Annotated in this window: 53 protein-coding genes and 1 pseudogene (1 of these 54 cut by a window edge); 35 read left to right on the forward strand and 19 right to left on the reverse strand. The window is 57.9% G+C overall.

From position 1 onward, the window contains the following. The 6 genes from IPP88_24670 to IPP88_24695 all read left to right on the forward strand — a co-directional run. On the forward strand, positions 1 to 1,963 hold the 3' portion of the coding sequence (locus IPP88_24670) for an ABC transporter permease (GenBank protein ID MBL0125713.1). It extends 1,646 nt beyond the left edge of the window; 1,963 of the gene's 3,609 nt are visible here — the last part of the coding sequence; the start codon falls outside the window, past its left edge; the stop codon is at positions 1,961 to 1,963. Positions 1,964 to 2,118: 155 nt separating this feature from the next. Then, entirely contained in the window at positions 2,119 to 4,179 is a 2,061-nt protein-coding gene (locus tag IPP88_24675; GenBank protein MBL0125714.1) for a M13 family metallopeptidase, read from the forward strand. Between the two features lie 241 nt (positions 4,180 to 4,420). After that, positions 4,421 to 7,984, forward strand: coding sequence for an indolepyruvate ferredoxin oxidoreductase family protein (locus IPP88_24680; GenBank protein ID MBL0125715.1), 3,564 nt, complete (start codon positions 4,421 to 4,423; stop codon positions 7,982 to 7,984). Positions 7,985 to 8,050: 66 nt separating this feature from the next. After that, a complete protein-coding gene (locus IPP88_24685) occupies positions 8,051 to 8,539 on the forward strand; it encodes a TonB family protein (GenBank protein ID MBL0125716.1) in 489 nt (162 codons plus the stop codon). 364 nt (positions 8,540 to 8,903) lie between these two features. Continuing rightward, a complete protein-coding gene (locus tag IPP88_24690; protein MBL0125717.1) occupies positions 8,904 to 9,407 on the forward strand; it encodes a cupin domain-containing protein in 504 nt (167 codons plus the stop codon). Between the two features lie 107 nt (positions 9,408 to 9,514). Continuing rightward, positions 9,515 to 9,688, forward strand: coding sequence for a DUF1508 domain-containing protein (locus IPP88_24695; protein MBL0125718.1), 174 nt, complete (start codon positions 9,515 to 9,517; stop codon positions 9,686 to 9,688). On the opposite strand, the gene IPP88_24700 is transcribed toward IPP88_24695, so the two are convergent. The 3 genes from IPP88_24700 to ompR all read right to left on the reverse strand — a co-directional run bounded on the left by IPP88_24700 (position 9,675) and on the right by ompR (position 13,049). Beyond that, complete coding sequence (locus IPP88_24700; protein MBL0125719.1) at positions 9,675 to 10,784, reverse strand: PLP-dependent cysteine synthase family protein; 1,110 nt, start codon at positions 10,782 to 10,784, stop codon at positions 9,675 to 9,677. The genes IPP88_24695 and IPP88_24700 overlap by 14 nt on opposite strands. Before the next feature lie 124 nt (positions 10,785 to 10,908). After that, positions 10,909 to 12,303: a HAMP domain-containing protein gene (locus IPP88_24705; protein MBL0125720.1), complete on the reverse strand. Its 1,395-nt coding sequence runs from the start codon at positions 12,301 to 12,303 to the stop codon at positions 10,909 to 10,911. Beyond that, complete coding sequence (gene ompR, locus IPP88_24710; protein MBL0125721.1) at positions 12,303 to 13,049, reverse strand: two-component system response regulator OmpR; 747 nt, start codon at positions 13,047 to 13,049, stop codon at positions 12,303 to 12,305. The genes IPP88_24705 and ompR overlap by 1 nt, the downstream gene beginning before the upstream one ends. A 201-nt stretch (positions 13,050 to 13,250) precedes the next feature. Between ompR and IPP88_24715 the strand changes: the two genes are divergently transcribed. From IPP88_24715 to IPP88_24730, 4 genes are all read left to right on the forward strand, one after another. Further along, on the forward strand, positions 13,251 to 13,748 hold the full coding sequence (locus IPP88_24715; GenBank protein ID MBL0125722.1) for an EF-hand domain-containing protein: 498 nt from the start codon (positions 13,251 to 13,253) through the stop codon (positions 13,746 to 13,748). A gap of 184 nt (positions 13,749 to 13,932) precedes the next feature. Then, positions 13,933 to 15,000: an acetylxylan esterase gene (locus IPP88_24720; protein MBL0125723.1), complete on the forward strand. Its 1,068-nt coding sequence runs from the start codon at positions 13,933 to 13,935 to the stop codon at positions 14,998 to 15,000. Positions 15,001 to 15,016: 16 nt separating this feature from the next. After that, complete coding sequence (locus IPP88_24725) at positions 15,017 to 16,552, forward strand: DUF1800 domain-containing protein (protein ID MBL0125724.1); 1,536 nt, start codon at positions 15,017 to 15,019, stop codon at positions 16,550 to 16,552. 11 nt (positions 16,553 to 16,563) lie between these two features. Further along, positions 16,564 to 17,748 (forward strand): DUF1501 domain-containing protein, encoded by a 1,185-nt coding sequence (locus tag IPP88_24730; protein ID MBL0125725.1) that lies wholly within the window; start codon positions 16,564 to 16,566, stop codon positions 17,746 to 17,748. 302 nt (positions 17,749 to 18,050) lie between these two features. On the opposite strand, the gene IPP88_24735 is transcribed toward IPP88_24730, so the two are convergent. From IPP88_24735 to IPP88_24745, 3 genes are all read right to left on the reverse strand, one after another. Beyond that, positions 18,051 to 19,376 (reverse strand): anaerobic C4-dicarboxylate transporter, encoded by a 1,326-nt coding sequence (locus IPP88_24735; protein ID MBL0125726.1) that lies wholly within the window; start codon positions 19,374 to 19,376, stop codon positions 18,051 to 18,053. A gap of 37 nt (positions 19,377 to 19,413) precedes the next feature. Next, positions 19,414 to 20,817, reverse strand: a complete 1,404-nt coding sequence (locus IPP88_24740; protein MBL0125727.1) for an aspartate ammonia-lyase — start codon at positions 20,815 to 20,817, stop codon at positions 19,414 to 19,416. A gap of 528 nt (positions 20,818 to 21,345) precedes the next feature. Continuing rightward, complete coding sequence (locus tag IPP88_24745; protein MBL0125728.1) at positions 21,346 to 21,738, reverse strand: DUF1801 domain-containing protein; 393 nt, start codon at positions 21,736 to 21,738, stop codon at positions 21,346 to 21,348. A 153-nt stretch (positions 21,739 to 21,891) separates the two neighbouring features. Between IPP88_24745 and tsaB the strand changes: the two genes are divergently transcribed. The 6 genes from tsaB (at position 21,892) to IPP88_24775 (ending at position 26,300) form a co-directional block, all read left to right on the forward strand. After that, the gene (tsaB, locus tag IPP88_24750) at positions 21,892 to 22,623 is read left to right on the forward strand and encodes a tRNA (adenosine(37)-N6)-threonylcarbamoyltransferase complex dimerization subunit type 1 TsaB (protein ID MBL0125729.1); all 732 of its coding nucleotides are present in this window, start codon (positions 21,892 to 21,894) and stop codon (positions 22,621 to 22,623) included. Further along, complete coding sequence (gene rimI / locus IPP88_24755) at positions 22,620 to 23,108, forward strand: ribosomal protein S18-alanine N-acetyltransferase (protein ID MBL0125730.1); 489 nt, start codon at positions 22,620 to 22,622, stop codon at positions 23,106 to 23,108. Before tsaB ends, rimI begins: the two co-directional genes overlap by 4 nt. 56 nt (positions 23,109 to 23,164) lie before the next feature. Beyond that, entirely contained in the window at positions 23,165 to 23,926 is a 762-nt protein-coding gene (locus IPP88_24760; GenBank protein ID MBL0125731.1) for a uracil-DNA glycosylase, read from the forward strand. Between the two features lie 320 nt (positions 23,927 to 24,246). Then, on the forward strand, positions 24,247 to 24,873 hold the full coding sequence (locus IPP88_24765) for a LemA family protein (GenBank protein MBL0125732.1): 627 nt from the start codon (positions 24,247 to 24,249) through the stop codon (positions 24,871 to 24,873). A 54-nt stretch (positions 24,874 to 24,927) separates the two neighbouring features. Further along, a complete protein-coding gene (locus IPP88_24770; GenBank protein MBL0125733.1) occupies positions 24,928 to 25,794 on the forward strand; it encodes a TPM domain-containing protein in 867 nt (288 codons plus the stop codon). A gap of 5 nt (positions 25,795 to 25,799) precedes the next feature. Next, entirely contained in the window at positions 25,800 to 26,300 is a 501-nt protein-coding gene (locus tag IPP88_24775) for a TPM domain-containing protein (GenBank protein ID MBL0125734.1), read from the forward strand. A gap of 146 nt (positions 26,301 to 26,446) precedes the next feature. Here IPP88_24775 and lplT read toward each other — a convergent pair whose 3' ends face one another. The 5 genes and pseudogenes from lplT to IPP88_24800 form a co-directional block, all read right to left on the reverse strand. After that, positions 26,447 to 27,778, reverse strand: coding sequence for a lysophospholipid transporter LplT (gene lplT / locus IPP88_24780; GenBank protein ID MBL0125735.1), 1,332 nt, complete (start codon positions 27,776 to 27,778; stop codon positions 26,447 to 26,449). A gap of 113 nt (positions 27,779 to 27,891) precedes the next feature. Further along, complete coding sequence (locus tag IPP88_24785; GenBank protein MBL0125736.1) at positions 27,892 to 28,389, reverse strand: hypothetical protein; 498 nt, start codon at positions 28,387 to 28,389, stop codon at positions 27,892 to 27,894. A gap of 3 nt (positions 28,390 to 28,392) precedes the next feature. After that, a pseudogene (locus IPP88_24790) lies at positions 28,393 to 29,735 on the reverse strand (PhoH family protein). A gap of 257 nt (positions 29,736 to 29,992) precedes the next feature. After that, positions 29,993 to 30,451: a peroxiredoxin gene (locus IPP88_24795; protein ID MBL0125737.1), complete on the reverse strand. Its 459-nt coding sequence runs from the start codon at positions 30,449 to 30,451 to the stop codon at positions 29,993 to 29,995. A gap of 54 nt (positions 30,452 to 30,505) precedes the next feature. After that, entirely contained in the window at positions 30,506 to 31,474 is a 969-nt protein-coding gene (locus IPP88_24800) for a polysaccharide deacetylase family protein (protein ID MBL0125738.1), read from the reverse strand. A 133-nt stretch (positions 31,475 to 31,607) separates the two neighbouring features. Here IPP88_24800 and IPP88_24805 point away from each other — a divergent pair, with 133 nt between their 5' ends. The 7 genes from IPP88_24805 to IPP88_24835 all read left to right on the forward strand — a co-directional run bounded on the left by IPP88_24805 (position 31,608) and on the right by IPP88_24835 (position 37,389). Next, positions 31,608 to 32,015 (forward strand): group II truncated hemoglobin, encoded by a 408-nt coding sequence (locus IPP88_24805; GenBank protein MBL0125739.1) that lies wholly within the window; start codon positions 31,608 to 31,610, stop codon positions 32,013 to 32,015. Positions 32,016 to 32,264: 249 nt separating this feature from the next. Next, positions 32,265 to 34,079 (forward strand): translational GTPase TypA, encoded by a 1,815-nt coding sequence (gene typA, locus IPP88_24810; protein ID MBL0125740.1) that lies wholly within the window; start codon positions 32,265 to 32,267, stop codon positions 34,077 to 34,079. A 176-nt stretch (positions 34,080 to 34,255) separates the two neighbouring features. Then, a complete protein-coding gene (rmuC, locus tag IPP88_24815; protein ID MBL0125741.1) occupies positions 34,256 to 35,584 on the forward strand; it encodes a DNA recombination protein RmuC in 1,329 nt (442 codons plus the stop codon). 132 nt (positions 35,585 to 35,716) lie between these two features. Continuing rightward, positions 35,717 to 36,235 (forward strand): molybdopterin-guanine dinucleotide biosynthesis protein B, encoded by a 519-nt coding sequence (gene mobB / locus IPP88_24820; GenBank protein ID MBL0125742.1) that lies wholly within the window; start codon positions 35,717 to 35,719, stop codon positions 36,233 to 36,235. 15 nt (positions 36,236 to 36,250) lie between these two features. Further along, on the forward strand, positions 36,251 to 36,502 hold the full coding sequence (gene moaD, locus IPP88_24825) for a molybdopterin converting factor subunit 1 (protein ID MBL0125743.1): 252 nt from the start codon (positions 36,251 to 36,253) through the stop codon (positions 36,500 to 36,502). A 22-nt stretch (positions 36,503 to 36,524) separates the two neighbouring features. Further along, positions 36,525 to 36,995, forward strand: coding sequence for a molybdopterin synthase catalytic subunit MoaE (gene moaE / locus IPP88_24830; protein ID MBL0125744.1), 471 nt, complete (start codon positions 36,525 to 36,527; stop codon positions 36,993 to 36,995). 10 nt (positions 36,996 to 37,005) lie between these two features. After that, positions 37,006 to 37,389: a DUF2237 domain-containing protein gene (locus tag IPP88_24835; protein ID MBL0125745.1), complete on the forward strand. Its 384-nt coding sequence runs from the start codon at positions 37,006 to 37,008 to the stop codon at positions 37,387 to 37,389. Between the two features lie 190 nt (positions 37,390 to 37,579). Here IPP88_24835 and IPP88_24840 read toward each other — a convergent pair whose 3' ends face one another. The 8 genes from IPP88_24840 to IPP88_24875 all read right to left on the reverse strand — a co-directional run bounded on the left by IPP88_24840 (position 37,580) and on the right by IPP88_24875 (position 46,856). Further along, positions 37,580 to 38,698: a YeeE/YedE family protein gene (locus tag IPP88_24840; GenBank protein MBL0125746.1), complete on the reverse strand. Its 1,119-nt coding sequence runs from the start codon at positions 38,696 to 38,698 to the stop codon at positions 37,580 to 37,582. Positions 38,699 to 38,760: 62 nt separating this feature from the next. Next, positions 38,761 to 40,053, reverse strand: coding sequence for a porin (locus tag IPP88_24845; protein ID MBL0125747.1), 1,293 nt, complete (start codon positions 40,051 to 40,053; stop codon positions 38,761 to 38,763). Positions 40,054 to 40,132: 79 nt separating this feature from the next. Further along, entirely contained in the window at positions 40,133 to 40,603 is a 471-nt protein-coding gene (locus IPP88_24850) for a DsrE/DsrF/DrsH-like family protein (GenBank protein ID MBL0125748.1), read from the reverse strand. A gap of 72 nt (positions 40,604 to 40,675) precedes the next feature. Then, positions 40,676 to 40,903: a sulfurtransferase TusA family protein gene (locus IPP88_24855; protein ID MBL0125749.1), complete on the reverse strand. Its 228-nt coding sequence runs from the start codon at positions 40,901 to 40,903 to the stop codon at positions 40,676 to 40,678. Positions 40,904 to 41,288: 385 nt separating this feature from the next. Continuing rightward, a complete protein-coding gene (locus IPP88_24860) occupies positions 41,289 to 41,915 on the reverse strand; it encodes a Rieske 2Fe-2S domain-containing protein (GenBank protein MBL0125750.1) in 627 nt (208 codons plus the stop codon). Positions 41,916 to 42,103: 188 nt separating this feature from the next. Further along, positions 42,104 to 44,227, reverse strand: coding sequence for an STAS domain-containing protein (locus IPP88_24865; protein ID MBL0125751.1), 2,124 nt, complete (start codon positions 44,225 to 44,227; stop codon positions 42,104 to 42,106). Beyond that, positions 44,224 to 45,942, reverse strand: a complete 1,719-nt coding sequence (locus IPP88_24870) for a SulP family inorganic anion transporter (GenBank protein MBL0125752.1) — start codon at positions 45,940 to 45,942, stop codon at positions 44,224 to 44,226. Before IPP88_24870 ends, IPP88_24865 begins: the two co-directional genes overlap by 4 nt. Before the next feature lie 341 nt (positions 45,943 to 46,283). After that, entirely contained in the window at positions 46,284 to 46,856 is a 573-nt protein-coding gene (locus IPP88_24875) for a DUF3365 domain-containing protein (protein MBL0125753.1), read from the reverse strand. A 294-nt stretch (positions 46,857 to 47,150) separates the two neighbouring features. On the opposite strand from IPP88_24875, the gene IPP88_24880 reads away from it, so the two are divergent. The 12 genes from IPP88_24880 to IPP88_24935 all read left to right on the forward strand — a co-directional run. Continuing rightward, positions 47,151 to 47,567: a hypothetical protein gene (locus IPP88_24880; GenBank protein ID MBL0125754.1), complete on the forward strand. Its 417-nt coding sequence runs from the start codon at positions 47,151 to 47,153 to the stop codon at positions 47,565 to 47,567. Then, positions 47,564 to 47,758: a hypothetical protein gene (locus tag IPP88_24885; protein ID MBL0125755.1), complete on the forward strand. Its 195-nt coding sequence runs from the start codon at positions 47,564 to 47,566 to the stop codon at positions 47,756 to 47,758. The genes IPP88_24880 and IPP88_24885 overlap by 4 nt, the downstream gene beginning before the upstream one ends. Further along, positions 47,755 to 48,276 (forward strand): metallophosphoesterase family protein, encoded by a 522-nt coding sequence (locus tag IPP88_24890; protein MBL0125756.1) that lies wholly within the window; start codon positions 47,755 to 47,757, stop codon positions 48,274 to 48,276. The genes IPP88_24885 and IPP88_24890 overlap by 4 nt, the downstream gene beginning before the upstream one ends. Positions 48,277 to 48,395: 119 nt before the next feature. After that, the gene (locus tag IPP88_24895) at positions 48,396 to 49,676 is read left to right on the forward strand and encodes a CoB--CoM heterodisulfide reductase iron-sulfur subunit A family protein (GenBank protein MBL0125757.1); all 1,281 of its coding nucleotides are present in this window, start codon (positions 48,396 to 48,398) and stop codon (positions 49,674 to 49,676) included. 1 nt (position 49,677) lies between these two features. Continuing rightward, positions 49,678 to 51,882: a hydrogenase iron-sulfur subunit gene (locus IPP88_24900; protein ID MBL0125758.1), complete on the forward strand. Its 2,205-nt coding sequence runs from the start codon at positions 49,678 to 49,680 to the stop codon at positions 51,880 to 51,882. Then, a complete protein-coding gene (locus tag IPP88_24905; protein ID MBL0125759.1) occupies positions 51,882 to 52,523 on the forward strand; it encodes a 4Fe-4S dicluster domain-containing protein in 642 nt (213 codons plus the stop codon). The genes IPP88_24900 and IPP88_24905 overlap by 1 nt, the downstream gene beginning before the upstream one ends. Before the next feature lie 11 nt (positions 52,524 to 52,534). Beyond that, positions 52,535 to 53,449 (forward strand): CoB--CoM heterodisulfide reductase iron-sulfur subunit B family protein, encoded by a 915-nt coding sequence (locus IPP88_24910; GenBank protein MBL0125760.1) that lies wholly within the window; start codon positions 52,535 to 52,537, stop codon positions 53,447 to 53,449. Positions 53,450 to 53,808: 359 nt separating this feature from the next. Beyond that, positions 53,809 to 54,090, forward strand: a complete 282-nt coding sequence (locus IPP88_24915; GenBank protein ID MBL0125761.1) for a type II toxin-antitoxin system RelE/ParE family toxin — start codon at positions 53,809 to 53,811, stop codon at positions 54,088 to 54,090. A gap of 52 nt (positions 54,091 to 54,142) precedes the next feature. Further along, positions 54,143 to 54,448, forward strand: coding sequence for a HigA family addiction module antidote protein (locus IPP88_24920; GenBank protein ID MBL0125762.1), 306 nt, complete (start codon positions 54,143 to 54,145; stop codon positions 54,446 to 54,448). A gap of 750 nt (positions 54,449 to 55,198) precedes the next feature. Next, positions 55,199 to 55,537 (forward strand): hypothetical protein, encoded by a 339-nt coding sequence (locus IPP88_24925; GenBank protein ID MBL0125763.1) that lies wholly within the window; start codon positions 55,199 to 55,201, stop codon positions 55,535 to 55,537. An 86-nt stretch (positions 55,538 to 55,623) separates the two neighbouring features. Then, positions 55,624 to 56,211 (forward strand): hypothetical protein, encoded by a 588-nt coding sequence (locus tag IPP88_24930; protein MBL0125764.1) that lies wholly within the window; start codon positions 55,624 to 55,626, stop codon positions 56,209 to 56,211. Between the two features lie 3 nt (positions 56,212 to 56,214). Continuing rightward, the coding region (locus tag IPP88_24935) for a hypothetical protein (GenBank protein MBL0125765.1) at positions 56,215 to 56,760 on the forward strand (546 nt) is incomplete at its 3' end.

Raw genomic sequence — 56,760 nt, forward strand, 5'->3', positions numbered from 1 at the left:
CGTCGCGTATTTGTTATGGACACGCGGCACTGTCAGCGGCTGGCGCGAACGCATCGTCATGGCGCGCGGTCGTTTCAAGGGGGGGGTGGTCGTAGCCACTTCCGTCTCGATGCTATTGTTTGCCGGTTTGGGGGGATTCATTTTTTACAACACCAATGTTCTGAACCGCTACCAGAACAGTGCCGCAGGCCAACTGAGGCAGGTGGACTACGAGAAGAAATACAAGACAACTGCCAGCGCAATGCAGCCACGCATCACGGCCGTTCGCATCAAGACTGATCTTTACCCGAGTGAGCAGCGGGTACGCATGGTGGGTAGTTACCGGCTAAAAAACAAGAACGAGCTGCCGGTCACCGAGGTGTGGCTGGGATTCGCGAATGACGAACTCATTTTTCATCGGCTGGAATTTGACGCGCCCGCAGACCTTGCCGAGAACGACGAGAAGATAGGTGTCCGGCGGTACAAACTGAAGACAGCGATGGCACCGGGCTCTGAGGCGACGCTAAACTTTGATCTCGAGTTGCCAACCCGCGGTTTCACCAATGCCGGTTCGAACACGGAGGTGGTCTACAACGGCTCATTCATCAATGGCCGCAGCATCCTTCCCGTGATCGGCTATCAGGAAAACATGGAACTGACGCGCGACCAGGACCGCAAGAAATACGGGCTTCCGCCAAAGGAACGGATGCGCGATCGCGATGATGCTGAAGGCCTGAAGAGCAACTACATTTCCAACGATGCCGACTGGATCGACTTCGAGGCTACCGTCGGCACGGACGAAGACCAGATCGCCATCTCGCCGGGCTACTTGCAGAAGGAATGGAAAGAAGGTGGCCGGCGGTACTTTGCCTACAAGATGGATGTACCCATTCTTAACTTCTTCGCATTCCAGTCGGCGCGCTACGCAGTCAGGAAAGACAAGTGGCGCGATGTACCCATCGAGGTGTATTACCAACCCGGCCACGAATACAACATCGAGCGCATGATCGCGGGCACCAAAGCCTCGCTCGAGTACTTCAGCAATGCGTTCGGGCCGTATCAGCATAAACAGTTCCGCATCATTGAGTTCCCGCGTTATGCATCATTTGCGCAGGCTTTCCCTAATACGATTCCGTATTCGGAGGCCATCGGCTTCATCGCCCGCGTCCAGGAAAACGACGAGAAAGATATCGACTATCCCTATTACGTCACGGCCCACGAGGCGGCGCATCAGTGGTGGGCGCATCAGGTGATGGGTGGAAACGTGCAGGGTGGCACCATGCTGTCGGAAACGCTCGCGCAGTATTCGGCATTGATGGTGATGAAGCAGAAGTACGGCGAGGCGAAAATGCGCAAGTTCCTCGCCTACGAAATGGATCGATACCTCACCGGTCGCGCTTTCGAGCAGAAAAAGGAACTGCCGCTGGCGCGCGTGGAAAACCAGCCGTACATACATTACAACAAGGGCAGTGTAGTGATGTATGCGCTGCAGGACTACATCGGCGAAGAAAATGTGAATCGCGCGTTGAAGGCATTGGTAGAGGAATCTGCCTACAAGGGACCACCGTATCCGAACGCGACCATTTTTCTCAAGCACATTCGAGCCGTCACGCCGCCGCATTTGCAGTACGTCATCGACGACATGTTTGAAAATATCATCCTGTTCGACAATCGCGCCACCAAGGCGACATGGAAGGAACTGCCGGACGGCAAGTTCCAGGTGAAAATGAATATTACCGCCAAGAAACGCAAGGCTGATAAAACGGGCAAGGAAGAAGATGTGGCGCTCGCGGACTGGATCGACGTCGGTGTCCTGGATGAAAAAGGCGTGCCGATATTCCTCGAAAAGCGAAAGTTCGAGAAGGAAGAAAATGAAATCACGCTGATCGTGGACCGCAAGCCTGCGAAGGCGGGAATCGATCCGCTGAACAAGTTGATCGATCGGCGGCCAAAGGATAATGTCGTCAATGTTGACAAGAGCTGAATGCAAAAGACAAGCACTGTCGCGGGTGTCAGGGCGAAAGTGGCCGAAACGCCGCGCCAGCTCTTGTGTTGGAGCCATTGGATTACATGAATATGATTTGATCTGCTAGCATCGCGCATTCACGAAATTTGATTAACTCTCGCGGAGAAATTCAGATGCGAAAGCTGTTTGTTCTACTTTCCTTCCTTGGCTTGTCGGTCTCCGGCAATCCCGTTGCGGCACAAACGAAATCCGCTGACCAGCCCGCCACGTCGTTTCCCTACACTCCGGGACTCGATATCAACGCGATGGACAAGACTGCGGATCCGTGTGTGGACTTCTACCAATACACCTGCGGCGGCTGGATGAAAAACAATCCCATTCCTGCTGATCAGCCGCGTTGGAGCGTGTACGGCAAGCTCACACAGGATAACCAGCGCTATCTCTGGGGAATTCTCGATGGGTTGGCGAAAAGTACGCAGGGCCGAAATATCCGCCAGCAGAAAATCGGCGATTACTTTGCAGCCTGCATGGACGAAGCGGCGGTTGAGAAGCTCGGTGCAAAACCGCTGCAGCCCGATCTCGACCAGATCAACGCGATGAAATCAAAACGCGAATTGCCGGCCGTACTCGCAAAGCTGCACCTGGCAACGCAGGACGCCGGCTTCTTCTTCGGCTTCGGTTCGAACCAGGACTTCGCCGATTCCACAAAGGTCATCGCTTTCGCCTCATCGGGCGGACTGAGCCTGCCCGATCGCGACTACTACCTCAAGCCCGAGGACAAGTCCAAGGAGATTCGCGAAAAGTTCGTGGCCCACGTGACGCGCACGTTTGAATTGCTCGGCGACAGCGCAGAGGCCGCCAAACGCAATGCAACCAAAGTGATGGAACTCGAAACCGCGCTGGCACAAGCGTCGCTTTCACGCGTCGATCGCCGCGATCCGTACAAGCTGTTTCACAAAGTGAATGCAAAAGGGCTGAAGGCGCTGACGCCGGCGTTTGACTGGAATGGTTACCTGAAAGGGGTTGGCCTTCCGTCAATGAATTCGTACAACGTCACCGAGCCCGAGTTTTTCAAGGCGCTTGAAACGCAGTTGCAATCGCTGAGCCTGGATGACATCAAGACCTATCTGCGCTGGCACCTGGCGCATTCGAGCGCGCCATACCTGTCATCCGCGTTCGTGAATGAGAACTTCAATTTCTTCAGCAAGACACTGCGCGGCGTGCCGGAATTGAAGCCGCGCTGGAAGCGTTGCGTGGCGCTGGTCGATGGGCAACTGGGTGAGGCGCTCGGCCAGGAATTTGTCAGCCGCGCCTTCAGTGCTGATCTGAAGAAGAAGACACTGCACATGACGAGGCAGATCGAAGCGGCCATGCAGGCGGATCTCAACCAACTGGAATGGATGAGTCCGGCAACCAAACTGAAAGCCCTCGAAAAACTGCACAGCATCGTCAACAAGATTGGCTATCCGGACAAGTGGCGCGATTACAGTGCGATGCGTGTCAAACGCGATGACTTCATGGGCAATGTGCAACGCGGCAACCTGTTCGAATCGCGGCGCGATCTGAAAAAGATCGGCAAGCCGCTCGATCGCGGCGAATGGTCGATGACGCCACCGACCGTGAATGCGTATTACAACGCGCAGATGAACGACATCAATTTCCCGGCCGGTGTCTTGCAGCCGCCTTTGTACGATCCAAAAATGGACGATGCGCCGAACTATGGCAATACCGGCGGCACCATTGGCCACGAATTGACGCACGGCTTTGACGACGAGGGGCGCAAGTTCGACGCGAAAGGTAACCTGAAAGAGTGGTGGACGGAGAAGGACGACAAGGCGTTCACGGAGCGTGCGCAATGCGTTGCCGATCAATATGCGCAATACACGATCGTCGACGACATCAAGATCAACAGCAAACTCACGCTGGGCGAGGACATCGCCGATTTGGGCGGGCTGGTGCTGGGGTGGATGGCGTGGCAATCGCAGATCGCCGGTGCAAAGCCGGAATCCCGCGAAGGGTTCTCACCCGAGCAACGATTCTTTATCGGCTATGCGCAATGGGCGTGCGAGAACAATCGTCCGGAAGATCTGCGCGATCGCGCATTGACCAATCCGCATTCTCCGGGCAAGTATCGCGTCAATGGCCTGGTGGTCAACATGCCGGAGTTCGAGAAAGCTTTCTCGTGCAAGGCGGGCCAGCCGATGGTCCGGGAGAATCGCTGTCGGGTTTGGTAGGGCGCGCTCCAAGGGGGCCCAACCGGGCGCATCCCAGGTAAGCCGCCGGCACAGTTCACCCGCATGCTCGCGTTCCGCCGCGTGCGGGCAATCTATCCGCGGAAATCACCTCGTTTCCTGTAAACTTGCGCGCGCCTTCCTACCGGGACACAATCCTTGAAAGAAAAGGCGTTCGGCATGTTCCGTCGGATTCCCGGCTAACGTGCCCGAAACCCCAGAACACAATTTTGAGGAGTTCCCGATGTCTGCCGCTGCCCCCTCCACCAAAGCCGCCCGTGGCGCGCCCGCGTCTCCCTTTGCCTCCATCGGGCTTGATGACAAATACTTGCTGACCCAGGGTCGCGTCTACCTGACCGGCACGCAGGCGCTGGTTCGCCTGCCGATGATCCAGCGTCAGCGCGATCTTGCCGCAGGGCTGAACACCGCAGGCTTCATTTCCGGTTATCGCGGTTCACCGCTAGGCGCATACGACCAGGCGCTGTGGAAAGCAAAAAATTTCCTGAAGGACAACCACATCCATTTCACACCGGGTGTGAATGAGGAACTCGCCGCAACCGCGGTATGGGGCTCGCAACAGGTCGGGCTGTTTGAAGGCGCGAAATATGACGGCGTGTTCGGCATCTGGTACGGCAAAGGTCCCGGGGTGGATCGCTCGGGCGATGTCTTCAAGCATGCCAATGCCGCAGGTTCCTCCAAACACGGCGGGGTTCTGCTGATCGCCGGCGACGATCACGCCTGCAAGTCATCGACTCTGCCGCACCAGTCGGAACACATGTTCGATGCCGCGATGATTCCGGTCCTGTATCCGACCGGCGTGCAGGAGATCATCGATCTCGGCCTGCACGGTATCGCCATGTCGCGCTACTCGGGCCTTTATACGGCGTTCAAATGCATTACCGATACGGTGGATGCATCGGGTTCGATCAACATCGATATCGACTCGCCGAAGATTCTGCTGCCGGAAGATTTCGCGATGCCGGCGGGCGGCGTGTCGATCCGCTGGCCGGATGCGCCGCTGGAGCAGGAGCTGCGATTGCAGCAGGGCAAGATCTATGCTGCGCTCGCGTACTGTCGCGTCAATAAGCTGAATCGCATCACCATCAATTGTGAAAGTCCGCGATTGGGCATCATCGCCTCGGGCAAGAGTTACCTTGATGTGCTGCAGGCGCTCGAGAATCTGGGCATTGACGAGCGCCACGCCGCCGAGATCGGCATTCGCCTGATGAAAGTCGGCATGCCCTGGCCGCTGGAGCCGACCGCCGTGCGCGAATTCGCGTTGGGCCTCGACGAAATTCTGGTGGTGGAAGAAAAGCGCCAGCTCATCGAATACCAGATGAAAGAACAACTCTATAACTGGCGCGACGACGTGCGCCCGCATGTTATCGGCAAGTACGACGATCACGGCGAGTGGGAAGTCGCACGATCCGCGTGGTTGCTGCCGGCGGCAGGCGAATTGACGCCGGCGATGATTGCGCGTGTGATCGCCAAACGCATCGGCAAGTTCTACACCAGCAAGATTGTCGAGGCGCGCCTCAAGTTCATCGAGGACAAGGAAGCCGCGCTTGAACGTCCGCGCGCCAAGATTGAACGCATTCCGACGTTCTGCTCGGGGTGCCCGCACAACACCTCCACCCGAGTCCCGGATGGTTCCAAGGCACTGGCGGGCATTGGCTGTCACTACATGGCGAAGTGGATCCGTCCGGACGTGACCATGACCTTCACGCAAATGGGCGGCGAGGGCGTGCCGTGGGTGGGCATCCAGCCCTTCACGGACATGAAGCACATCTTCGCCAATCTGGGCGACGGCACTTACTATCATTCGGGCCTGCTGGCGATTCGCGCGGCGGTGGCCTCCGGCGTGAATATCACCTACAAGATTCTCTTCAATGACGCGGTCGCGATGACCGGCGGCCAGCCGGTGGATGGTCCGATCAGCGTGCCGATGATCACACAACAGGTGCATTCGGAGGGCGTGAAAAAAGTGGTGGTGGTCACCGATGAGCCCGAGAAGTATCAGGCCGCCGAGATCCAGTCGGGATTGGCGCCAGGCGTCACCGTGCATCATCGCGATGAGCTTGACCAGGTACAGCGCATGTTGCGCGAGATCGAAGGCGCCACCGTCATGATCTACGACCAGACCTGCGCCGCCGAGAAACGCCGCCGCCGCAAGCGCGGCACGTTCCCCGATCCGGCCAAGCGCGTGGTGATCAACGAACTGGTGTGTGAAGGTTGCGGGGACTGCGGCAAGAAATCCAACTGCGTGTCCATCGTGCCGGTGGAAACCGAACTCGGCCGCAAGCGTGCCATTGATCAATCCTCGTGCAACAAGGATTTCTCCTGCGTGAAAGGCTTCTGCCCGAGCTTTGTAACCGTTGAAGGTGGGCAGCTCCGGAAACGCAAGGCGGTCGTGCAGGAAGTGCTGGCGGCGTTGCCGGAGCCTGCCTTGCCGTCGCTCGACAAACCGTGGGGAATACTCGTCACGGGCGTGGGCGGCACTGGCGTGGTGACCATTGGTGCGCTGCTGGGCATGGCCGCGCATCTGGAAGGCAAGGGCGTGGCGGTGCTGGACATGGCCGGCCTCGCGCAGAAAGGCGGCAGCGTGTACACGCATGTACGCATCGCGAAAGCGCCTGAGGATATCCACGCGGTGCGCATTGCCGCCGGTGAAGCCAACGCATTGCTCGGCTGCGACATGATCGTCTCCACTTCCGACGAAGCCATCGCCAAGGTGCAGAAGGGCGTCACCTCGGGCGTGGTGAATTCGGACGTCTCGCCGACCGGTGATTTTGCGAAACAGCCTGATCTGCAAATTCCGGTTGCTGGCATGGAAGACGTGTTGCGCGATGCAATGACGGCGGTGGATTTTGTCAATGCATCGCAACTCACCACCGCATTGCTGGGTGACGCCATCTACACTAACCCGTTCGTGATGGGTTATGGCTGGCAGAAAGGCTTGATTCCCTTGTCGCTTGCCTCAATCCTGCGCGCGATGGAACTGAATGGCGTGTCGGTCGAGAAGAATCAGCAAGCCTTCGATTGGGGCCGACGTGCGGCAGTGGATCTGCGTGCGGTGCAGGCCGTCGCCACGCCGCCCGAAGCCACACCCGCATCGCAGCGACTGTCGCAGTCGATCGAAGAAATGATCAGGCGCCGCGTGGAGCATCTCACCGCGTACCAGAATGCGGCGTACGCGAATCGCTATGCGGCGATGGTGGCCAAGGTGCAAAAGCTCGAAGCCGAAAAATTTCCCGGACTGAAAGCACTATCCGCCGCCGTTGCACGCTACGCCTTCAAGCTGATGGCCTACAAGGACGAGTACGAAGTGGCGCGCCTCTATGCCGACAGCGATTTTCGCCAGCGGATTGCGGCGCAATTTGAAGGCGACTACAAGCTGACGTTTCACATGGCGCCACCGATCATGAGTGAGGTCGATCCGGCAACGGGCGAACTGAAGAAGCGGTTGTTTGGGCCGTGGATGATGACGGCGTTTTCCTTGCTTGCGAAGTTCAAGGGGCTGCGCGGGACGGCTTTCGATGTCTTTGGCTATACCGCAGAGCGCAAGATGGAGCGGCAGCTGATTGTGGATTATGAGTTGACGCTGGAGGAGTTGCTGGGGAAACTGTCAGCGGATAATTATGATCTGGCCGTGGATATTGCGTCGGTTCCGGAATTCATTCGCGGATTTGGGCATGTGAAGCATGAGCATTTTGTCGAGGCGAAGAAGCGGGAGTGGGAGTTGATGGAGCGGTTTCGGAATCCGGTTGCGGGGGCGGTGAAGGAGATTCGGGTGAAGGTGGCGGCGTAACAATTGTCGATTCACTGCGTCGGCGATTGAGATCGCCCATGCATCTTCAACTGGATTGGGTGCAGAGTGGCGCTCTATGGTGTCCGGATATACGAAATGACAATCACCAGATCTCGAATCGCATTGCTTGCCGTTGTTCTGCTTTGTAGTGCGGTCCCGGCCATAGCTGCCGAGAGCATTCCCGTCAACGTGACTGAGGAGATGCTGTTCGCCGACGATCCAAAAGAGTGGCTAAGCGTCAGAAGGGTTTCGCAACCGGAATATCCGAAGGACTTGTTCAAAGCGGGCACAACTGGGCACGTAGACCTCGGCGTTACCATCGATGAAGTTGGTGCGGTTAGGAAAATTGGCACAGTTGTTTCCAATCCCGTCAATCCTTTGTTTGAAAAATCGGCACGCGAAAGTGTGCTGTATTGGTCATTCAAGCCTGCCATTTCGAAAGATTGCGTTCCACAGATTGCCGAGGGTAATGTGCGAATCTGGTTCGATATTCGCGATGGGAAAGAGGCTATTAGTGTGTCCCCACTGAAGCCGGGACAACAATGGAAATGCTAGGCCGGGCACAATGCTTCCAAGTAGACGAGGGATGCTCAATTAGCGACAAAGGTGAAGAGATCGGTTGCATATCCACGAGCGGCGCATTTAGAAGGCGCGCAGGCCGACGTGCATGCGGGGTGATGGAGGTCGATGCGAACCCCGCGCAAGTTGCGCAATGCTGAAATTGCGCATGTGATTACATCCTCAAAGGAAATGCGCCGTGAATTCTCGAAAGAGGTTGTAACCACGCTGAGGCTGGCTTACTTTGAACCCATTGCTTCCTGGAATGATGGAGTTCCAACCCAGCGTCTACGGGTCTCACAGCCATAAACTTGCCGGAAACCCCACTCAAGTGCTAGAGCCCGCCCCCGGGGACCCCAAAATGACCCCAGACGACCTCCGCGCCAAACTCATCCGCAATTTCAACGACGCCAAACTCGAAACTTCCGACCGCGCACCTTTGTACGATGGCTCGCAAAGTGCCCGTCTTGCCCGCGGCACGGCCGCCCAGAAAATGGGCGCGTCGATCGATATCGTTCCGGCCGGCAAGCGGTCCTGTCCGTATCACTTCCATTATGTCGAGGAAGAAATGTTCATCGTCCTTGAAGGCGAGGGCACGCTGCGTGTCGCGGGAGAAATGCTGCCGATCCGCGCGGGGGACACGATCTTCATTCCGCCGGGGCCGGAGTATCCGCACCAGATACTCAATACCTCAGACAAGCCGCTCAAATACCTGTCGCTATCGATCAATGCCGAAACGGAAATCTGCGAGTATCCGGATTCGAACAAGTACCTCGCCTTCTCGCGCACCAAGGGCCCCTTGCTTGAGGGTGGGCGCATGCATCGTGCGAAAGATGATCTGGACTACTGGGATGGGGAAGCGTAGCGCGCTGGACTTGGTGGCGTGACGGCACTCACAAAATTTCGCCACACGGAAGCGAAAAGTCGCCTATCATTTTTCCACGCCCCTCAATCTTTTCTCAAGGACGAGTCATGACGTTTAATGTTTACCGGGATCACAAGAACGAATGGCGATGGTTTTTGCAGGCAGAGAACGGCAAGAAGATTGCCGATTCCGGCGAGGGTTATCACAACGAGCGCGACTGTATCGATGCCATCTCGCTCGTAATGGGCACCAATCTGCAAACTCCCGTCAGGTTTGTCTGATTTCGCCGGGGCCAGCCTCGCCAAGCGTCCAAGGTAATTCGCGACCGGACTGCGCACACGCAGCGATGTCCTGCACGAATGTGCCGAGTGCCAGGCCATTACCCGCGAGCCACGCGTCGTTGTAGTAAGTGCCCTGATAGCGGTCGCCGCTATCGCAGAGGATCATCACGATCGAGCCCGCCTCGCCGGCCAGATGCATCTGCCGCGCGAGCGCCAATGCGCCGATGAAATTGGTGCCGGTCGAGCCACCGCAGCGCCGGCCCAGTGCCTGTTCCAGATAATGGATTGCCGCGATTGACGCGAGGTCAGGAATTTTTATCATGGCGTCGATCACGCCGGGAACAAACGAGCGCTCCACCCGCGGCCGGCCGATGCCTTCGATGCGCGAGTTGGTGTCGAGTGCAAGGCTTGTGTCACCGGTGCGGAACGCATCGAAGAACACCGAATTCTCCGGGTCGGTCGCGCAGACACGCGAGGCGAGGCTACGGTAGCGTATGTAGCGGCCGATGGTCGCGGCGGTGCCGCCGGTACCGCAGTTGCAGACGATCCAGCTGGGCACTGGATGTGGTTCCAGCGTCATTTGCCGGAACAGCGAATCGGCGATGTTGTTATTGCTGCGCCAGTCGGTGGCGTGCTCGGCATAGGTGAACTGATCCATGAAATGCCCGTGGCGTTGCTGCGCGAGTTGTTGGGATTCGCGCGATACGGCATGCGGATCATCGATTAGATGCCAATCGCCACCGTAGAAACGGATGGCGGCGATCTTTTCAGGGGAAGTCATTTTCGGCATCACCGCCACGAACGGCAGGCCGATGAGCCGCGCGAAGTAGGCTTCCGACACCGCCGTTGAACCGGACGAGGCCTCGACGACGGTGCTGTCGCCATTCAGCCAGCCATTGCAAAGCGCATAGAGGAACAGCGAGCGCGCCAGGCGGTGCTTGAGACTGCCGGTCGGATGGGTCGATTCGTCCTTCAGGTAAAGGTGCACGTCGGGATAAGCGGGCAGGTGCAGTGTGATGAGATGCGTGTCGGCCGAACGATTAAAGTCGGCTTCTATTTTTTGTACGGCCTGCTGCGCCCATTCGCGAGTGATCATCGGATTCCGATTGCAGAAACTGTCTGGTGCCGATTATAGGTGTTGCCCGCTGGTACACATAAAACACAAGCACTGGCGGGGTCCGCAGGACAATTGTGCCCGGAAAGGCGCACCAGTGCTTGTTCTACGCCAGTGGAAATGTCATGCGCGCTTCCGTCCCGCCCCCCGCTCTCGGCAATAACGCGAATTGCCCGCCGTGCGCTTTCGCGATGCGCTCGACAATTGCGAGTCCGAGGCCCGCGCCCGAATGCCCACTGCGAGAGATGTCGAGGCGCGTGAAAGGCTGCTTCAGTCGTTCCACTTCTTCCGGCGGGATGCCGGGCCCGCGATCGAGCACCGACAGCACGATGTTGTTCGCTTCTCGCGCGGTGCGCAGCGTGATTTCCGGGCCGGCGTGTTTGCGGGCGTTGTCGATGAGATTGCCGATCAGGCGCTTCATTGCCAGCGGGCGCATTTTCATGGTGGCGTGCGGGGCCAGTTCCAGCGTGATCCCCGCGCCGCCAGCCTCTTCGCGTTCACCACGCCGGGCGCGTTCTGCCGCCGCCTGCAGCAGCCAATTGAGATCAACGCTTTCCAGGTTCTCCCGGCTTTCATCGCGCGCGAAATCCATGAACTGGTCGATGACGCCGTTGATATCCTCGATATCCTTTTCCAGGTCCGCGCGCGTGACCGGATCGGCGGGCAGCATTTCCAGTCCGAGCCGCAAGCGTGAAAGCGGCGTGCGCACGTCGTGCGATACGCCGGCCAGAAACGTGGCGCGATCCCGATCCAGGCGTGAGAGGTTTTCGCGCATCTGGTTGAAGGCGACAGCCACCGAGCGCACCTCCTCGGGACCCATTTCTGTCACGGGCGGCGGCTGACGGCCGTGGCCGATCTCACGTGCCGCGGCCGAAAGCGCCTGCAACGGTCGGTTCAGGCGGCTCACCAGAAACAGCGCGCCCGCCAGCGCCAAAATTCCGCCGAATATGCCCCAGCCCAGCCACGCGATCGAGAAATCCTGTTCGACGACACGGCTCTGTGGGAAAAGCACCCAATAGTGTGCGGTTCCGACCGGGATCTTGGTAATGAACGCCGGCGGTGGCGCCTGAAACGGCCTGCCTTCCGCGATCGCTTGCGATTGCATGGCCAGCGCTCGCGCAGCGCGTTGCGGTCGCTGAAACACGAAGATATCCGCCTCGGGACCAAACTGGTCGCGCAGACGCTCACGTGCGGCGCGGATGACGGGCGTGTCGGGAGCGGGCTCGAGCGGTTCTTCGGCGATGCGTTGCGGCGGGATGACGCGTATGCCGCGCTCTTCGCGCAGCTTCATCAGGAAGTCACGGTGTTGCTCCGCAGGAATGCTTTCGAGGGCCGCGCGAATGGTCTTCAGGTGGCTGATATAGCCGATGGCGACGCCCTGAAAACGCGGCTGTTGCGAGTAGTAGCGGAACAGCAGCACCGACACCAACTGGCTCGCGATCAATGCAAATATGATGACCAGTGCCGTGCGCGCCAGCAGCGATTTGGGAATGATGGACATCAGGCGTGCTTGGTCCCATCCGGCACAAACACGTAACCGCGCCCCCACACCGTCTGGATGTAGCGCGGGTTTGCCGGGTCTTCGCCGAGGAGCTTGCGCAGGCGAGAGACCTGCACATCGATGGCCCGGTCAAAACTGTCATGCTCGCGTCCGCGTGCAAGTTCGGTCAGTTTGTCGCGCGACAGCGGCGTGCGGGCGTGTTGCACCAGTACTTTCAGCAGGCCGAATTCGCCGGTGGTCATTGGCATGGGACCGTCATCGCGGGTGAGTTCCCGGGTGCCGAGGTTGAGGCGAAAGGGTCCGAACTCAACGATCTCGTCCTCGGCCCCCGGTGCGCCCGGCACCGGTAACGGCGCTTGTCGACGCAACACTGCATGGATACGTGCGACCAGCTCGCGCGGGTTAAACGGCTTCGGCAGGTAATCATCCGCGCCCATTTCCAGGCCGACGATGCGATCGACTTCATCGCCCTTGGCGGTGAGCATGATGATGGGAATATTCGCCTCGGCACTGGTGGAACCGCGCAGCCGGCGGCAGATGGCGAAACCATCCTCACCCGGCAACATCACGTCCAGTACCACCAGATCGTAGCGATTGCGGGTGAGCGCGCGGTCCAGCGCCGCGCCGTCGGGGACGGTGTCGGTCGCGAATCCCTGTTCGGTCAGGTAGCGTTTCAGCAGGTCGCGAAGTCGCAGATCGTCGTCAACCACCAGAATGCGGTGGCGGGTAGCAGATGGAGTCGTCATGAGCGCATGTTAGAGCGTGGTGGCGCGATCGGGGCAGGCTATCGATGAGCCAATTGTAAGTAAATGTTAGCAAAGCCCCATGTGTTACACCCCGTTACCAACGTCATGCAACCAGGGAGGACTTTGCGCGCTCTATCACTTAACCTGAAGATGTTCATTAAAACAGATTCAGCGCACCCACAACCACTTTTGGAGAACACCATGAACACGTTGAAAACCAGTCTCATCGCCACACTTCTTGCGTTGACCAGCGCATCCATCGCTTATGCGCAGGCTCCCGGCGGCGGCCCCGGCGGCCCTGGTGGACCGAAAGGCGAACGCGCGCAGCAAATGCTCGAACGCATCAAGGCCGCCGACACCAACGGCGACGGCAAGATTAGCCGCGAAGAAGCCAATGCGTCGCTGCCGCGCATCGCCAAGAACTTCGATACGATCGATGCAAACAAGGACGGATTTGTCACCATGGACGAGTTGCAAGCTGCCCGTGGCAAGGGTGGCAAAGGCGGACGCGGCCACAAAATGCACGAGCACATGAAAGCCGCCGACACCAACGGTGACGGCAAATTCAGCCGCGAAGAAGCGAACGCATCCATGCCGCATATCGCCAAGAATTTCGATGCGATTGACACCAACAAGGACGGGTTCGTGACCAAGGAAGAATTGCGTGCTTATCACGAGGCGAATGGCGGGCGTAAATAATCTATCGTAAATTCCACAAGTCCGTCATTCCCGCGTCCCATAGGGAATTCCGTTGGTTGCAGCGGGAATGACGGCAGTAATTTCCGGGCTTGGCGCGTGATGCGTTGAGCCTTGTTTTTGGGTCAGGGCGACGGGAGGGCAGTCAGACGTGAGAAGGGAACTGCCAGTTCTGTGGAAATATTTGATGGTCGTGGCCGCGTCATGCGCGTTGGCGTTCCTGATTGCGCAAAACGATGCGATTGCCCAGGCTCCGGCGAAGTCGTACGTGTCCGCCGGCGCCTGGACGGTGGAAGGGAGCGAGGCAACATGGCGAGATGACGTCCGCAAGCGTGACGTGCCGGTGAAAATATATTCGCCTGGCACGGATAAAAGAAATGTCGTCGCCAAAGTGTCCGGCAGTGCGCTCACCGGCGCACCCGCCAGCGCCTCTGATGCGCGCTTTCCGGTCATCCTGTTTTCCCACGGTCTCGGCGGCAATCGTGCCGGCGGCAAATTGTGGGCCGAGCACTGGGCCAGTCACGGTTACGTGGTCGTGGCCATGCAGCACGCCGGCAGCGACGAGGCGCTGTGGAAAGATCGACCGCCCGCGGATCTGAAGAAAAACATGAAATCCGGCATGACGCTGGGCAATCTCGGACTGCGCGTCAGTGATGTACGTTTCGTGATCGATGAAGTCGTTCGCCGCGCCGGTATCGGCGAGAAACAATTTGCCTACGCCGACACCGCGCGCCTCGGCATGTCGGGACATTCGTTTGGCGCGCACACGACACTGGCGGTGGCGGGGCAGAAGGCCGGAGTCCTTGGCGGCCAGTCAGGGCTGGACACGCGCATCGTCTCGGCGATCGCCTTCAGTCCGAATGCCCGAAACAAGCGCAATGTCGCGCGCCAGTTTGGCGATATCCAGATACCATTCATGTCGATTACCGGCACCCGGGACGGTAGCATTCTTGACGACGGCACGCGCTATCAGGATCGCATGCTTCCCTATGAAAATATGCCGGCGGGTGGTAAGTATCTGGTCGTGTTCGATGGTGGCGATCACATGGTGTTCGGCGGCCATGAACTGGGCGTGCGACGGCCGGAAACGTCGCGGGACCGCGAGATCCAGTCGGCTGTGAAAGCGGCGACCGTGGCATTCTGGAATGTCACGCTGAAACGTGACGAATCGGCGAGAAAGTGGCTGGATTCGGCTGAGAACTCGGCATCGCTCAAATTCATGCTCAATGAAAACGATTTTTTAGCCTCAAAATAGCCCGATGAGTAATGTCATGAAGATATCTCCGCTTGTGCGCACGATTCTGCAGGCTTTCTCGCTGCTGGTGCTGGCCCTGCCTGTACATTCCGCTGTTGACGAACCACTCGGCGCGGACAATGCACGCCACCTGCTCAATCGCACCGGTTTTGCGGCCTCCGATGGGGATATTGGAGTCTTCGCGAAACTCAATCGAGCTGAAGCAGCGGATCGGTTATTGAAGGCGGCCCAATCGGTCGCGACGCAAACGCCCCCGGCATGGGTGAGCGAACCGCCGGTGCCGCCGGTACGGTTGCGTGACATGTCGCCTGAAGAGCGCCAGGCGCAGCAGCGAAAAAATGTGGAACGGGCTTTTGAATTGCGCGAATGGTGGTTCCGCGAAATGCTCACCACGCCTTCGCCGCTGACGGAAAAGATGACGCTGTTCTGGCACAACCACTTCGCCACCAGCCAGCAGAAGGTGCGCTTCACGCCGTTGATCTACCAGCAGCACGTGATGTTGCGCCGCAATGCGTTGGGCAATTTCGGTACGTTGCTGCGTGAAGTCGCGCGTGATCCGGCAATGCTGATCTATCTGGATGGCGCCAACAGCCGCAAGGAACAACCCAACGAAAATTTTGCCCGCGAGGTGATGGAGCTGTTCACGCTCGGCGAAGGACATTACAGCGAGCGTGACATCAAGGAAGCGGCGCGCGCGTTCACCGGCTGGAGCGTGGATCGCGACACGGGGCAATTCATGTTCCGCCGCGGCATCCACGATTACGGCAATAAATCCGTGCTCGGCAAATCGGGAAATTTCGATGGCGACCAGGTGATCGATATCCTGTTAAGAAAGCCGGAGACCGCGCAGTTTGTGACGCGCAAGCTGTGGAGGGAATTCATTTCGCCCGCCGTTGGCAAACCCGCGGACGAGGCGCAAGTTGCACGCTTCGCCGATGAATTTCGCGACAGCGGTTACAACATTTCCAGACTAATGCGGGTGATACTGACTTCGGATGCGTTCTACGCTCCGGGCAATCGCGCGTCGCTGATCAAGTCGCCAGTGGAATTTGTGGTGGGCACCATGAAACAGTTCGATATCGAAACGCCCAACCTGCGTCCCTTCGTGCTGGCGGCCGCGCTGCTGGGGCAGAATGTGTTTTCGCCGCCGAATGTGAAGGGCTGGCCGGGCGGCGAGGCGTGGATCAATTCCGCGACTCTGCTTGGCCGCAAACAGTTGATCGACCGCCTGTTCAGAAACGAGGATGTTTTGGAGGCGGCCCTACGAAGCATGGACGAGATGGCGATGCGCAATGGCGAGGAGCCGCAACCCGGCCGCGAAGCTCGCCAGCGGCGGCAAATGGAACGGCAGATGGGCGGCATTCGCTGGAACCTCGATAAGTGGGCTGACAAGTTTGCAGGAAGTGGAAGCAATCCCGTCCCACGGCAAGGTCTGATGGACATGACCCGCGTGGTGTTGGCCGTGGCGCCGCAAAATCCGCCGACCACGAGCGACAAACCCGCGGACTGGGCGAGACAACTTGTCCATGACCCGGTGTATCAGCTCAAATGAAAAGGCCAATGATGAATCGCCGACAATTTCTGCAATCGATGGGATGGGCCGCGGGTGTTCCTTTGGCGGGCACCTTGCACGGCGTTTCCTGGGCCGCGCCCACCGCCCTTTCCGCCAGCCCCTCGCCATACGAAAACCTGCTGATCCTTATCGAGCTCAAAGGCGCCAATGACGGGCTGAACACCGTGATTCCGTACGCCGATCCGGCCTACGCGTCACTTCGGCCGCGACTCGCCATCGCCCGCGATCAGGTGCTGCAATTATCGGAACGCGAAGGCTTGCATCCGGCGCTGCAGCCGCTCATGTCGATGTGGGACAAGAAAGAATTGGCGGTGGTGCAAGGACTCGGTTATCCGCAGCCCAATCTTTCGCATTTCCGCTCGATCGAAATCTGGGATACCGCCTCGAAGAGCGAGGAGTATCTTGACGCCGGCTGGCTGGCACGCACCTTCGCCCTCGCGCCCGCGCCGCGCAACTACGCGGCCGATGGCGTGGTCGTGGGTTCGAGTGATATGGGGCCACTATCCGGGCAGGGCGTGCGGACCATCGCGCTGGCCGACACTGCGCAATTCCTGCGCAACGCCAAACTGGCTCAGGCGAATTCGGATCAACGCAATGCGGCGCTGAAACATATTCTCGCGGTCGAGGCGGAGATCATTCACGCGGCGGCCAAGCTCAACACCAATTTCGCGTTCAAGACCGAATTTCCGCGCAATGCCTTCGGCAACCAGGTGCGGACCGCCGCGCAACTGGTGGCCAGCAAAGCTGGCATCGCCAGCATTCGCTTGACTCACGCTGGCTTCGATACCCATGCGAATCAGTTGGGCACGCACGCCAATCTGCTGAAAGATTTGGCGGAAGGTGTGGCCGCGCTTAAGTCCGCGCTGGGTGAATTGAATCGCTGGGATTCCACGCTGATCATGACCTACGCCGAATTTGGCCGGCGGCCAAAAGAAAACCAGAGTGGTGGCACCGATCACGGCACGGCCAACGTGCATTTTTTGGCGGGCGGGCGCGTGAAGGGTGGCTTGTTCGGCGAAGCGCCCCAACTCACGCGTCTTGACGGCAATGGCAATCTGCCGTTTGCGGTGGATTTCCGCAGCATGTATGCGACGGTCATCGATAAATGGTGGAGCGGGGATTCAGCACAGGTGTTGGGTGGGAAATTGCCGGCGCTGGATATCCTTCGAGCCTGACGGGAATTTCTCGAATCAAATGAGCATCGGCTGAGGGCTGCCATTGTGGTCAATGCGGCAGGGTGAAACTCAAGCACTGGTGCGGCTATCCGGTCGAAAGCGCCTGAATGAGCCCGTCAGTTGGGATCGACGATATCGCAAGGACTTTGGTACGGATGCAATGTTCATTCCGCCGCGGGCGGTGATATCGCTCGACGAAAGAAGCGAGCGGGCGTTGCGCCCGCCCGCCTGAATCAAGTGCGCTTCACGGCCTCCGGCGACCGGATTCCCGATCGCCGAGTACCGAATGTCGCTCACACGTATCAGAAGATCATGCGCGCGATCGCCAGTCCCGTGATGACCGCCACTGACGTCGCAACCAGTCCGGGGATCATGAACGAGTGGTTCAGCACATAGCGCCCGATCTTGGTGGTTCCGGACAGGTCAAAATTGATCGCGGCGATCAATGAGCCGTAGGTCGGGATGAAAAAATAGCCATTGACTGACGGGAACATGCCGATCAGAAATTGCGGCGGAATGCCCAGTGCGATGCCAAGTGGCATTAGCGCGCGGGTTGTCGCGGCCTGGCTGTAAAGCAGTACCGAGGCGAAGAACAATCCAAATGCAAATGTCCACGGCGCAACCTTCGCCCATTCACCGATCGCGGGCACGATGACGTCCTTATGCGCGGCGATGAAACTGTCGCCGAGCCAGGCCAGTCCAAAAATGCCGATTACGGCGACCACACCGGCACGCAGCGTGGCGGTTTTCGGCACTTCGTCAACATTGACTTTGGTCACCAGCAGCATGATGGCCGCAACCGACATCATCACGATCTCGATGACAATTGGCATTCCAAGCGGACTCTTCGCGCCCGGCAGCTTTCTCAATTCAGGGAAAAAGCCGAACAGTACGACCAGCGCAACGCCCGTCAGGAAAACGAACGCCGCCAGCTTCGCGGCGGGCTTGAGGGGCGGGCGGTCGGCAGCGGGCTTGGGTGCCGGCACCTCGCCAGCCGCGAGCCGCGCCTGATATTCCGGATCGTCCTTCAGGTCCTTGCCGATAAACATCGACACGAACGCCGCGGCAATGACGCCAGCGAGCGTGGCGGGAACGCAGATCAACAGGATCTCCCGCAATCCCCATTGAGCCATGCCCTTTTCGGCGAACAGTCCGATCATCGCGGCGGTTGCCGCGGCGACCGGGCTTGCGGTGATTGCCTGCTGCGAGGCGATTGTCGCCACTGCCATGGGCCGCTCGGGACGGATGCCGCTCCGGTGCGCCGTCTCGTAGATCACTGGCAGCAGCGGATAGACGATGTGCCCGGTTCCGGCGACGAACGTGAATGTCCACGTCGTCAGTGGTGCGACGATCGTCACGTACTTCGGATTGGCACGGATGATGCGCTCGGCAATCCGGACGAGGAAATCGATGCCGCCCGCCGCATCCATCACCGAAGCGGCCATGATGACCGCCAGGATGATCAGCATCACATCGATTGGCGGCGACGTCGGATTGACACCAAAAGCGACAATCAATACCAGCAATCCGACAGCGCCCCACAGACCGAGGCCGACGCCCGACGATCGCGCGCCCATCCAGATCGCCGCAAGTACGACGACAAATTGTAAAGCGATTAACATGGTCATTTTGTTTCTCCCTGGCGATTGCTCGCCGTCGTTACGATCATTGCTCGAACTTCGGGCTGATCAGATTCTCGAACGAAAATACCTCGTCCCAATGCTGCTGCGTCATCAGCTTGTGTTCCTTGACGACGATGTCGTGCAGCGACTTGCCGGTCTCATATCCTTCGCGTGCGATCTCCGCGCACTGCTTGTAGCCGAGCGATGGTTTCAGGACGGTGATAATGCCGAGCGAATTCAGCACCATGTTGCGGGTGTGCTCCGCATTGGCGGTGATGCCCTGGATGCAGTTGGTGCGCAGGCTGTTGACCGCGTTTTCCATCGTCGAGATTGACGTGAATAGCGCGAACGTAATGACCGGTTCCATCACATTCAGTTGCAGTTGCCCGGCTGACGCGGCAAGGGTCACCGTGAGGTCGAGACCGATGACGAGGAAGCTGGTCTGGTTGACGACTTCCGGAATCACCGGATTGACCTTGCCCGGCATGATCGAGCTGCCCGGTTGCATCTGCGGAAGTCTGATTTCATTGAAACCGCAGCGCGGGCCCGAGGCCAGCAGGCGGATGTCATTGCAGATCTTGGTGAGCTTCGACGAGGTCCGTTTAAGGACGCCCGAGAGCAGCACGTACGCGCCGGTGTCGGAGGTCGCCTCAATCAGGTCGCCCGCCAATATGAATTTGGCGCCGGTCAACTCCGACAAGTATTTGGTCGCGAGTTCCGGGTAACCGGGCGCCGCCGTCACGGTGGTGCCGATCGCGGTTGCGCCGAGGTTTATCTCGTGCAGGAACTGACGGACTTCGGCGATGCGTTGTACTTCCTCGCCGATCGTCGTTCCCCAGCCGTGAAACTCCTGGCCGAGCGACATTGGCACCGCATCCTGCAAGTGCGTCCTCCCCATCTTCAAGACCTGCTCGAATTCTTTGCCCTTGGCAAAAAAAGCATCCTGCAAACGCCGCAACGCATCCATATAACTGCTGAGGCGCAAAATCAGTGCAAGCCGGAATGCCGTCGGATACACATCGTTGGTCGATTGCCCGAAGTTGACATGGTCATTTGGACTGACGTACTGGTATTCCCCCTTTTTGTGGCCGAGGTGTTCAAGCGCGAGATTGGCGATAACCTCGTTCGCGTTCATGTTGGTCGATGTGCCGGCGCCACCCTGGATGAAGTCCGTGACAAACTGATCGCGCATTTCGCCGGCGATCAAACGGTCGCACGCACCGGCGATGGCGTCGGCAATCTTGGTATCGAGTACACCGAGATCACGGTTCGCCAGTGCCGCCGCTTTTTTCACGTAACCGAATGCCATGACGAAGTAGGGCTCGGTCGACATCGGGATGCCGGTGATATGAAAATTCTCTTTTCCTCGCAGCGTCTGGACGCCGTAATACGCGCTGTCTGGAAGCTGTTTTTCGCCAAGGAAATCTTTTTCGGTGCGGTAGTTCATTGAGCATTCCTTCGTGAGTACGATGAGTGATTTCAGTCACCAATGAAAATTATGATGCGGCCACGCGGCAGCTGATTTGCGTCTGATCAATCGAAATGCCATTCGCTCGTTTTTTGATATGAGTTAGATCAAACTCCACGGCCGACGCGCACTTTTTTCCGGTTTTGGGAGTGGAATTTGTGGCGGACGGCGCGGTTGTCGAGCGGTGATTGCCGTGATGTTTTTGATAACGGTTCTTCGCCCACCTGTTTTCCCGCTGCACACAGGTTGTTGACAAGTGAATGGGATTGCGGAGGGTTATGTTTTCGGCGATGGATTTGCCAAACGTGTGGGAACGCAGGTTATTAGTGAAACTCCAGCATTGGCGGGCGTTTCCGGGCGAAAACGCCTGAAAAGGCGCGCCGATGCGGGTGTCTCGGTGCCTATTCTTGTAAGCCCTCCGATGGAAACCTGAAAAGGCAAATTCAAATACTTCCTAGGCTTCTCCAAGCCTGCGCATTCGCGCCGCGCATATGTGGACACATCGCACTAGACATGCGTAATCCACTGCCGGATGACATTCGTGAATGCCGTGCGCTTCGCGGCAATGTCCCGCAAATCCCGAAACTTGGCGACGGCTCGATCCGCGGCCAGCCATTCCAGTATCGATTCCGGGTCGGCTATCTTGCTGCCCGCGTCCAGATCGGCGCGCTTCTTTGCGCCGAAGTGCAGTATTAACTGAACGCCATTTTTCGCCCGCAGATGCATGGTCGCGAAAAATTCCGATGTGCGAAAACTCGGCGCATTCCATTTAATGCTTTCGGCGATACAGGGGTCCGTATCGAGAATGATTTGCCGCAGGGCGAGAATTTCCGGTTTGTGTGGGTGATCGAGCGACGCGAGGAAAGTGTCGACGTCCGCGGGTTCGTTCGCCTTGCGCAGGGTGGATTTTGGGTTCGGTGTTTTCGAGGGCACGTTGCGCTCCCATAGGAAATTACAGGGAATTCAGGAAATTGTTCATGCATCCACAAATCACGAATCAAGCTGTAGATGGCCGATTCTAGGATAATGGCGCAATCATTGGTCAAACCTGCCATGTCCGCCTTTAGTCTCCTCGCTCTCGAAACCTCCACCGAACGCCTGTCGCTCGCGATCCTGCGCGGCGATCGCATGTTCGTGCGCGAGGTCGATGCCGGGCAGCGACATTCGGAACTCGCTTTGCCGCTGATGTATGAGTTGCTCGCGGAAGCCGGTACCACGCTGGCGGATCTTGACGTCATCGCCTTTGGGCAGGGGCCGGGCTCGTTTACAGGTGTGCGCATTGCCTGCGGGCTAACGCAGGGATTGGCTTTGGGACTTAACAAGCGCGTGGTGCCGGTGCCGACGCAGATGGCGCTGGCAGAGCAGTGCGGGGCAACGAAGGTCATCGTCGCGCTCGATGCGCGCATGGGGGAAATATATTTCGCCGCGTACCACCAAAATAATGACGCCACCGGCTGGACAGCGGTGGTCGCGCCGCTGCTGGTCAAGCCGGAACAATTGCCGGCGCTGGATGGCGATGGCTGGTGCGGCATTGGCAGCGGGTTTGATGTGCCCGCGCTGGCGGAACATCTATCCCGTTGCTATGGTGCGCAAATCAGCCGCAACGTCATGCATGCCTTGCCGAGCGCGCGTGACGTGGCCAGCATTGCCGCGCGGGAGTTGACGAAATCCGGGCTGGAAAGCGCGCTGTCACCCGAGCATGCCGCGCCCCTTTACCTGCGCAACAAGGTCGCCATGACCATCGCCGAACGGGCCGCGCATCACCTGAAAAAGGCGGCGGCGTGAGCGCGGTATTGGCGATGCCGGTTGCTCCGGCGCTAGAATACCGGCCGCTGGCGGAACGCGACATGACGACGGTCGCTGCCATCGAAGCGAGTGTCTACGTCTTTCCGTGGACCATTGGCAATTTCCGCGATTCCCTGATGAGCGGCTATCAATGTATCGGTTGCTGGACGGGTGACGAATTGATTGGCTACGCGATTGTCATGACGGCGCTGGAAGAAGCGCATTTGCTGAATATCGCGGTGGCAAGTCACTGGCAACGGCGTGGCGTGGGTGAACAATTCCTCCAGCATCTCATACTTGCCGCGCGCAAGCGGCGTCTGGAAATGCTTTACCTCGAGGTGCGACCTTCCAACATCGTCGCGCGCCGTATGTATGAGCGCTTTGGGTTTCGGCAACTGGGAATGCGCCGCGACTATTATCCGGCGGTCACCGGGCGCGAGGACGCGCTGTTCCTCGGCCTTAATCTGGCGGTGCCGATTATATGAATCTGCCCTACGACGAAGACTATCTGCGCGAGATGGAGCTGTGGCCGTTTTTCGAAATGCAACAGCGATCGTTGGCGCAATCGCCGGGCGTGTTGTCGAGTCCATCGGTGACACGGGCGCCACCTACGGAAATTCCTGCACCGGCACGCCACGCGCCACCGCCACAATCAGGTACGGCTCGTGCCGCTTCAGTGTCGCGGCCTGCCGCACCCGTCGAAACAAATCCTGTCGTGGCTGATCCCGCCCGCGTGCCACGTATCGCGCACCTCGATTGGGATAGCCTGAAAAGGGAAGCGGCCACGTGCCAGGCATGCAAATTGTGCGAGAAGCGCAAGCAAGCCGTGCTGGGCGTCGGCGCGCCCAACGCACCGTGGCTGTTCGTCGGCGAGGGACCGGGCGCGGAAGAAGACGATCAGGGAGAGCCATTCGTCGGGCAGGCGGGCAAGTTGCTGGATGCGATGCTGACGGCCGCGGGTTTGCGGCGCGGGCGCGAAGTCTATATCGCAAATGTGGTGAAATGCCGGCCACCGGGCAACCGCAATCCATCGCCCGAGGAGACGCTGGCGTGCGCGCCACTGCTGGACCGGCAAATTGATCTCATCCAGCCCAAGCTGATCGTGGCATTGGGCAAAATCGCGCTCACGCGCCTGACCGGATCCGATGCCAGCATCGCATCGATGCGTGGCAAGCTGCATGCGTATCGCGGCATTCCGGTCATCGCGACTTATCATCCGGCCTATCTCCTGCGTAACCTGCCGGACAAGTTGAAGGCGTGGGAGGATTTGATGATGGCGAAGAAGGCGATGGCGGCTTTGTAATACCTGTCGGGAATTTCTGTCAACGTGGACGAACCGGAGCGGACCAGTAGCCGGGATGAAGCGAAGCGCAATCCGCGTTCGTCAGTAGTCAATATGGACATGCAAAGAATGCTCCTCGATTACGCTACGCTTCATCGAGGCTACGTCAACTGTCATTCCCGCCATTTTGCGGAATGACGATAACGGAAGATTGCGACGAAACCAGAGCGTAGCGCGACGGATGACGGACTTTGTCGACCCTTTAACCCCTTGCAAACGCTACAATCACCCCTATTTATCTGGCGCGATCATTTGATCGCCCTTTTTTCTCAGGAGCAAACATGCGCAAATTGGCTTTGTTGTTGGGTTTGGCGGCGATCCTTTCCCTTTCAGGCTGCGGGTACAACGATTTCCAGACGAAGGATGAAGCCGTCAAGAAATCATGGGCAGAGGTACTGAACCAGTATCAACGTCGCTCGGATTTGATTCCCAATCTGGTGGCCACCGTACAGGGCTATGCGCAACAGGAAAAAGACGTACTGCTCGGCGTCACCGAAGCGCGTTCGCGTGTCGGCCAGATGAAGATCGATGAGAGCGTGGTGAACAACCCGCAGGCGATGCAGAATTTCCAGAAAGCCCAGGGCGACCTTTCAAGCGCGCTGTCCCGGTTGCTGGTCGTGGCGGAAAACTATCCGCAGTTGAAATCCGACGCCAATTTCCGCGAACTGCAATCGCAGCTCGAGGGCACGGAAAATCGTATCACCGTGGCACGCAAGCGTTTCACGGAATCCATTGAGCAATACAACGTGCTCACGCGCCAGTTCCCGACCAACCTGACGGCGATGCTGTTCAGCTACGCAGTCAAGCCGCAATTCACGGTTGAAAACGAGAAAGCCATTTCGGTTGCGCCGAAGGTGGATTTTGGTGCCAAGCCTGCACCTGCGCCCGCTCCTGCGCCCGCAAAATAAGCACCCATTCTGAATCGGAGCACGATGATGGGATCGCGGGCACATAGTGTGCTGATGCGCATCTTCGCCTTGATGTTGCTGTGGACGGCCTTTGCCGTCCACGCCGCCGAGGGCGATCCGCAACCCATCCCCAAGCTGGACAAACGTGTCATCGATTTGACGGCAACCTTGTCCGCCGCAGATGAATCACGCATCGCGTCCCGGCTGGCCGCATTTGAAGCGCAGAAAGGTGCGCAGATCGCGGTACTGATTGTCGGCACCACGCAACCCGAGGCGATATTTGACTATGCGTTTCGGGTCGGCGAGGCCTGGAAGCTCGGCCGCAAGGGTGTCGACGATGGCGTGCTTTTTGTGATCGCCAAGAATGACCGCAAGTTGCAGATTCTCACCGGTCCCGGCCTGCAGGGTACGCTGACCGATGCCATGTCGAAGCGCATCATCAGTGAAATTGTCGGTCCGAAATTCCGCGCGGGTGACTTTGCCGGCGGGATCGAACAGGGCATTGAAAAAATGATTGGCGTGCTGCAGGGCGAGGCGCTGCCGGCGCCGCCGAAGAAACGTGTTGCCTCCCAGAGTGTGAACTATGAAAATTTCCTGATGCTTGGATTTGTGGCGGCACTGGTGGTCGGGCCGTTGCTGCGGTCGCTGCTGGGTAGGTTTCTCGGCGCCAGTGCGACGGGCGCCGTGACAGGCGCGGCGGCATGGTTCCTCGCGGGCGGAATGGTGTTTCCAATCGTGGCCGGCGTAATCATTTTCATTATTGTGCTGATGATGGGCGCGATGAGTCTTCCGGGTGGGCGCGGTGGCGGCGGTGGCTGGTCGAGCGGCGGCGGCTCCGGAGGATTTGGCGGCGGGTCGTCGGATAGCTTCAGTGGCGGCGGTGGCAGCTTTGACGGGGGCGGCGCCTCCGGCGATTGGTGATCGATATGCATTGGTTAAAACGCTTTTTCCGTCACGTCTGGATGTCGCCGATTATCCTTGGCAGGCGGTTTCCGGCGGCGACGCTCGCGGCCATTGAGCATGCGGTGGCCATGGGCGAAAAAACCCATCGCGGCCAAGTGCGGTTTGTCGTCGAGGCGGAACTCAACACCGGTCAGCTTTGGAATGGGATCACCTCGCGCCAACGGGCGATCGACGTTTTTTCACTGCTGCGCGTGTGGGACACAGAGGAGAACAATGGTGTTCTTGTCTACATCCTGCTCGCCGACCACAAAGTTGAAATCATCGCGGATCGCGCCATTCATCGCGAGGTTGGCGATGATCGCTGGCGCGCAATCTGCAAAGAGATTGAAGTGCGCTATCGGAAGGGTGATTTTCTCAATGGAAGCGTGATTGGCATAGAGAAAATCAGCGCGGAACTCGCGCATTGTTATCCGGCGCGCGGCGATGAGAAAAATGAGCAGTCGGACAAGCCTGTTTTGATGTAACCGCTGGGTAACCCTGCAGGATGCGCCGCTTCGAGCGCAACATTATTTACAAGGTAAACTCAAGCACTGGCGCGGCATTCGAGGCATTTTCGGCCGGAATGCCCCGCCAGTGCTTGAGTTTCAATGCTGGATGATGGCCGCGCCGTTCAGTGCGGCCGTTCTACAAAGTGTGACGGTGTCTCGCCTTTCTCAATACCGATTAACTGATCAATCTCCGGATGGCGCTGATGATTCAGCCGGTTCCAGTACATGATCAGCACCATCAGTGCGGCGACATATCCGCCAAACATGATGATGATCATGTTGATCGATAACTGGAACGAGAGCATCACGGAATAGATCGCCACCATCAGCAGGATATTGAGGTTCTCGTTGAAATTCTGGACGGCGATCGAATGGCCGGCCGAGAGCAGAACGTGCCCGCGGTGCTGTAGCAGTGCGTTCATCGGCACCACAAAGAAGCCGCCCAATCCACCAATCAGAATCAGCAATACGCAAACGACTGGTAGCGCATAGGTGACAGGCATCAGCATCACGGTAAAGCCCATGGCAACGCCGAATGGCAGCACGCTCAGCGCGTTCTTGAGTGTCATGTATCGGCCCGCCACCACGGCACCGATGATGGTGCCAACACTCGCGACACCCATCAGCAGCGAAGCCTGATCGAGGCGCAAGCCCAGATGTTGTTTGCCCCATTCCAGCACCATCAGTTGAAGCGTGGCGCCCGCGCCCCAGAATAATGTCGTGACGGCCAGGGAAATCTGGCCGAGTTTGTCTTTCCACAAAGTTTCCACGCAGTGCCAGAAATCGGTGATGAGCGTCACTACGTGGGTTTCCTGCTTGCGATAACGCGCGCCGGTGTCGGGGATATTCAGATTGAAAATCGCGGCGATAACATAGAACACGGCGATCACCAGAATGGCCGCTTCCGGCGGCGTATCGACGCCGGTGTTGAACATGGGCAAATCAAAGGACAGCAGCCAGCTGGAAACATTGGGACTGACGAGTGCGCCGCCGAGCACCGTACCGAGAATGATGGACACCACCGTCAATCCTTCTATCCAGCCATTGCCCTTGACCAGTTGCTCTGGCGGCAGCAGCTCGGTGAGGATGCCGTACTTGGCCGGCGAATACATCGCCGCGCCGATACCAACGACCATGTAACCGGCAAATACGACCCAGAATCCGCCGTTGCCGGGCAGCTTGAGAAAATCAAAAAAGAAAATGGCAAAACAGCCGACGATCTTGATGGTGTTGGTGATGAACATCACCTTGCCCTTGGGCAAGGAATCGGCAAAGGCGCCGACGAAAGCCGCCAATACCACGTATGAAACCGCGAACCCCCATTTGATCATCGGTGTCATCCAGCTCGGCCCTTGCAGCATCTGGATGAGCGCGACGCACGCAATGAACAATGCGTTGTCGGCGAGCGACGAAAAAAACTGCGCCGCCATGATGGTGAAGAAACCGCGTTTCATCGATGTGTGAGTGAATTAAAGTGCGCCTGTTCATTCAGGCGACGCATAAAGAATGCAGCCATATTACCCGATGTAACTTGCCGTTCCGGCTTGCTGCGGTGCGCAATAGACGCTCATTGCAGCGCGCCACGGAATTGGTTGTTCAATTGCGTGGTCGACTGGTTGGTACGGGCTTCGCTGCGTTCGTCAAGACCCGGTTCACGCGGGATGCCATCCGGTCCGTAATTACTGCACAGGCCGACCAGGCAGAGCGGGATTCTGATTTTTTCCCAAGGCGTCATCGGCCGATCCCGCTCCAGCCGATCCCGGAGTTGCATGATCGGTGCCTTTTTCGGCGCGACATAGTCCTCCGGTTCCACATATCCATAGACAATGATTTCATCGAGCCTCGTGACTGTCTCAACGCGCGCCTTGTCCGCCTCCGAAAATCTCTGTGGCTTTGTGCTCAATAATTGCTTGGGCAGTTTTTTCGCCGCGGTTTGTGCCGGCGTATCAAGCGGATCACTTGCCTGGACTTTCGAAGGCGTGTCAGGGGAGGATCCAGACGCGCCCGTTTGCGCGCCCGCTGGCCACGACAGGACCATCAGCGCGCAAACCCAGCCGAATCTCATCGGCTAAAGAACTTCCGCGGCATGATCGGCAAGACGCGAACGCTCACCGCGCTGCAGGGTGATGTGACCGGAATGTGTCCAGTCCTTGAAGCGATCGACCACGTAAGTCAGTCCGGAAGATCCCTCGGTGAGGTACGGCGTGTCGATCTGCGCGATATTGCCGAGACAAACCACCTTGGTACCCGGCCCCGCGCGGGTAATCAATGTCTTCATCTGCTTGGGCGTGAGGTTCTGCGCTTCGTCAATGATCAGGAATTTATTGAGAAACGTGCGGCCACGCATGAAATTGAGCGATTTCACTTTGATGCGCGAACGGATCAGGTCGCGCGTCGCCGCGCGGCCCCAATCGCCGGCTTCGTCGTCTGTCGCGTTGAGCACATCGAGGTTGTCTTCCAGCGCGCCCATCCATGGATTCATTTTTTCTTCCTCGGTTCCTGGTAGGAAGCCGATGTCCTCGCCGACCGGCACCGTCACGCGGGTGATGATGATCTCCGAATACACCTTGAATTCGAGTGTTTGCATCAGCGCCGACGCCAGCGTGAGCAGGGTTTTGCCGGTGCCCGCCTGTCCCAGCAGCGTGATGAAATCCACTTCCGGATCCATCAGGATATTGAGCGCGAAATTCTGTTCGCGATTGCGCGCCACAATGCCCCAGATATTGTTCTTCTGGTGGGTGTAGTCCTTGAGCGTCTTCAGGACGGCGGTCTTGCCTTCCTGAGCGGTGACCATCGCGTAGAACGGTTTGTCGTCGTCCTGGTAAACGAACTCGTTCAGGCTCAACGACGATACCAGCGGCCCCTTGATGCGATAGAGCGTGCGGCCGTGTTCCTGCCAGGATTCAATATCCTTGCCGTGCTTGTCCCAGAAATCCCTGGGCAATTCGCGCATGCCGGTGAATAGAAGATCGGTATCCTCCAGCACTTTGTCGTTGAAATAATCTTCAGCAGCGACGCCAATGGCGCGTGCCTTGATGCGCATGTTGATGTCTTTCGACACCAGCACCACGCTGCGCTTGTGATTGTGATGTTGCAGGTCGAGTGCGACGGCGAGAATCTGATTGTCTGCCTTGCCACTGTCAGGCAGCGCGGACGGGAAATCCAGCGTCACTGGGCGCGTCTGCAACAGCAACTTGCCCGTTGCCTCCTTGGTGCCGAAGCCCGCCTGACGCCGTTTTCAATGTCGCTCTCGGTGCTGGAAACAATATCGTCCAGGAAACGGCTCGCCTGACGCGCATTGCGCGCGACTTCGGTCATGCCTTTTTTGTTGTTATCCAACTCCTCCAGCGTGATCATCGGCAGGTACACATCGTGTTCCTCGAACCGGAACAGCGATGTCGGGTCGTGCATCAGCACGTTGGTATCGAGCACGAATAACTTGGTATTGCCTTTGGTGGCGGAAGTTTTTGTATTTGCGGGTCTCGGGGCCAAGTGGTTTCCTCTCGTTCGTTACACGTTATTCGTTTTGAGCTCGGGTCGTCAGGAATCGTCGCGCCGCAGATTCATGCCGCCCTGAAAAGTGAAAAACCCTCTTGCGGCGCTTTGCCTCAAGAGGGTTCATCGTGGAAAGTAGAATCAATTCGGCTGGGTGCTTTGCTGTAAATTCATTATGACATGGATTTTGCGGCATTTAAGACTTCCAGGGCATGGCCATCAACCTTGACGCCGCGCCACTCCTTTGCCACTTCGCCGTTGCGGTTAATGATGAAGGTTGAGCGCTCAATGCCCATAACCTTTTTACCATACATGTTTTTCTCTTTGATGACATTGAATATCTTGCACATCGTCTCGTCGCTATCGGACAACAGGTCAAACGGGAAATTCATCTTGGCCTTGAATTTCTCGTGACTGGCGACGCTATCCCGCGATACACCAAACACCATGAAGCCGGCCTTGGTGAATTCCTTGTGCAGATCACGGAATTGCGCGCCTTCAATCGTGCAGCCGGGCGTGTCGTCCTTCGGGTAAAAATAGACAACGTAGGGATGGCCTTTGAATGCCGCGCTGGCGAAACGCTGGTTGCCTGTGGCAGCCACTTCAAAATCGGGGATCGCATTTCCGGACATGGTGATCGGCTCCTGAATCGATTGCGGTTAAAGAAACGTCAGGCAAACAGCAAACTACGCAGCCTCGGCGTGCTTGGGCAAAAATGGCCGGCCTTGCAAAAGCAGGAGACCGCTGCGCCCGGGAATAGAACCTGACTTTGCCTCATAGTACGGCAGATGCGCCCGGTCCAGATTACGATAGACCGTTTCGGTCGATACCAGTTCATACCCCTGGTCCTTCCAGCCCGCCAAAAGTTTATCGAAAACGGGCAGCAAGCGCATGCCTTCGAGCTCGGCATGCAACGTGAAGACATGCGCCGCCATCGGCGCCTGCGCAGCACGAATAGCCGGCGCGGTCTCTGTCAATGTCAGCAATTGTTCATGCACGTTGGCGTCAGTGCAGTTGTCCAGACCGATCAATTCATCGAGCGTGGGAAGAGTGGTGGGAATCTGCGGGCAGTCGATGATCTCGGCATTGACCACCGGAAAATGCGGCGTGGCGCCGGGCATAAGCGCGCGGCCATCGCTGCAATAGTCAAATTTCATTTCCTCTGTGAGTCGCAGTGCATGTCTGGACATCTGCCAGCCGGCAGCGCCATGGGTTCGGGCGGATTCCTTGAAAATGTCCGTAAAGCGATTTTGCGCGAGTTGCATTTGCCCGCGGGTCCAGGCCGCATCGGCTTCGCCGACGCCGTCCTGCCATTTGACGTGATCCCACGTGTGGATGCCGACCTCAAAGCCTTCATCGCGGGTCCTGGACAGAATGTCGCGGCAGCGTTTACCGATGTCCGGTCCCGGCAGCAAGGTGCCGTAGAGCAGCGTCGGAAAGCCGTAATGCGACACCACCGAGGTGCGTTTGACCTTGCCGAGAAAGCCCTTGCGGAACACGCGCTTGATGGCGCGGCCGGTGTGGTCGGGGCCGAGACTGAACAGGAACGTGGCGCCGGCCTGGTGTTTCTTCAACAGGTCGATCAGCGCAGGAACGCCCAGCCTGGTCCCTTTCAGCGTGTCTACATCTATCTTGAGCGCGAGGTACTTTTTCATGAGGCTTTTTTTGGAATAGGACACATTATGCCGCAGCGCAGGCGTAGCCACGTGACGCGACTTTCAAGTTTCTTTGAAGAGGCATTTCATCCGCGGCTGAATCCTCCACCATCCAATTGGCTAAAATGAAGCCATGCAAATCGACCAATCCCAAACCCGGATAACACCCTACGACCAAATTGGCGGCGAGCCCGCCGTGAAAAAACTGGTCGAGAAATTCTATGACTTGATGGACGCCGACCCGGATTATTACGGCATCCGTAAAATGCACCCCCCCACACTGGACGGCTCGCGCGAAAAACTGTTCAAGTTCCTGATGGGCTGGCTGGGCGGTCCGCCCCTCTATGAACAGGAGTTCGGTCATCCACGACTTCGGGCGCGGCATTTGCCGTATGCAATTGCGTCGGCGGAACGCGACCAGTGGATGGCCTGCATGGTTCGCGCGATGACCGACACCGGTATCGAAGCAGACATGAGCAAGCGGCTCGCGCAGTCATTCTTTCAAACGGCGGACTGGATGCGCAATACCGGCGACAACTGATGAAACTCCTTATTGGGAGCGGACTTCAGGCCGAAAATGGCCGGAAACGTGCGCCAGCGCTTGTGTCTTGCCAGAAATTCGCCTTGAAGTGTTACCGTGAATTCTGGCTGGATGCCTGGCGGCGGGTGCGCCATCAAAAGCCGGAAAACGCGCTAAATCACTGAAAGGTTGGGATTTTCATAGGGAAAAACGGGCAGTCATGATAGACTTGCGGGTTATCCAATCTGCCTCACCCATTGAAAGCTTTTCATGCCTCGCGCCTTAAGAAATATCGCCATCATTGCCCACGTTGACCACGGTAAAACCACGCTGGTTGATAAACTCCTGCATCAGGCCGGCTCGTTCGCCGCCCATCAGCACATCGCCGAACGGGTGATGGATTCCAATGACCTGGAAAAAGAGCGCGGCATCACCATCCTCGCCAAGAACACCGCCATCGACTACGAAGGCGTGCATATCAATATCGTCGACACCCCCGGCCACGCGGATTTCGGCGGCGAGGTCGAGCGCGTGCTGTCGATGGTCGATAGCGTGTTGTTGCTGGTTGATGCCGTGGAAGGCCCGATGCCGCAAACGCGGTTCGTGACCAAAAAGGCGCTGGCGCTGGGATTGCGCCCAATCGTCGTGGTGAACAAGATCGACCGTGAAGGCGCGCGCCCGGACTGGGTGGTGAATCACACCTTTGAATTGATGGATAAGCTGGGTGCCACGGAAGCGCAACTCGATTTCCCGATCGTGTACGCCTCGGCATTGAATGGCTGGGCGACGCTCGACTGGAAACAGCCCGCGACCGACATGCGTGCGCTGCTGGATACCATTTTGAAACACGTTCCGGCGCCGTTCGCGGAATCAGAAGGATCGTTGCAACTGCAGATTTCCGCCCTTGATTATTCGAGCTACGTCGGGCGCATCGGCATCGGCCGAATTCGCCGCGGCAAGATCAAGTCGGGACAAGAAGTGCTGCTACTGACACCGGACAAACCGCCGAAGCGTGCAAAGGTCAATCAAGTACAAAGCTTCCAAGGCCTTAACAAGGTGCCAATGGATGTCGCCGAGGCGGGTGAAATCGTATTGATCAACGGCATCGATGATCTGTCCATTGGTTGCACCGTCGCCAGCACGGACAATCCGGAAGCGCTGCCGTTGCTGGGCGTGGACGAGCCGACGTTGACCATGAACTTCCAGGTCAATACCTCGCCATTCGCCGGTCAGGAAGGCAAGTTCGTCACGTCAAGGCAGATTCGCGAGCGCCTGGACAAAGAGTTGCTGGTGAACGTGGCCTTGCGGGTCGAGGAAACCGAGGATACCGATGTGTTTCTGGTGTCGGGCCGCGGTGAATTGCACCTGACCATCCTGCTGGAAAACATGCGCCGCGAAGGCTACGAACTGGCGGTCGGCAAGCCGCGGGTGGTGTTGAAAGAAATCAACGGCGAACAATGCGAGCCGTATGAAATGCTCACGGTGGATGTCGAAGACAGCAATCAGGGTGCGGTGATGGAGGCGTTGGGCCAGCGCCGTGCGGACTTGCTCGACATGGTACCGGACGGACGTGGGCGAGTGCGTCTTGACTACCGCATTCCCGCGCGTGGCCTGATCGGCTTCCAGACCGACTTCATGAACATGACGCGCGGCACCGGCATCAAGAGCCACATATTCGACGAGTACGCGCCGATCCGCGGCGATCTGCCCTCGCGCCGCAACGGTGTGCTGATTTCCGGCGAGCAGGGCGAGGCCGTGGCCTATGCGCTGTGGAAATTGCAGGAACGCGGCCGCATGTTTGTCACGCCCGGCGATCGCCTGTACAACGGCATGGTGATCGGTATCCACAGCCGCGATAACGATCTGGTGGTCAATCCCATCAAGGGCAAGCAGCTCACCAACGTGCGCGCGTCCGGCACCGACGAAGCGGTCGCACTGGTTCCGGCCATGCAGTTGTCGCTGGAAAGCGCGATTGAATTCATCGACGATGATGAATTGGTGGAAATTACGCCGAAGAACATTCGCATCCGCAAGCGCTTCCTGCTGGAGCACGAACGCAAGCGCGCGAGCCGCGAAGCCGCGTAGCTTATGAAAACTCCGGTACTGGGGCGGATTTTCGGCCATTACAGGCTGGAGAAGCGCGCCAGTGCTAGAGTTTAGATGGCGTCGTAGACTCTGACGTGGATCTGCAAACACTCATCATCCTGCTGATTGTTCTGGTTGCGCTGCTGATCGTGGCCGTGATCTGGCTGGCGTTTTCCATGCGTAAGGATGACCCGATCGCGGAGCAGGAAACCGCGCGGGCCATTGAAGCCGCGCAGGAAGCGCGTCACCGTGCCATGCTTACGGATTTGTCCGAAGGCCTCGCCAAACAGGGCGATCGCATTGCGACGAGTCAGCTCGATGCATCCGAGCGCGTTCGCCAATCCGTCGCGTCCCTGCAACTTGAGCAAACGCAGAACCTCGCCGGCAACCGTGAGGAAATGATTCGCCAGCTTGCCGCGCTCAATCTCGAAATCCAGCAGAAGCAGGAAGCACTCAAAACAGCGATGCTTGGCGGCACATTGGAAAAGCTGAACGAGCAATCGCTGGCGCAGCAGCAGAAAATCGAATCGACGCTGCGCATGGTCACGGACCGCATCAACGCGTCCATTGAAGGGCTCACCAAATCCACCGATAAACGCCTTGAGGAAATCGGCGGCAAGGTCAACGAGCGGCTCGATGAAGGCTTCAAGAAAACCAACGAGACTTTCGTCAACGTGATTGCGCGATTGGCGACGATCGACGAAGCGCAAAAGAAAATCGACGGACTCACGACCAACGTGGTATCGCTGCAACAATTGCTGGGCGACAAACGTTCGCGCGGCGCGCTCGGCGAACGCCAGCTTGAAGACATCATCAAGAATGCACTGCCGGAATCGGTCTATGAATTCCAGTACACGTTTTCAAGTGGAAAAGTGCGCGCCGATTGCGTGCTGAAACTGCCTGCGCCAACCGGTTTGATCGCAGTCGATTCCAAGTTTCCGCTGGAAAGTTACGAGCGCATGTTCATGGAGGGGCCCGAGCGTGTCTCGGCGGCCGTGTTCAAAACCAGCGTGAAAAAGCACGTCGATGATATCGCCGACAAATACATCATTCAGGGTGAAACCGGCGAGGGCGCGGTGATGTTCATCCCGGCCGAAGCCGTTTTCGCCGAGATTCATGGCAATCATCGCGACCTGATCGATTACGCCGCCGCGCGGCGCGTCTGGCTGGTATCACCGACCACGCTGATGGCGGTGCTGAATACCGCGCGGGTTGTGCTGAAGGATGTGGAAACGCGCAAGCAGATTCACATCATTCAGGATGAACTGGGCAAGCTTGGCGCCGATTTTGGACGCTTTCAGGCGCGCATGGACGATCTTGCCAAGCATATCGGCCAGGCCAACAAGGATGTGGAGCAAGTGCACATTTCCAGTCGCAAAATCAGTGAACGTTTTCAGAAAATCGAAAAAGCCGAGCTCGATCCACCAATTACGCCGACCGCCATCGGCTCAACGGAAACTGCCGATTTACCACCCGCGCTGATCGTGGCCAAAGCAGGTGAGTAGAGGGTGTATCAGTGTGTTGCTTGCGCGATCGGATGTGAGCGCCGGCAACGAAACGGCACGCAACTTCCTTTGGACTGAAATCCGGGTAATTGTGACGCCTGCTGTTACGTTGGCTCAAGTAGAATCAAGCCCATGAAGACCATCGCAATCGCCGGCTACTCCGGCAGCGGCAAGACCACGCTGATCGAAAAAGTCATTCCCTGCCTGGTCATGGAAGGATACAAGGTCTCGCTGGTCAAGCACGCGCATCACGAATTCGATATCGACCAGCCGGGCAAGGATTCGCACCGCCATCGCCTGGCGGGCGCGACGGAGGTGCTGATTTCGGCCAGCAACCGCTGGGCTTTGATGCACGAATTGCGCGGCTCGGCGGAACCATCATTGGAAGAGCAGTTGAAGCATTTGTCACCCTGTGATGTGGTAATCGTCGAGGGCTGGAAGTATCAGGTGATGCCGAAGATTGAAGTGCATCGCAAACTGGCGGGTAAGCCGCTGCTGTTTGTCGATGATCCCTCGGTCGTCGCCGTGGCGACCGACGAGTCGCTTGCGACCGGGCTGCCGCAATTTGCGCTTGATGATGCGGAAGGCGTGGCGCTGTTCATCATTCACCACCTTGGCCTGCGCAAGGCAGCCATGCACGTCGTGAAGTGAACGTGTGACGGCATCATGGTGAAGGTCATGTTCTTTGCAAGTCTTCGTGAGGCGCTTGGCACGTCGCAGGAAGCCGTGTCCGTGCCCACGCCGGCAAACGTAGGTGCGTTGATCGGCGAATTGCGCGCCCGGGGCGAGACTTGGGCACAGGCGCTCGCCAGCGGCAAGCGCTGGCGTGTCGCGGTGAATCAGGAGATGGCCACACTGGAGACGGTACTTTCCGAAGGTGATGAGGTGGCGATATTTCCGCCGGTAACAGGTGGGTAGTGATGAAACATATACTTACGCCATGAAAATCAGTATCCAGACTGCGGACTTTGATGTGGGCGCGGAATGTACGGCGCTCCGCGCAGGGAACGCGAAAATCGGCGCGATCGCGTCTTTTGTCGGGTTGGTGCGTGACATTAATGAGGGCAGTGGAGTTTCGACACTCACACTGGAGCATTACCCGGGCATGACGGAAAAGGCGCTATCCGCGATAGTTTCGCGGGCCCAATCGCGTTGGGATGTCCTCGATTGCACGGTGATTCACCGCGTCGGAGACCTGGCGCCCACCGACCAGATTGTGCTGGTGATTGTCGCCAGCGGCCATCGGGGCGATGCCTTTGCGGCCTGCGAATTCATCATGGATTTCCTGAAGACAGACGCGCCGTTCTGGAAAAAGGAACAGACACCGCAGGGTGAGCGCTGGGTGGATTCGCGCGACAGCGACGCGACAGCGGCGCTGCGTTGGCAGGACAAATTGAAGACGGGTAAATGAAGCCATGCCGATGAGTCGTTCTCCTGAACCGGCGAGAAACGTTTTGGGCGGGCCGCTTCAAAGTTGTTGCACATCGCCGCCCACAGGTTATTTGCGCGATGGTTTCTGCCATACCGGCCCGGACGACCGGGCATCACATACCGTTTGCGCGCAAGTCACATCCGAGTTCCTGGCATTCAGTCTTTCGCAAGGCAACGATTTATCGACTCCGCGGCCGGAATTCAATTTCCCGGGTTTGCAGGCCGGAGATCGCTGGTGCCTGTGCGTTGCGCGCTGGGAGGAAGCGTTCCTGGTGGGCGTTGCGCCGCCGGTGATATTGGCGGCAACGCACGAGCGCGCACTTGAAGTGGTCGAACTTGACGAACTGAAAGCACATGCGGTTGGCGTCAAGTAGTACCACTAAGTGACAAGACGCAAGCTCTGACGCGGCTCCTATGGCATAAATGTCTGGAGAAGCCCGTCAATGCTGGAGTTTCTATTTCAAGCCGGTAATTCGCTGGCGACCGCTCGCGTCAGGCAGTTGTGTTCCACCAACCCAACATGTAAATCGAGGTTGGCGGTGCCCTTCACAATCTTCACGCAGTCTATTCGCGCGTTTCGCGCCAGTAGATGTACTTTAGCGTGCCCACGCCTCCTGCGATGATGGACAGCGCCGCAAGTATCGAGCCGATCGCCAGCGTCGAGACACCCGACATGCCTTGGCCAATGGTGCAACCCAACGCCGTTACGCCGCCAAAGCCCATTAGCAGGCCGCCAATCACGTGGTCTCTTGTGTCTGCTGTCGACGCGAATCCTTCAAGATGAAAGCTCTTTGTCACGAGTGCCCAGGTGAGGGATCCGAGGACGATGCCCAACGCGGAGGCAATGCCGAAAGTGACCGCAAGCGACTTGTCCGTCCAGAGCAGGAAGAGTTCAAGCGTGTACGCAGCGGGGGCGACAAAGCTGAATGTTTCGAGCGTCCTGGAATTGGTGCCGGCGAATACCACTTCAAGCGTGTCGGGATTTTCACCAAAGCCGAGGTGCCCGGTAACATACCACCCAGCAGTGATGAGCAGGCCCATTGCAATGGCCGACGCTACCTGCACAAGGCTGCGCCGGAAGCGTGCATCCTTGAAAACGAAGATCAATAGCGCCACTGCCAGCAGGCCGGCCGTTGATACGATCGCGCTGCGTGCCTCCATGCCCGTGCCGCGGGCAACGGCCTCCGCGAGGCTTTGAGTCTTCATGCCCCATGTGGACAGATCAATTGCCACGGGGTCAAGCCACGTCACGCGCCAAATCGCGGGGAGACCTTTCATGGTCGCGTAGGCAGAAATGGCAATGAACACGATGACCACCAGCGAGCGAATGCTGCCTGCGCCGATTCGCAGCAAATTTTTGTTCGCGCAACCGGAGCCGAGCGACATACCTATGCCGAACGCCAGTCCGCCGACGATTGGCGAGAGGATGCCGAGCGTTGGACGCAGATAAATGGATTTGCTGAGATCGATGAGGCCGGCAATTTGGAGCGCGGTCGCGCCGATGATCGCCACGGCGATCGCCAGCAGCCACATGCGCATGCGACCCCAGTGGCCCATGTTGACGATGTCGGAAAGCGCACCCATGGTGCAGAAATTCGATTTGCTGGCGATGATACCGAATGCGAACGCCAAGCCGAACCCCCACGCCACGACGAGCGTGCTCAGGCTACCGGTTGTTCCCAAGGTCTCCTCCTTGAAATGTCACTCTGCGTCGCGCCGCGAAGCCGCGCGACGCAGACCTTGAATCAGAAGCGTGTGCCGAAGGCGAAGCCTAACGAGTTTTGCGACATGCCGATGGTCTCGTTGCCGCCGGCATTGGGGATCGGGAACAGCGCGTTGAACAGCGACGAGCCAGTGACCGTTACCCGCGGGGCATGCATGTAAGCAACGCTCCACTCGGTATTCTTGCCAACACTGTAAGTAAAGCCAAGCGTGTAATGATCCTGTACGACGCCGGGCGCGAGGATGTTGAAAGTGACATCGCGCGGTTCGATCGGATTATCCGAGCGGCCGAAACCGGCGCGCAGGGTGAGCGACTTGTCGAGCGCGTATTCGACGCCAAGTTTCACGACGCTGATATCCTGCCAGCCGAAGCCCGGGCCACCGTTGGAGCCCAAAGGCGCCTGGTTGCTGCTGCGGTTGCCGATCGAATTCACGCCGCTATACTGGATGCGTTTGTAGTCGAGCAGCACTGACAATTCCGGCATCGGCTGCAGGCCAATTCCGACGGTGTAACTGGCAGGCATATCGAAACCGCCCTGCTCGGCAAACAAGCCCTTGTATTTGTCGAACTCACCCATCTTCATCTTGGTGGCATAGCTTGCGCCGATGCGAAACGCATTGCTTATATGGCCGAGGTAGCCGATGCGGATACCGTAGCCCGTCGAACTCGAATAGCCATTGTTGCTCACGTCGCCGGGACTGCCGCTCAACTGCGTAAAGAGTTGCACGCCCTCGATCTTGAAGCGTTGATATCCAAACAATGGCGATACGCCGACGCTGTGGCCGTCGGTGAATTTCCACGACAAGGTCGGGGCGATCAATAGTTGCGAGAGGTCGACGCCCAGCTTCCCGGAGCCGCACAACGCATTGGCCGGGCCGAACTGGAATTGCGCGTTCGGGCACTGGTACGCTCCTTGCGGATACGAGGAGTTCATGCCGCCATTGCCGTACACCGTTACGCCAAGCGACATGTCGCTGGAAATCATCCGGTTATAGCCAAACTCAGGAATGAAAAAATTTGTGTGGCCGCTTTCGACCTTGCCGTTGAGCGGAGGAATGGCGGCACCGCTGCGCTCGGCGTCGCGTTCGGGGCTGAACCAGTCAAGACCGGCGTCGAGCCGATTGCCGACAAAGACCATCTGTGCGGGGTTGTTGGCGCCGCCAAAAGTGTCATCGGTGCGCGTCATGCTGGCGCCAGCCATGCCTTTTGACTTGATGCCGTAGCCGTGCGAGAAATAACCGTCGGTTGCCAGCGCAATTTGCGGGGCCAGGCAACCTGCGGCGAGCAATGCGAGAAAAATTCTGGTGCGTGTCATGGTGTTCCTTTCCGAGAGGAATGATCAGAGACCGGTGCAGGTGCACGCGGCCTGTTTGCAGCAATGCGAAAGTCTTTTGTCAAATGAAGAGGCAGATGTCGGTATCGCCGGCGAATCCCATGAAGGTCGATGCGCCGCCGTAAGTCACCTCTTCGATGAATTCGCTCTTGTCGAATTCGAACAGATCGACGGTCATCTGGCAGGCGACGAACTTGACCTCGGCTTCGAGGCAGAGCGCCCGCAGTTCTTCAAGGGACGCAACGCCCTTGGATTTCATCTTGTTCTTCATCATCATTGTCGCCATCGACTCCATGCCCGGCAAAATTTGCACGAGAACCGGCATGGGCACGGGCATCGGCATTGCCGGATTTGCAAGCGGACTGATTTTTACGTCCGACAAATCCTTGCGCAGAAGTTGCAGGCCATAGAACGTGAAGAAAATCTGCACTTCATATCCGAGCGCGGCCGCCGTGGACGCCAAAATGAACGGTGGATACGCCATGTCGAGCGTACCCTTGGTGGCGATGAGCGCCATCTTCTTTGTTGCCATGATTTCTCCTGGGTTATCAATAAGCGATGAGGCGCGCCAACCGCGACGGGCTTGCGCAATGCAAAGGCGCGGTCAAGCCTTTTTCATCAGGAATACATATTTGCCGCCTTCCTCAGTCGAGGAAAGCAGGGAATGGCCGGTCTGCTCGGCGAACGCCGTCATGTCGGCGACGGATCCGCGGTCAGTCGAGATGATCTTGAGAACCTGTCCCGAGCTCATGTCGTTAAGCGCCTTCTTGGTTTTTACGATGGGCAGCGGGCAGGAAAGGCCGGATGCGTCGAATTCCTTGTCAAAACTCATGTAATTTCTCCTTGTGCGAATGGGGTGGCGCTTCCGGTCAACTCGACCGGTCGGGCACGTTTGGTTCTGTTTCAAATCTTTTGTTGAGCGGTTTGTCAGCAATTACATTTTGTTGCTTTTCAAGCTTCGCTTGATATTGCGCCAAGCTGAAACGACGGTATTGATATGCATCAGACAAGGACCAAATCTTTGAAATGCCCAGTTTTACTCGGTCGCTATATCGCGTGGACAAATTGAAATATCCGCATGAAACAGAGCGATACACCGAGCCATGCGAAGTCCATCTGACTCGCATTAGGCGGTCTTGCGCAATTCCAGTCTATTCCCGCAGCGAGTAATGGCCCGACTACCCATGTGGGTAGGTTGCCCCCCCGCCAAGTGAGGACTACCAGAAGGCCAGCAAACGGCCCTCGGCGACCTTGGAGTCGAAGCGCTTCAGCGGGCTGTTGCCCTTCTTGATGCAATCGCCGCTTCTGACATCGAATTCCCATTGGTGTTTTGGGCAAGTCAGGGTGCTGCCATTGAGGGCCAAATGCGGAATATTGGTGCTCTGATGGGGACAGCGGCTGTCGTACACCTGAAAGGATTCATTGCTGCGATAAATGAACAGGCCGCGCCCGTCACAGTCAATTCGCGTGACATCACCATCCTTGACATCGTCAATGGCCAGGACGTCGTGCCACTCACCGGTGCTGGCCAGTGCATCGGGCGAGAATTCCGGGATATTCATGTCCAGGATGATATCCACCGCCCAGATGATTTTTGCCAGGCCCAACGCCGGAAACGCCATCAGCAGCGCGTCGAGAATTTCCGCCGGCGTACTTCCCTCGCGCAATGCTCGCCCCAGATACTGGCGAAACCCGCGATCTGTCTGCGCATGGACTTTGGTAATGACGGAAATCAGGTTCCTGGTTTTTGGGTCGAGATGCTTGCCGGCATCTTTCAGGAAGGCAAAGTAGTGCCCCAACGCTTCCGGTCGGGTTTTTAGCAGGTAGTTCAGTGCGTCACTCATGGTGTGAAATCACTTTCATTCAGGGTTGAAATTTTGCGGTCGTTGTATCCCTTGCTTGCTTCCCGAATTGCTCCGCAAATCGTTTCCACGCTTTTCGAACAATAACCAGATGCAGTTAAAGTTCGGTGTTGCATGTTGTGCCGGCGACGAACTTGCGGAGACAAGTCGGGCTTTTGATGCATATCGTTTTACGGGTGTGGCATGTTGGCTGGATTCAGCGGGTCATCCTTCCCGGCTTCGCCAAGCCACCGGCAGATGGCGGCAAGCGCCATGTCTTCGTTCGGAAAGATATGCGTCTGTCCAATGTCCTCGAACAATCCGGTGCGATGCATCACATCCAGCACTTGTTTCTTCAGGCCGGAAAACACGAGCGTGATGCCGTAATCGCGTAGCCGCTCGTGCAATTGCCTGACGATGTCCTCGCCTGATGCATCGAGATTGTTGATGCCGTTGCCGACGATCAATACATACTTTGCGGCCGGCTTCGTTGCCACGGCATCCAGCACGGCGTCCTCGAAATAGGCCATGTTGGCAAAATACAATTGGCCGTCGAAACGCACCGGCACCACATGTTCGCTGGTCAGCATTTCCGGATGGACCTTCACGTCGCGCAGCGTGCCGTCGGTGTAACGCCCCAACCGGGCCACGCGCGGCTTCATCGAGCGATACAGGAAGAGCAAGATGGCGACAGCGGCGCCGAGCAGAATGCCATTGTCCAAATGCGGCGCGAAGGCCAATGTCGCCACGAACGTTACGCCGGCGGCAATGCCGTCATGTTTATGCACTTGCCAAGCGTGCTTGATCGCCGAAAAATTGATCAGGCCGATCACTGCCATGATGATGACCGCAGCCAGCACCGCCTGAGGCAGGTGATATAGCAATGGCGTCAGAAACAGCAGCGTCAGCAGTACGATGACACTGGCGAACACTGACGACAGGCCGGTCCTGGCATTGGCGTTGAGATTGACCGCGGAACGCGAGAATGAGCCGCTCACCGGAAAAGAATGACTGAGGCTGCCTACCAGGTTCGCCAAACCCTGGCCGAGCAATTCCTGATTCGGATCGATCCGCTGCCTGGTCTTGGCGGCCATTGCCTTGGCAATGGAGATTGCTTCCATGAAACCAACCAGGGAAATGACCAGCGCGCTGGAAAACAACAGTCCAATGTCATTCCAGCGCAGGGTCGGAAGGGAAAGTTCCGGCAGCCCGGCAGGAATGCGACCCACGACCTCTCCGCCGCCGATCAACTTCAATTCACCTTCGCCCAGTTTGCCGATGCGCCAACGATATCCATCCGATGTCTCGCCGGCCGGAACTTGCCCGGCGAGATAGAGTTTGGGTTTGCCGCGCTCTTGCGCGGGTACTTGCTCGAAGATGAATTCGCGCAGCGAACGGCTGTTCTTGCGCTTCTCGTTTTCGGCGTTGCCCAGTTCCAGTTGCAGCAGTTCGATCTCGTAACGCACCGCCGCGACCTGCTGGCCGGTCACGCCCCGTTTCTGGGCCTGTTTCAGGTCCGCGACATGCCGGTTAACCTGTTCTTTCAACCGCGCGATATGCGATTCTGTCTTCATGAATTCACTCGCCAGGAAGCTGACTTCGCCATTCATGATGTATTCCACGCGGCTGGTGCTGTTGTGCTCGAAGGCGATGCCCCAGCTCACCAGCGTCGACAGCGCGACCGCAACCAGGACATTGGGCAACTTTGGCGTGAAGCGCTTCATGCCGATCATGATGACGAAGGCACCGACGCCCATCATCAAAGTCGGTAGATGCGTCTCACCGACTTGTTGGAGCATTCCCCAGACGTCCTGCAGGAAATGTTCGCTGCGTCCAATGGAAATGCCGAACAGTTTGTTGAGCTGGGACATGCCGATGATGATTGCGGCGGCATTGGTGAAACCGACGATAACCGGATGCGACAGGAAGTTGACCACGATGCCCAGCTTGAACGCACCAAGCGTCAACTGAATCAAACCGACCAGCAGTGCAAGTAGCACGGCGAGCGCGATGAACTGCTCCGAGCCGGAAGCGGCCAGTGGAGCAAGTGCCGATGCCGTCAACAATGACACCACCGCCACGGGTCCGGTGGCAAGCTGTGCGGATGATCCCCAAAGCGCGGCAATCATGCCGGGCAGGAATGCCGCATACAGTCCATAGAAGGGTGGCAGACCCGCCAGCTGGGCGTAGGCCATGGATTGCGGAACGAGTACCAGGGCCACGGTGAGGCCCGCGATCAGATCGGCCGTTAGCGTCTCGCGCCGCAATGGCCACCATGAAACAAAGGGGAAAAGGCGGCCGATTCGACCATTCATGATCTGGGTTCACCGTCCGGCAGCTTGTCGTGACACTCGGTGAAGATTCGTGTCTTGCAAGTTCGGCAGATCTCCGAATCGAGCGTGGAATAGATGGGTTTGATCCAGTTCGACATCGCCGGAAAGAATCCGCCCGCGCCGATGTCGTGCAACTTGTCGGCCTTGCGCAGAAAATTGTAGATGGCGTTATTGCACCGATAGAAATACAAGCCGCCGCCCAGGTTGCGGCGCCGTCGTGCCTCCTGCGCCAGCATCTCAGCGCCAGCTACATCAACGAAATTGATGCCATGCGCGAGGATCATCACGGACTTCTGGTGCGGGTTGATCTCGTCGATCTGCATCAGCCCATCGCGCACATAATCCACGGCGCCGAAGAAAATTGAACCGTTGATACGCGCGATGCGAAACTGCGGACATTCGGGATGTCCCTTCGCGTCGACGAAGTGATATGCGCCTTCCTCACTGGCAGGTACGCAGGGCACGAGGGATGGCCTGGAAACACGATAAAGATAGAGTGACAACGAGAGCAGAATGCCGAAGAAAATGCCTTTTTCCAGGTCGATCACGGTACCGACCAATGTGACCCACAAGATCACGGCTTCGGCCCGGCTAATTCTGGTGATCTCGGCGATGTGATGAAAATCGATGAGTCCCCAGGCCACCAGGAACAGGATACCCGCCATTGCCGCCGTTGGCAGGTAGGAAGCCAGGGGGGCCACCAGCAACAGGACAAGAATCAGAAATATCGATGCGAAAACCGTCGCCAGTGGCGTCTGCGCGCCCGCCGCGTAGTTGACACCACTGCGGTTAAACGAGCCGGACGAGGCGTAAGCGGAAAAGAAACTGCCGATCAGATTCGACAATCCTTGCCCGATGAATTCCTGGTTACCGTCGATCCGCTGTTCGGATTTCACGGCAATGGAGCGTGAAATGGAGACCGCCTCGGTCAAGGCCAGCATGGTGACGACCAATGCCGGAAACAGCACTTTGTGGAGGGTTGTGTAGGAGAAATCCGGCATTGAAAATGGGGGCAGGCCGGCCGATAGCGCGCCCACGGTTTTGATCTGGGTGACGGCGGCGCCAAATTCGCGGTTGACGAGGTAGGCGACGACACTGCCGATGACCATCGCCACGATCATATAGGGCAGTTTGGGAATGAACTTCTTCGCCGCGATTCCCGCGGCCAGCGTGACCGCGCCCACCGCGCAGACGTAGGGATTGATGTTACCGGCCTGCAGGAACAGTTGCTCGATCACAACATGAAATGACGCACCGCGCGCGATGTCGAGGCCAAAGAAATTCTTTACCTGGCTGGCCGCGATCAGCAGCGCGGCACCCGCCGTGAATCCGATAACCACCGTATGCGAGATGAAATTGACCAGTACGCCCATGCGTGCCAGCCCCAGGATCAACTGGAACAACCCGGTCAGAAAGGTCAGCGTTAATACCATGCTGATGAACTGTGGTGAACCTGGATCGGCGAGCGGGCTCATGGCGGCGAACACCGCGATGGAAATGGCAGTGGTCGGGCCTGAAACCAGATGCCAGCTCGATCCGAACAGGGCGGCAATGATGGCCGGCACCATCGCGGCGTAGAGGCCGTATTCCGGAGGCATTCCGGCGATGGTGGCAAAGGCCACTCCCTGCGGTAACACGATCAGTGCGCCGGTGAGTCCGGCGATCAGGTCGGCGCGAATGGATGGGCGATCCACCATGTGCTTCCATTGCATGAAGGGAAACAGACGGTACAGCCGGTATTTGCGTGATTGGTGAACCATGTGAGTGTTGAATCATCCCACCGTCAGGCAGGAGAGTGTCTTGTGGATGCCTGGCTTGCTGGAAATAAAACCATCGCTGCGCCGCAATCTGATATTTTCAAGTATAGACGTCACACCGGGCAGCATGGCGATTGAATAAATCCTTGATGCCGGATCGGCAAGGAAGCGCCGACGTTACAAGAAAGACAAAGTAGTTTGCCCACGTGAAATAGCGGGGCCAACACGGCCGGCTGGCAATGAGGATGCCGCAATGAGTTGATCTGTGTCAGGAAACGACCTTACATGTTCCTGCGAATCGTCATGGCGCCGCGAATCTGGCCTATGGAGTAGCCAACTCCCTTGTCACCGGGATACCGCGTTTGCAACTGCGCGGTGACCTCGGGCGCGAGCGTTTCAGGCGCACCATGACATGACAAGCAAATTTGTTGGACGGGAAGGGCGCGCATATAGCGATATTCTTTCTTGTCGCCACTTGCCACGACGTCCCACTTTTCCAGTGTCGCGGGACTTTCGCCTGCCGCCGCGCGGCGGTCAAAATCTTCCAGTGCCGCGCGTTCCCAGGTATCGGGAATTGCCTTGGGATTGCGGTTGCGCAGGCTCACGCGGCGTATGGTCCAACCTGACTGTTCCGAGGCGGCCTTGGCCATTTGCGGCGCCTTCTCGCTGCATACGCCGATGGCGGATTGTGGCCCGCCCTTGGCAATTTCTTCAGTGAGTACCTGCAGCAGTTTGGGCGGCACGGAACTGGCAGTCTTGCGTGCATCATTCAGCCACTGCGCTTCGTCGGCAATTGCGTCGGCGGCGGCAAAGGCAGCCGCAAAAAGAGTCAGGGTCAGGGTGATTTTGCGCATGGGAATTTCACTATTGGGAGATTTGGCTGAAGACAATCTAAAGAGCGCATCACGAGAGGGAAATCAACAGCGTACTCCCATATATGGCCGGCTGGGCTGCCGCATCGACAGTCGACGCCATTCCGGCAGGATGCGATTCACATACTGATTGCACTAGAAAAACGCCTGCAAGACCATACTCCGAACGGGTAATCCGAATGGGTAGGTGACTTATTGGTGTGCGAGGCGAACAATGATCGTTGTCGTGCGCCCCTGGTAAAGGCGGCGCGCCACTTTCCGAATCGAGGCCATGCCGTGAATGCAATTGTTGCCGATTTCACCGAGGCAGAACGCGAACTGGTCGCGGATATTTTGCAGGAGCGCTACCTCAAGACGCTTCTGCCGGAACCGGCCGACAGTGAGCTGAAGCTCGACCCCGCCAGCGACGACCTGACCATTTGCCCGACGCTCTACTGGAAAGAGCGCGGCGCGCATTTTGTGGTCTGCAAGGTGGCGGATGGCCAATATCGTTGCCAGTTTTTCTACGCCGATGCCGACCATTACGGAACAGGCCAGGATGAATACACGGACCTGCGTCATTGTGTGCTGACGCTGCTGCGGGTCCAGGCGGACCATGAAGCGCAGAGCGCCGGCATTTCCAGTGAGGCAACCGCTGCGGAATTAGCGAATGGCCACGGTGACGATGAATATCATGGCCCGGTCGTGATATGACTCTCGACCGGGCGCGTCAGTTGCTCGAAACACAGGCCGACTTTGGCGGCGGTTACAACCGTCATGGTACGCGGCTGATCCTCGCCGAGGTCGCGCGCGAACATGGGCAGGATGCGGCTGACGGCCTGATTCGCGAACTCGACCTTGAACGTGTGTTCGGCATAGCGCCCGGCACACAGATCGCGCCATGAAAATTTGTGTCGTTTCCGACAGTCATGATCGAGCACCGATGCTCGCGGCAGCGGTTGCCGCCGCGAAGGAAGCCGGTGCTGAGGCCGTCGTACACTGCGGTGACCTGATCGGGGCGATGACGTTGCGCCCGCTGATTCAGATTGGCTTGCCCGTCCATGTGGTGCATGGCAACAATCTCGGCGACCCGGTCGCGATGTGGAATTTATGCCGCACATCGGGCGGACTGATCACTTATCACGGGCCCGACATCGATTTGCAGATGGGCGGACGCCGTTTGTTTGCCACGCACTATCCGCACTACGGTCGCGGCCTGGCGTGCACGGGTGACTACGATATCGTCTGCTGCGGTCATTCCCATGTCGCCAGCGTGGTGCAACAGCCGACCATCATCGGCGGCATGACATGGCTGTTGAACCCCGGGAGCGTGGGCGGTCTTGGCGCCCCGGCGACCTGGCTGCTGGCGGATCTCGCCACGCTCGATTTCCAGATTCGGCAATTGGACTACCCCAATGGGTAATGTCTTCTACGCCCTGTTTTGTTTACCATAGACCCAACGTGTTGCCAGAAGAATGGCGGGCGCAAGCGTACGCAAGGTAATCGAAACACCCTCGTAACCTGTAATGTTGTGGAGGATTCATGACAGAAACTATCGCGACCAGCCAGACGATTCTCGTGGTGGGCGGTGGCGTCAGCGGCATGACGGCGGCGCTTGAAGCGGCGGAATGCGGACGAGAGGTGGTACTCGTTGAGCGCAGTCCCACCCTGGGTGGGCGCACCGCCATGCTGTACCGGTATTTCCCGAAGATGTGTCACCCGACCTGCGGGCTTGAGATCAATCTGCGGCGACTGAAAGCCAACCGCAATGTGCGGGTAATTACGATGGCGGAAGTGGTTGGCATCAAGGGCGAGCGCGGCGCCTACACCGCCACCTTGAAAATCCGCCCGCGCTACGTCAATGAAAACTGCACTGCCTGTGGTGATTGCGCGAAAGCAGTCAGCAGCGAAATCCCGAATCCCTATAACTACGGTCTCGATAAAATCAAGGCCGCGCACCTGCCGCACGCGATGGCGTATCCGCAGCGCTATGTGCTTGATCCGTCGATCATTGGCACGGACGAAGCCGACAAAGCGTACGCCGCCTGCAAGGCCGAGGCGATTGACCTGTCGATGCTGGAAGAGACAATCGAACTCCCGGTCGGCGCGGTGGTTTGGGCGACCGGCTGGAAACCTTATGACGCAGCGAAGATCCAGCCCTACGGCTACGGGCTCTATCCCGATGTCATCACCAGCGTCGAGTTCGAGCGGCTGGCCGATCCGGCAGGCCCAACCGGTGGCAAATTGCGGCGTCCCTCGGACGGCAAGGAAGCGAAAAACATTGCGTTCATTCAGTGTGCCGGTTCGCGAGACGAGAACCACTTGCGCCATTGCTCGCGCATATGCTGCATGGCCTCGCTGAAGCAGACGCAGTATGTGCGCGAAGCGCATGGCGACGCGGCGAAATCGACCATCTACTACATCGACATCCGCGCTATCGACCGCTTCGAGGATTTTTACCAAAACGTCCAGAAGGATTCGACCGTCACCTTCGTCAAATCGAAAGTGGCGCGCATCGAACAAGCGGTGAATGGCGACCCGATTCTGCACGGCGTGGATACCGAGGGCTATCACCGCTATGCCACCCCGCACGATCTGGTGGTGCTCGCGATTGGCATGGAGCCGGAATCCAACGGGATCGCGCTACCGGACGACATCGTCACGGATTCCTCGGGATTCATCGAGGGTTCGGCCGACGGCGGCATGCTCGGTGCGGGTTCGGCGTCGAGTCCGCTCGATGTCAATCGTTCGGTGCAAAGCGCCACCGGCGCGGCACTGCGCGCGATCAAGGTCATACACCAGACAGCCGGGGAGGTAGCTTAACGTGGCGGACAACAAATTTGGCGCATACCTTTGCGCGGGCTGTGGACTCGGAGAGGCGCTCGATCTCGGCACGATGGAAAAGATCGCGCAGAAGGAAGGCAAGATGCAGGTGGTCAAGCGTCACGACCTGCTTTGCAGTGCCGCGGGCGTACAAACGATCCGCGACGATATCGAGAAAGAAGGCGTCACGCATGTGATGATCGGCGCCTGCTCGCGCCGCGCCAAGACCGAGGCGTTCAATTTCCCCGGCATCGCGATGGCGCGCGCCAACTTGCGCGAAGGCGTGCTGTGGATCGTCGCCGAGGGTGACGCGCACGACGAAGTGCGGCAGGAAATGGCCGATGATTACGTGCGCATGGGTTGTGCCGAACTGAAGAAGATGAAGGTGCCGGGCGGCAATCCGGATCGCGGTGCCAATAAACGTATCCTCGTGGTCGGCGGCGGTGTGTCGGGCCTGACGGCGGCGATCGAATCGGCCGAAACCGGCTACGACGTTTTGATCGTGGAAAAGGCGCACGAACTGGGTGGCTGGGCGGCGAAGCTCTGGAAGCGCGTACCGTTTCGCGAGCCTTATGCCGAGCCGCAGGCTACCGGCGTTGGTGAATTGATTGCGCGGGTCATGGCCCATCCACGCATCAAAGTTCACCTTGGATCGTCGCTTGCGGAGACCGCCGGTGCACCGGGCAAATTCGCGGTCAAAATCGCGCAGGAAAGCGGCACGGTTAGTGAGGAGATCGTCGGCGCGATCATTCAGGCCAGCGGCTTCTCAACTTACGACATCGCCAAGCTGCCTGAACTGGGCGGTGGCTTGCCTGGCGTGATCGATCAAGCCGGTCTTGAAGCACTTGCTGTCGCGGCGAAGGGCGGGCCGATCAAGCGCGCCGATGGCCGCGAGGTGCAGAGTGTTGTGTTCGTGCAGTGCGCCGGCCAGCGCGATGAATCGGGCACCCATTTGCCGTATTGCTCCGGCCATTGCTGCGCGACCAGCGTCAAGCAGGCGATGTATTTCAAGGATGCCAATCCGGGCGTTGATACGGCGATCATTTACACGGACCTTCGTATGCCCGGCATGGGTGAGGACTTCTACCGTAGCGCGCAGTTGAAGGGCGTGACTTTCACCAAAGGCAAGGTCAGTAAAGTCACTACCGACGGTAGCGGTTGCTCGGTGAACTTCCGCGACTTGATCCTGGATGAGGATGCGGTCGTTGCCGCCGATCTGGTGGTACTCGCCACTGGGCAAGTGCCGAATTCCGGCGTGAACATCGATATTCCTGAAGATCAGCAGCCGGAAGTCAAACCCATTTCCATCCTGAACCTGACCTATCGCCAAGGCAAGGATCTGCCGCAACTCAAGCATGGATTGACTGACTCGCACTTCATCTGCTTTCCGTACGAGACGCGCCGGACCGGCATTTACGCGGCCGGCCCGGTGCGTCGTCCGATGGATATGCAGCAAGCCATCGATGATTCCACCGGCGCTGCGCTGAAGGCGATCCAGGCCGTCGAAAACGCAGAGCAAGGTCGCGCCGCGCATCCGCGCTCGGGCGATTTGTCGTACCCGATCGTGCGGCTCGAAGGCTGCACGCAGTGCAAGCGCTGCACGGTCGAATGTCCGTTCGGCGCGATCGACGAAGACGAACGGCGCTTCCCGGTATTCAATGAATCGCGTTGCCGCCGTTGCGGAACCTGTATGGGCGCCTGCCCGGTGCGCGTGATTTCTTTCGAAAACTACTCGGTGGACACCGTCGGCAGCCAGATCAAGTCGCTCGACATGCCCGACGAGTTTTCCGAGCGGCCACGCATCCTGCTGCTCGCCTGCGAGAATGATGCCTATCCCGCGCTCGATATGGCGGGCATGTCGCGCACGGTCTACTCGGCGTTCGTGCGCGCGATACCCGTGCGCTGCCTTGGCTCGGTGAATTCGATCTGGATAACCGATGCCCTCAACAGCGGCTGGGACGGCGTGATGATGATGGGCTGCAAGAAGGGCGACGATTACCAGTGCCACTTCGTGAAGGGCTCGGAACTCGCGCACTACCGCATGAGCAAGATCGACGACACGCTCAAACAGTTAGGGCTGGAAAAGGAACGCGTGGCAAGCTATGAAGTTGCGATTACGGACAGCCAGCGGGTGGCGGCACTGATCGACGAGTATGCAGCCAAGATCAAGGAAATCGGCATGTCGCCGTTGAAGGGGTTCGCATAATGAAAGCCTTGCCGACCACAATTACCAAAGACAACAGCGCGACGTCGATCTTTTACCGTAACAACTTCCTCGCCGAAGTCGAGGCGCACGTCGAGGATGGCGAGTGGGTCAAGATGTGCATGCAGTGCGGCGTGTGCGCGGGATCCTGCCCGCTGGGCCAGCATTGGCAACATTCGCCACAGAAAATCTTCATGATGATCCGCGCCGGCAAACGCGAGGAATTGCTCACGTCCGACGCGATGTGGATGTGCACGTCCTGCTATAACTGCATGGCGCGCTGCCCACGCAAGTTGCCGATCACGCACATCATCCACGGCATTGCCAGCTACGCGCACAAGCTGGGGCTGGTGCCAAAGATGCAGCCGACGCGCCACTTCTCCATCCTGTTCTGGAACAACTGCATCAAGACCGGCCGGGTGAACGAGCTAAAGCTGACGATGGGCCTGTACTTTCGCGATGGCCTGATTTCCGGCATCAAGAAGGGCTGGAACATGCGCAACATCGCGCTGGGCCTGGTGTTCGCGAAGCGGCTTAATCCGTTCGAACTTTTCGGCGGACACCAATGTAAAGATAAGAAGGGCATCGCCGCGATACTGAAAAAAGCGCGCGAAATCGAACAGCGCAAACACGCAACGCATTGAGGAAACCGATCATGGCCAAAAAAGAATACGCGTTCTATCCCGGCTGCTCGTCGCAACTCAAAGCCTCCGCCGCCAATTACCTGACTTCGGTCGAATCGATGTGCAAGACGCTCGACGTCAAGCTGACGCCGATCCCCGACTGGAATTGCTGCAGCGCCTCGATCAGCTACGCCGACGGCAGCGAACTCGAGCGGCTGGTACTGAATGCCCGCAACTTCGCGCTCTCGCAAACGCACCTGCCGGGCCAGGACATCGTCGCCACTTGCGCAGCGTGCTGGCTCAATGCGCGCGAATCCAAGGAAAAACTCGACGGCAGCGCGCAATTGATTGCCGACACCAACGAGGCGCTGAAAGAAGCCGGACTTGTGTACAAAAGCGGTACCGCGGTGCGCCATATGGTCGAAGTGCTGATCGAGGATTTTGGCTACGATGAACTGCAGAAGCCGGTGGTGAAACCGCTGGAAGGCATCAAGTTCGCCGGTTACGTCGGCTGCCAGACCAACCGCCCGTTCGGCGTGGCCGGCGAGTCATTCGAAAACCCGATGTACCTCGACAAAATGGTCGAAACCGTTGGCGGCGAAGCGCTGACGAAGTACGACCAGAAAGTGGCGTGTTGCGGTGGCGCGCTGGCGTTCTCCGAGCCGGAAAAAAGTCAGAAGCAAATCCGCGACATCGTCGAATCCGCCTACGATTTCGGCGCCGACATGATCGTCACGCCGTGCCCGCTCTGCCAGGCCAACGTCGAGGTGTATCAGGCCGAGATCAACCGCACCCAAGGCACCAAGCTCAATATGCCGGTGCTGTACTACTCGCAACTCATGACGGTGGCCTACGGCGGCACCGTGAAGGAAGCGGGGCTCGACGGGCACCTAATCCAGCCGAAGAAGCTGCAGGAGATTGCAGTGAAGGTGGTGGCGAAGAAGTAGTTCGCTTCGCTTGCGGGAAGGTTTCGCCAATTCCCACTGAAGGACCTCCAATGAACACTGTCGTACCGGCGCACAACCACAAGCGTTGCGCCGGGCCGGTACCCAAGTTTTGTAGAACTGCGACACATCGATAAAATAGGGCCCCGGCCTCCGCCGCGGAGACAAAACGCTAATAGCGAACGTCCGCTGCCAATACCAAACTCAAGCACTGGCGCGCCTTCGCGCCGTAAAATGTCCTGAACTGCCCGCCAAATGGCGATCTACGTGACATTCTGCTGTGAAAACTTGGTTGGATGTGATACCAGCAAATCCGTGACACTGGCCTTGACGTTGCTATCGATAGTCGATAGTATTCATGCATGATTCGATCATTTGCTGACAAAGTCACCGAGTCCATTTGGAATCGAGAGTTTGTAAAGGGCGTAGCCAACCCTGTTGCAAAGACCGCGTACAGAAAGTTGTTTCAACTCCACACGGCAACACGTTTGGCCGACCTCAACATTCCGCCAGCAAATCGGTTGGAAGCGCTCAAAGGCGACCGAAAGGGGCAATGGAGCATCCGAATCAATGACCAATTTCGGCTTTGCTTCACATGGCAGGATGGTGATGTCCATGACGTCGAGTTTGTTGACTATCACTGATATTTGATCAAGCCTGCAGGACTACACAGACCAACTCAAGGAGCCACACCACATGGCCACGCGAAAAATACCACTCGTGACACCTGGCGAGGTGTTGCGCAATGACTTCCTCGATCCGATGGGCATCTCTGCTTACCGCTTGGCGGCGGACACGGGCATGACGCAAACCCGCGTCAAGGAAATTCTCGATGGAACACGTAGCGTGACGGCCGATGCCGCGCTCCGTCTGGGTCGTTTCTTCGGTACCGATGCGCAGTGGTGGCTGAACATGCAGGCGTACTACGATTTGGAAAAAACCAAAGCAGAAAATGGTCGTGAGATTGCGCGGGCGGTGAAGCCTTGGCAACAGGCTGCGTAGTGCGCTTTGGCAAATTGGTGTGCGACAGGCGATGCGGGTGGGAAATTCGAGCCTGGAACCTTTTTGGGAACCTTTTTGAGGCCGAGATCAACCGCACCCAAGGCACCAAGCTCAACATGCCGGTGCTGTACTACTCGCAACTCATGACGGTTGCCTACGGCGGCACCGTGAAGGAAGCAGGGCTCGATGGGCACCTGATCCAGCCGAAGAAGCTGCAGGAGCTTGCGTTGAAGGCGGTGGCGAAGAAGTAGGTCGCCGCGGTCGTCGCCTGCGCATGTGCTTCTCATTGGGGAATTCTTAAAAGTTGTCGTCCCGGATCCAGTCCGGGACCCAAGTTTCACTGCGTATCATCCGGCCCCAGACTTTGTTACCTCGCGAACGCAACCTGATGGTTCGCACCAGGGCGACAACGCATGCGGTTTCGAACGCCCGCTGTCAATGCGAAACGCAAGCACTGGCGCGCCTTCCAGCCATAAAATGCTCCGAAATGCCCGCCAAATGGCGATCTGTGCGTTTGGCTGCGATGATTCGGTGAAATAGAAATAAATTCAAGCTGGAGCCCAGTGTACTTATGGGACCTAAAAGCCATAAATCTCCATTCTGGTTTGTTAACGGAAGTTGTCGACACGCCAATAGGCGCAAAATAGCGTCTCTCGTGGCGTTATCCTCCGCTAATTGGCAACGGTATCGCGTTGCTCTTTGGCTTTCTGGTTCCGAGACCAACTTTGGATTCAAGTGAGGTATTCAAGTATGGAACTGCTTGTCCGAGAGAAACACGAAGATGAGGTTGAGCAGGAAGTTACGCAGCGTGATCAGTTCAACACGGATGAGGTAACGCTGGTTGCAACGATTGTCCGTGAGCCCCACCAGAACTCGCTCGATGCCAAGCAGCCAGGTTCAGCCGAACCAGTGCGCACGCGGTTTCGTTTTCACGACGCGAAGGACTCGGACGCGCGGTATTTTCTTGACCTTTTCAGTGAACTCAGACCGCACCTTGGCGCCAGCGATGTCGACCTCGATGGCGTGGATTTCAGAAAGCCGCGAATTCTTGTTATAGAGGATTTCGGAACGACTGGTCTTTCGGGCTAGTTCGATAACTCGAATGATCTGTCGCCATTCAATGACTTCTGGCGCCGCATCGGCGCCTCGCACAAAGGCGGCGCGGCTGGTGGCCGATGGGGCCTTGGAAAACTGGTGTTCTCAAGCGCCTCCCGAATCAGAACGTTTTTCGGGCTGACCATTCGACAGGAGGACCCGGACCGTACGCCGCTTCTGATGGGGCAATCGGTACTGAAGACCCATGTCGTGAGCGGCGTCAAATATGCACCACACATTTTTTTGGCCGCTCAGGGTCGAAGAAATTGCAGTTACCGGACATCGATCAAACGACGGTTCAACAATTTCGAAGCGCGTTCGGTATCACGCGAGAGCATGAGCCTGGACTGTCGATTGCAGTGCCGTTTGCGTTGGATGACATTACGCCCGAGGCCCTGGTTCCCGAAGTAATAAAGAACTATTTTTTTCCGATACTTACGGGGAAGTTGATTGTTGAAGTCGGCGACACTTTGATTGACGCGGATACCTTTGACGATGTTGCCGCCAACTGCTTGGCGGGTAGCGCAATGGCAAACCGTGAACTTATGGCATTCATTCGGCGCGTCCACAAAGCGCCGGCACCTGACGCAGTCCTGCGGGATGGCTGGGCAGAAATAGGTAGTATGGGTTTGGCACTCGATCCTGGTCAACTAACGGCGCTACGCTAAAAATTGGCTTTCATCGCCGACCTTGTCCACGTTCGTGTGCCCATCTCGATTCGGCGTCAAACGGGCGAAGCCTGTGCCACATCGTTTGACCTTTACCTGCAGAAGGCGCCTGATGGCGTGAAGACTGAGTCGCTCTTTGTACGGGGTGCGATCACGGTGCCGGAAGAGAGCAGGTATTTTCGTGGACGCAATGTTTTTGGCGCGCTTGTTGCAGCGCACGAAGACATCGCGGAGTTTCTGGGCGATGCTGAGAATCCAGCGCACACGCGCTGGAACGGTAACGCAGACAAGCTAAAGCGAAAATGGAAATCTCCCACCGCCCGGCTCTCGGAGATTCGCCATAGCCTGGAAACCCTTTATAACCTTCTTGCACAGGCGATCGAGAGCGAGGAACCGGATGCATTGATTGATATTTTTTCGATTGAAGGCCCGGCATCAACTGTAAAAGCGGGCGTCTGCTGGCCCAACGCCGCCTCCACCCATGCCGGACATCCCGGCTTCGCGGAAGTTGTATCGGATTGTGGATCGGCGGGGAGGCTTCTCGATACG

The sequence above is a fragment of the Betaproteobacteria bacterium genome (genome assembly GCA_016720925.1).
Lineage (GTDB): Bacteria > Pseudomonadota > Gammaproteobacteria > Burkholderiales > Usitatibacteraceae > UKL13-2.

What these genes read in the sequence shown, in the direction of transcription:
- IPP88_24675 (MBL0125714.1), top strand. Translation starts at nt 2,119, where the DNA reads ATGCGAAAGCTGTTTGTTCTACTTTCCTTCCTTGGCTTGTCGGTCTCC.
- IPP88_24680 (MBL0125715.1), top strand. Translation starts at nt 4,421, where the DNA reads ATGTCTGCCGCTGCCCCCTCCACCAAAGCCGCCCGTGGCGCGCCCGCG.
- IPP88_24690 (MBL0125717.1), top strand. Translation starts at nt 8,904, where the DNA reads ATGACCCCAGACGACCTCCGCGCCAAACTCATCCGCAATTTCAACGAC.
- IPP88_24695 (MBL0125718.1), top strand. Translation starts at nt 9,515, where the DNA reads ATGACGTTTAATGTTTACCGGGATCACAAGAACGAATGGCGATGGTTT.
- IPP88_24700 (MBL0125719.1), bottom strand. Translation starts at nt 10,784, where the DNA reads ATGATCACTCGCGAATGGGCGCAGCAGGCCGTACAAAAAATAGAAGCC.
- IPP88_24705 (MBL0125720.1), bottom strand. Translation starts at nt 12,303, where the DNA reads ATGTCCATCATTCCCAAATCGCTGCTGGCGCGCACGGCACTGGTCATC.
- ompR (MBL0125721.1), bottom strand. Translation starts at nt 13,049, where the DNA reads ATGACGACTCCATCTGCTACCCGCCACCGCATTCTGGTGGTTGACGAC.
- IPP88_24715 (MBL0125722.1), top strand. Translation starts at nt 13,251, where the DNA reads ATGAACACGTTGAAAACCAGTCTCATCGCCACACTTCTTGCGTTGACC.
- IPP88_24720 (MBL0125723.1), top strand. Translation starts at nt 13,933, where the DNA reads ATGGTCGTGGCCGCGTCATGCGCGTTGGCGTTCCTGATTGCGCAAAAC.
- IPP88_24725 (MBL0125724.1), top strand. Translation starts at nt 15,017, where the DNA reads ATGAAGATATCTCCGCTTGTGCGCACGATTCTGCAGGCTTTCTCGCTG.
- IPP88_24730 (MBL0125725.1), top strand. Translation starts at nt 16,564, where the DNA reads ATGAATCGCCGACAATTTCTGCAATCGATGGGATGGGCCGCGGGTGTT.
- IPP88_24735 (MBL0125726.1), bottom strand. Translation starts at nt 19,376, where the DNA reads ATGACCATGTTAATCGCTTTACAATTTGTCGTCGTACTTGCGGCGATC.
- IPP88_24740 (MBL0125727.1), bottom strand. Translation starts at nt 20,817, where the DNA reads ATGAACTACCGCACCGAAAAAGATTTCCTTGGCGAAAAACAGCTTCCA.
- tsaB (MBL0125729.1), top strand. Translation starts at nt 21,892, where the DNA reads ATGTCCGCCTTTAGTCTCCTCGCTCTCGAAACCTCCACCGAACGCCTG.
- IPP88_24760 (MBL0125731.1), top strand. Translation starts at nt 23,165, where the DNA reads ATGCAACAGCGATCGTTGGCGCAATCGCCGGGCGTGTTGTCGAGTCCA.
- IPP88_24765 (MBL0125732.1), top strand. Translation starts at nt 24,247, where the DNA reads ATGCGCAAATTGGCTTTGTTGTTGGGTTTGGCGGCGATCCTTTCCCTT.
- IPP88_24770 (MBL0125733.1), top strand. Translation starts at nt 24,928, where the DNA reads ATGCGCATCTTCGCCTTGATGTTGCTGTGGACGGCCTTTGCCGTCCAC.
- IPP88_24775 (MBL0125734.1), top strand. Translation starts at nt 25,800, where the DNA reads ATGCATTGGTTAAAACGCTTTTTCCGTCACGTCTGGATGTCGCCGATT.
- lplT (MBL0125735.1), bottom strand. Translation starts at nt 27,778, where the DNA reads ATGAAACGCGGTTTCTTCACCATCATGGCGGCGCAGTTTTTTTCGTCG.
- IPP88_24785 (MBL0125736.1), bottom strand. Translation starts at nt 28,389, where the DNA reads ATGAGATTCGGCTGGGTTTGCGCGCTGATGGTCCTGTCGTGGCCAGCG.
- IPP88_24795 (MBL0125737.1), bottom strand. Translation starts at nt 30,451, where the DNA reads ATGTCCGGAAATGCGATCCCCGATTTTGAAGTGGCTGCCACAGGCAAC.
- IPP88_24800 (MBL0125738.1), bottom strand. Translation starts at nt 31,474, where the DNA reads ATGAAAAAGTACCTCGCGCTCAAGATAGATGTAGACACGCTGAAAGGG.
- IPP88_24805 (MBL0125739.1), top strand. Translation starts at nt 31,608, where the DNA reads ATGCAAATCGACCAATCCCAAACCCGGATAACACCCTACGACCAAATT.
- typA (MBL0125740.1), top strand. Translation starts at nt 32,265, where the DNA reads ATGCCTCGCGCCTTAAGAAATATCGCCATCATTGCCCACGTTGACCAC.
- rmuC (MBL0125741.1), top strand. Translation starts at nt 34,256, where the DNA reads ATGCGTAAGGATGACCCGATCGCGGAGCAGGAAACCGCGCGGGCCATT.
- mobB (MBL0125742.1), top strand. Translation starts at nt 35,717, where the DNA reads ATGAAGACCATCGCAATCGCCGGCTACTCCGGCAGCGGCAAGACCACG.
- moaD (MBL0125743.1), top strand. Translation starts at nt 36,251, where the DNA reads ATGGTGAAGGTCATGTTCTTTGCAAGTCTTCGTGAGGCGCTTGGCACG.
- moaE (MBL0125744.1), top strand. Translation starts at nt 36,525, where the DNA reads ATGAAAATCAGTATCCAGACTGCGGACTTTGATGTGGGCGCGGAATGT.
- IPP88_24835 (MBL0125745.1), top strand. Translation starts at nt 37,006, where the DNA reads ATGAGTCGTTCTCCTGAACCGGCGAGAAACGTTTTGGGCGGGCCGCTT.
- IPP88_24845 (MBL0125747.1), bottom strand. Translation starts at nt 40,053, where the DNA reads ATGACACGCACCAGAATTTTTCTCGCATTGCTCGCCGCAGGTTGCCTG.
- IPP88_24850 (MBL0125748.1), bottom strand. Translation starts at nt 40,603, where the DNA reads ATGGCAACAAAGAAGATGGCGCTCATCGCCACCAAGGGTACGCTCGAC.
- IPP88_24855 (MBL0125749.1), bottom strand. Translation starts at nt 40,903, where the DNA reads ATGAGTTTTGACAAGGAATTCGACGCATCCGGCCTTTCCTGCCCGCTG.
- IPP88_24860 (MBL0125750.1), bottom strand. Translation starts at nt 41,915, where the DNA reads ATGAGTGACGCACTGAACTACCTGCTAAAAACCCGACCGGAAGCGTTG.
- IPP88_24865 (MBL0125751.1), bottom strand. Translation starts at nt 44,227, where the DNA reads ATGAATGGTCGAATCGGCCGCCTTTTCCCCTTTGTTTCATGGTGGCCA.
- IPP88_24870 (MBL0125752.1), bottom strand. Translation starts at nt 45,942, where the DNA reads ATGGTGGATCGCCCATCCATTCGCGCCGACCTGATCGCCGGACTCACC.
- IPP88_24875 (MBL0125753.1), bottom strand. Translation starts at nt 46,856, where the DNA reads ATGCGCAAAATCACCCTGACCCTGACTCTTTTTGCGGCTGCCTTTGCC.
- IPP88_24885 (MBL0125755.1), top strand. Translation starts at nt 47,564, where the DNA reads ATGACTCTCGACCGGGCGCGTCAGTTGCTCGAAACACAGGCCGACTTT.
- IPP88_24890 (MBL0125756.1), top strand. Translation starts at nt 47,755, where the DNA reads ATGAAAATTTGTGTCGTTTCCGACAGTCATGATCGAGCACCGATGCTC.
- IPP88_24895 (MBL0125757.1), top strand. Translation starts at nt 48,396, where the DNA reads ATGACAGAAACTATCGCGACCAGCCAGACGATTCTCGTGGTGGGCGGT.
- IPP88_24905 (MBL0125759.1), top strand. Translation starts at nt 51,882, where the DNA reads ATGAAAGCCTTGCCGACCACAATTACCAAAGACAACAGCGCGACGTCG.
- IPP88_24910 (MBL0125760.1), top strand. Translation starts at nt 52,535, where the DNA reads ATGGCCAAAAAAGAATACGCGTTCTATCCCGGCTGCTCGTCGCAACTC.
- IPP88_24915 (MBL0125761.1), top strand. Translation starts at nt 53,809, where the DNA reads ATGATTCGATCATTTGCTGACAAAGTCACCGAGTCCATTTGGAATCGA.
- IPP88_24920 (MBL0125762.1), top strand. Translation starts at nt 54,143, where the DNA reads ATGGCCACGCGAAAAATACCACTCGTGACACCTGGCGAGGTGTTGCGC.
- IPP88_24925 (MBL0125763.1), top strand. Translation starts at nt 55,199, where the DNA reads ATGGAACTGCTTGTCCGAGAGAAACACGAAGATGAGGTTGAGCAGGAA.
- IPP88_24930 (MBL0125764.1), top strand. Translation starts at nt 55,624, where the DNA reads ATGGGGCCTTGGAAAACTGGTGTTCTCAAGCGCCTCCCGAATCAGAAC.